Here is a 57,671-nt window from a genome sequence, read left to right on the forward strand (position 1 = left end):
ATTGATACGGTCATGACTGATATTCTCAGGATGATGATCAGCATAATTAGTAATGGTGTAGTTTATTTGACTCACCATGAGATATTGGCAATAATCTAGTCGGGTTACTTTGGGCTTTTTCATGACTTTATGCTACTACGTTATTCTTGAGGTTAGCAATACTTATTCGGTTTTGCGTAAGTCCTAAAGGTGATAGAACCACTCATCCAAATCATATAAGTAATATTGTAATGATAACTATGTAAGTTTTCAGTTATGGATTGCTAGGATTTGTGAAAGGAGCTAGTTGTGCCTCGTTATTGCAACCGTGGATTTCGCTATTGCTCCGTCCACGCTACCTACTACATACCTATCAAGCTAATTTTGATGTAGGCTGGGTTTTTAACCCAGCAGGATCTACAAGTTAAGTTTATAGTTATAATTAAGCAGGATTTGTGCTTAATATAGTATGAGTCATCTTTCTAGATTATCTATGAATTCGCTGGGTTAAAAACCCAGCCTACGTGCTACCGTCATCGAGCTTTTGTGGCGAAAAGATACCCCACGTGGTCGCAAAGTCAAAAGGCTTGCCCAGTACATCTTGGCGAAAATTAATATCATCGCGCCAGTGTTTTGCTTTTTCTAATAGGTCAGCAGGAGGTCTATGGCTTATGGGATATCTCGGATATCGGATAAATAAAAGGATGGTGCGTGTTACAAAATAAGCGAACACTTTATAGTGTGTATTGTAACGAGAAAAAGGAAATTTTGCAGCTATGGATTGGTATAATTGTACTGATAGAATTGAGAATTGAGAATTGAGAATTGAGAATTGAGAATTGAGAATTGAGAATTGAGAATTGAGAGTTGGGGTTGAAGTAGGTACAAGGGTAGGTTAGTTTAATATTTAGAGCTTAGCCTATCAGGAGTATTTACTTGAAACCTAGTACACACTTTAAAGAATATAAAGATAACTTACCTCTCGCAGTATTGGTAATTATCATAGCGGTATTAGCGCTTTCACTAGGTGATGCACTAATCAAGTTCACCAGCGCAGAGTTTGTTATCTGGCAAATATTTGTTCTGCGCTCGCTCCTAGTGATGCCTATTCTTCTGCTTTATCTTTGGATTAAAGTGCCAAGTGCTTTATCTGTTCCACCAGCGCTAGGCTGGACAATGCTTCGTAGCGTCATGCTAGTTGGCATGTGGCTCGCTTACTACCTGGCTTTACCAAATCTAGATTTGTCGATTGCTGCCGCGACCTACTATACACTACCTATTTTTATCACTCTTTTTTCAGCCGTATTCATTGGTGACAAAATCAGTCGCCTTGGATGGATGGCGGTAGTTGTCGGATTTTTAGGGGTCTTATTAATACTGCGCCCAAAAGCTGGAGATTTTAACCTCTTTGCTATTTTGCCGTTAATTTCCGCTGTGCTTTATGCCTTGTCAATGATCCTAACTCGTACCAAGTGCCGAGAAGTTAATCCAGTCATGCTATCGCTTGCACTGAACCTGACTTTCGTTGTCGTAGGTACACTGGCTGCGGTTTTGATTTCGTCAATCGTTTCTGAACCACGTAAAGGTTTCTTATTGGCTTCATGGACAAACATGGGGTTCGTAGAATGGGCGTTAATGGCACTGTTGGCAGCTGCAATTCTGATAGGTAGTGTAGGAGCAGCAATTGCTTATCAAAAGGCACCGCCCGCAGTCATTGGTACATTTGACTTTGCGTATGTTGGATTTGCTATATTATGGGGGCTAGTATTTTTTGCCGAAGTTCCAGACATGTTATCTCTAATTGGAATCTTCTTGATTGTCGTAGCAGGATTTATGTCCTTGCGGCAATAATTGCTTCGTTTGCCTATAAATAGTTTTGTAGGATTCTCCCAGCGCACCGAACAGCTCGCAAAAATTAATTTTCTATACGAGGTGGTATTTTGTAAAACGCTTGGTTCAACTAGAAATAAGCTCGTCCCAAATTAGGATTATAAGCTATATCATGGATGAAATATTATGAACAATCTAAAAAATTAATCAGGTATTCTATGACATCATTTAGCGTTGCACTTGGTGTGTTAATCTAAGCTTATAAAAAGGTTGCAAGCTTCTGTATAAAGCTGACTAGAGCCAAAATATACACTAAATGACCACTTTTAGTTTATTAATCAGCCACGCGGATGATGCTCAGCATGTAACTTCTGCAATCTAGCCGTTGCCACATGAGTATATATCTGGGTGGTCGATAAATCGCTATGTCCCAGTAATAACTGTACGCTACGCAAATCCGCACCATGATTTAGCAAATGCGTAGCAAAAGCATGACGCAATGTATGTGGTGATAAGTCTTTATCAATACTGGCAACTTTGGTATATTTCTTTAGCAGATACCAAAAGTTTTGCCGGGTCATATAACCGCCTTGCGCAGTTAAAAATACTGCTTGGCAATTTCCTGCCTTTAAATGAGCAATCAAATCACCGCGTCCATGGGCTAAATAATCTTCAAGCGCATCGGCCGCATATTCTCCTAATGGTACTAAACGGGTTTTATTTCCTTTCCCTGTGATTTGCAGCCAGCCAGCATTAAGATTAACTTGTTCTATTGATAAATTTACTAGCTCACTTACCCGCAGACCACAGGCATATAGCACCTCTAGCATGGCTTTATCACGTAAACCAAGCGCGGTGCTGCTATCAGGCGCAGCCAGTAGATTATCAACATCAGCTTCTGCTAAGTCTTTCGGTAGTGGGCGACCAATCTTTGGAGTTTTAATACGCTCGCAAGGATTGTCTTCACGTAGATTACTGGCAATCATCCATAGATAAAACTGGCGTAGGCTGGAGAGCATCCGTGCTTGGGTACGTGGGGTTTTGCCGTCTTGAGCAAGAATAGATAGGCAATGCAATACTTCATCGAGTTGCCAAAGTGTCAGTGCCGTATGACTGGTCAGCTCACAAGAGCGCAGATCGCGGACATAAGCGTTACGAGTGCGGGTCGCCAAACCACGAGCGAGCATCGCCTGACGAAACTCGGTTATATAAGTCGGCTCGTCATCAACGGCTAGCGCTTTTGGTTGTCGCTGCTGTACGGCACGGTCGCGGCTCATAAGACAATACTCGGTGATTGTACAAGACAGGATAAGGTAAGTTAATTCGTTTAGAATTTTATGATTGAGGTACTAAACACCATAACGAAGTGATTTCCGCACTGCGTGCAGCAAACAGTGGATCAGTGTTGTCTTGGCTGCGACCGTGTTTAGGTTGGGTATCGAGACGGTATTTTACCTCTAAATCAGCATCCGCAAACCAGCCCAATAACTCATCACGGGTTCGCAACTGCAAATGTTCAGCTAAATCCGACAGAATCAACCAGACTTCTCCCTGCTCGGCTAAGTGCTGTTTTGCGCCCTGCAAAAACCCACGCAACATAGCACTATTGGCATCATAGACTCCGTGTTCTAATGGCGAGGTTGGCTTAGCGGGCAACCAAGGTGGATTACAGACAATCAGATTAGCCAATGGAGCGTCAGTCGGAAACAAATCTGCTTGCTGCAACTGCACGGCAGATAACTCTAAACGCGCAAAGTTCTCGCTGGCGCAGGCCAAAGCGCGCGGATTTAAGTCCGTCGCAATAACCTGTTGCACACCGCGCTGCGCCAAGATAATGGCCAGCAAACCGGTTCCGGTACCAATATCTAAGGCGACATCACAAGTATCCGGCAGCGGTGCATCGAGCAACAGCTGCACATACTCATGACGTGTTGGCGCGAAGACCCCATAATGTGGGAAAATTGATAAACCTAAATTTTCAATCGGTACCCCTTTCGCGCGCCATCCCGCCGCGCCTAAGGCCCCTTGCAGGTCACGAAACGAGAGTAAGCACGACTCATCCATCGCCTTATCTAACTGGCCAAAAGCAGCCGTACAGGCAGCACTTACATCGGGGGCGCGACGTAACTGACTGACATAACGGGCATCCAACTTTAATAGCAAACGGCCTAATACGCGCGAACGCTGGGCTTGGGCTTGGCGTTGCTGATGAAACAAATTAGGTAGCTGTTTAGATAACACTTCAGGTATCATTTTAGGTGTTACTGAGGACTCAGCCGTAGGTTCAGCAGATTTATTCTTGTTGGCCGCTTTACTAATTTTGCGCTGCTCACTGCGCTCAATGCGTCGATTGATGGCTTGCAGTAATTGTCGCGCATTGTGAAAATCACCGTGCCAAAGCATTGAAGTGCCCGCGCAGGCTAAGCGATAGGCCTCATCTGCTGTCGTTTTGTCGTCGACCAAAACAATACGCGCGGGCGGCACTTGATTGCTTTCAGACAACCAGCGGGCATTACATAAGGTTTCGTTTTCGTGCCACTGCACATACTGCTTTTCTGTTGGTAACACGCTGCCTACCTTTAACCTGTGAATGATATGTTCCCTATAACGCAAAGATATCTTGGCGTTATGTTAAGCGCTCTTTTTCTTTACTAAATAGCGATACGTTGGCGCATCATTCATCGTTTCTTGATGGACAAGCGTGTGCCCCAAATGACGGCAAAAATTAGGAATGTCGCGCGTGGTAGCCGGATCGGTAGCGATTATTTCGATGATATCGCCGCCATCCGCTTTACGAATAGTCTTATGCAGCATCATTACTGGCTCAGGACAAATCAGCCCTTGAGTGTCTAAATGATGGTTAATAGAGATGTCTAGTATTGAAGTTGTCATAGTCATTTTTTTAAATTGAATGAGTTAAATGCAATTTTTCTGCCAAATGTACTTACTTATAATGGCTTATTATCCAAATCAGTAGCGATATCCATAGATGTCTCTTCAGCGGTTTCTGATAAATCATCTACTTCTAAAAAGTCAAAAAAACGCTTAAAACTAACTTTAAATAAGAATGCCACACCAAGCCATGAGGCCAACCCTAGCCAAGCGGTATCAGCAAACAGTAGCCCGCCGATAAGAATAATGCTCGAGACCCCAATAGTCATTATAACCATCGAGGCCTGGTTGAGCCGATAGCGATAAATAATAAAGGCATCATAAAGCGTCATAGGAATGGTCAGGGCAATCAGCACATAGGGTAGATTAAAAAACAATCGATACAGCAGCTGGTTGTCATGAAACATCTTTATGCTAGCAATTGTCCCAAATACCATAAAGGCAAAAATAGCGGCATAAATCAGGTACACCGCAATTTGGTTTAGTCGCTGTGCGCCTTTAATACGAGTAACCGCAAGCGGAGTAAAGCCGTACTGCGTAGATTGATTTGGGGCATTGGTCATAACAATCAGCCGTCTTTTAGGTAAATATTATTAACAGAGTTATAAATGTGCTGATAATTTTTGGTCTGACTACCACTTGTCTGACAGTTGCCTTAATCAGCTTGGATGGCATCAATTGCTATGCCGCTACTAGGCTCAGCGAAGTAAGTAGACATCAAGATACAGGCAGAGATATCATCAATCGGATCGCGCTGATTTTTAATCCAACCGTTCTCCCATGCCAGCTCGCGCGCTTCTACTGAGGTCAAGCGCTCATCACAAAGTATCACGGTTGCCGGTGAGTGCTGCTCTAAAAGGCGATGAGCCAACCTACGTGCGAACTTATGCGCGCGCTTCGAGAGCATGGAGCTGCTGCCATCCATATTTAGCGGTAGCCCAACGACCACTTGTGCGACGGCCCAAACTTTGATTATACCAATTAAGTTATCCCAGTCAGGTTGCCCATTATTCATCGCTAGAATATCGAATGCGCGCGCGGTCTCGGTAATAGTATTACCTAGTGCCATGCCCATCTTTTTAACCCCATAATCTAGTGCTAATATCAGATGAGGTTTAGTGGCGGGCTCAGCAACACTGGTATCATTAATTTTGTCGATTTCTTTGTCAATTTCTTTGTCAATTTCGATGTCGGTCTCACTATCTACCATAGTAGGGGACGTTTCCTATATTTTTTTATAGTGTATTGAGGTTAGCTTAGTTATTAAGCGTGACCAATATCACTGCTTAGATAATCAAAATTGACCCCAATCTTATCTGCGGCTAGCTGCCAGCGTTCTTCAAAAGGCGTATCGAACAATAAAGTTAAATCAGCAGGGCAAACCAGCCAATCACCATTATCAAGCTCGCGCTCAAGCTGCTTTTTACCCCAGCTAGCATGGCCTAAGCACAGTTGGTAATGCCCGACCCCTTGACCTGCAGCAATACGTTTAAGAATATCTTGACTGGTCGTAATACAGACGTTCTCAGAGATAGCAAATGAGGAAGCCCACTCTGGCTGACCTGTATGCAGTACAAAACCCACTTCAGGGTACACAGGGCCACCTTCTAACGCCAAATCCTCCATCACCTGTGTATCAGTGACTTCGATATCTAAATCTTCTAGCAGCTTGCCTACCCGCGATTGCTCTAGCGGACGGTTGACTATCAGACCAAGGGCGCCTTGTTTATCATGGCGACAGATATAGATCAGCGCCTGCTCAAACCTAGGGTCTGACAGCTCTGGTGCCGCAATTAAAAAATGATGGGTCAAGTTAGCTCTAGGCATAGGGGTAAGTACAATATAAAAGGGGTGGGGCACTACTATATGGTGATACTGAGCCAAAAATCAACTGAAGCCAAAAATCACTGATGTCAGAGATGGAGCTGGCTGGCAAATATTAACTGGTGGCAATATTAAACGTTATTAACTCACGAGTATTTATAAGCAACTTGTTATTCAACGGCTTTACTTAACATCAGTTAGCAAGCTTCTCGCATGATCACGAGTTACGTCGCTGATAGTAATACCGCCGGACATTCGTGCCAGCTCATCTACTTGGGCGTTATCAGTCAAGATAAGCAGCTCGCTTTGGGTCTGCTCATGATGATGTTTTTGCACTAAAATATGCTGGTGCGCTTGCGCCGCGACTTGCGCTTGATGAGTAATGGCCAATAGTTGCTGAGTCTGACCCAAGGCACGAAGTAGTTCACCGACCACTTGCGCAGTACCACCACTGATACCGACATCAACTTCATCAAAGACTAACATCGGCTTGGCGGCATTATTATCCGCATTGGTCGCTTGCAGCACCTGCATGACTAATGCCATTCGTGACAGCTCACCGCCGGAAGCGATTTTATATAGCGGCTGCATTGGCATGCCAACGTTAGCGCTAAATAATAGGTCAATATCGTAGCAGCCTTGAGCACTATAATGGGCTGGGTCTGCTTTTTTAGTAAAGACAAATTCACAGCGTGCATTGGGTAGTGCCAGCGGTTGCAACTGCGCAATCAGCTGCGTACAAATAGTCGGGGCGGCCTGCGATCGCTCCTCATTCAATTGAGTTGCCAGCTGCAGGTATTCTTGCCAGGCTTGCTCAATTTGCGCGGCCAAGACATCACTACTAGGCTCATTTTCTAACTGCTCTAATTGCTGCTCCCAAGCCTGCGCTTCGGTGATTAAATCGCTTACTGGCAAGTTATGCTTGCGTGACAAGCGATGACCTAAACTTATCATGCTATCTAATGCTTGCAGCCGCTCAGGATCAGGCAGTTGTTGCTCAGCATAGTCTGAGAGCATCGCCGTTACCTCGGTAATTTGCTGTTGTGCTAAATGCAGCTGCTCTGAGGCCTGCTCAAAAGTTTGACTGACACCCATCTGATGGTCACACAGCTTGATAGCTTGTCCGAGCAGGGTCATTACATCCGGCTCATCAGTATCATTATCCAATAGATGCAGACCCTGACTGGCTTCTTGCATCAAGGCTTCAATATTAGACAGCTCTTCGTGCTCCGCTTCGATCTCGAAATAATCAACGCTCAGTAGCGGCGAGATATCAGCAAGTTGGCTTTGCAGTAACTGAATTCTATCTTGACGTTGAGCCTCACGACTAGCAATATCATCAGCACGGCGTTTTAGCTGCTGATACTGCTGATAGCTACTTGCCGTTTGTGCCACTAATGACGTTATCTGTGCCATCTCATCAAGCCATTGCACTACAAACTGCGGCTTAAGCAATGCTTGCTGGGCGTGCTGACTATGAATATTAACCAGCAAGGCGCCCAAGCTTTTAAGCTCAGCCAGACTAACAGGTGTGCCGTTTAGCCATGCCTTTGAGCGTCCATTGCTACTTAGCTGCCGGCGAATCAATACTTCTGGCTCATCTAATAGTCGATCATGCTCAGCAAACCAATCAGCGACGACACTGTTGTCTTGAACATCGAACTGAGCATAAATATCAGCGTTAGCGGCGCCATGCCTTACCATGGCACTGTCTGCTCGCTCACCGACGCATAAGGATAGAGCATCAAGTAGCAGCGACTTGCCAGCTCCTGTTTCACCAGTGATGACATTAAAGCCTTCAGCAACGCTCAGCTCATGCTTGGCTATTAACGCAAACTGATATAAAGTTAGTGATAACAGCATCAACGCCTCTCATGGCAGACAATTAACATCGAATAAGATCCTCGGTGAGTCATATCTAAAATAGGTAGGTACTTATTAGTAAAAGGTAGGTATTATTAAGTAGGTAGCATTGATAAATAATATGGTGTCAAAATACTCTAAATACAAATTTTAGAGATGACCAAGCACATAAATCTACATAGAATAGCGCCTATAAAATCAATAAAAATAGTTGTTAATAAACATCGTAATGATAGTTAGACTAACGATAAGCTTTATCAAAAGCAACTGTATTCAAAACAGAGTACTGAGCAATTTACTTTGAGGTAATTTTATAATATCGGTGCTCAAGGTATAATTGCAAACACTACCTTGCTTTATAGCAGTCAAGCATGATTAAGATAACTGAAAAATACTGACCCCAATCAGTAACAAAAATTTCAGCTGGGTTGTAACAAAATTTGTAGATATAATGTGGTAGCATAATCTCACATAATGATAAACTCTTGCTACAATCTCTACATACGTGGCGATACATTATAAGAAGTCAGCGCGTTGTAGGACAGTGTACTGTTAGTAAAGTGATCAACTAACTCAGTACTTTAAAGAGTTTGATTGAAATTCTTTATCTGTATCTGAAGCCTTTACGTGGTTTTAGATACAACCCCTCAACCATGATTCAATCAGTCGCTTATTTTTTAGTTTAGCAATAATTATTTGATAAGGAAGCCACTATGACAGCGGCAAAATTTACCAATGTGACGGTCAATTCTCAGGCCACTATATCTTATGATGGGCGTTGTTCAAGCCACACCATCATGTTTGAGGACGGTCGCCATAAAACATTAGGCGTCATACTACCCTGTGATAATATTGTCGAACACTATCACTTTAGCACCAATACCTCTGAGCGTATCGAAATCATCAGCGGTGAGTGTGAAGTCAAAATCAATGGTGATGAGGAATTCAGCTACTACCGCGCTGGACAATCATTTGTGGTCGAAGGTAATAGCGGGTTTAACTTACGTACTGAAGAAATCGTCCAGTATGTCTGTCACTTAGAAGGCTAATGTTAATTATCCAGTAAACTATAAAACTATAGCCCAAATATTAGAGCTATAGCTTGAACCTGTAGCTCAAAACTGTAGACCGTCAACTTAGAAATCGTAGCATTATCAATTGAAAATAAAACAAATAAGATCACTCTGATTTTGTTTGTTTCTTTTTAATGAGACCGTCTACAACCGCATGTTACTTCTATTCTATTAGCCTATCTTATTTAGCGATAGCCAACTTTTAATTTTTAATCAGCAGGCCTGTTATGGCAAAACCCAGCTATTTTTATGGCATCCATGCTATCGATGCTTTACTTGAATATCGTCCTCTCGATGCGCTAAGTTTATTTGTACAGCAAGGACGCGAAACCGACAGTCATGTACAAGCTATTATTGCGCAAGCGAAAGCGAATGGTATCAGTCTTCAACCTACCCAAAAAGACAATCTGACCCAGTTGTGTGGCAGCCCGCAGCATCAAGGAGTAGTACTCCATGCCCGTCCGTTGAGTTTCGCAGATGATGGCTTGCTGGATACCATTACCGGACGCGATCAGTGTTTACTGCTGGTACTCGATCAGATTACCGATGCGCATAACTTTGGTGCTTGTCTACGCACGGCAGTAGCAATGGGTGTCGATGCCGTTATTTGCCCGAAGCATCATGCGGCTAGCCTAACGCCGACGGTTGCTAAGGTATCGGTTGGTGCAGCAGAGATGATGCCTATTATCAGCGTGACCAATCTGGCGCGCACGCTATCGAAGATCAAAAATGCCGGCATATTTGTATTCGGTACCGCACTCAATGCCGATGCCAAACCCATACATGCCGCAGATTTGACTGGCAAAACCGCGCTTGTTATGGGTTCGGAAGGTGACGGTATGCGCCGCTTAACCACTGAAAGCTGTGATGAGCTGGTTTATATTCCGATGTCAGGTAACGAGCATGGCAATCTACAAAGCCTTAATGTTAGTGTCGCTACCGGCATGGCGCTTTATGAGATCAATCGGCAGCGTACTTTAGCTGCTGGGCAAGGGTAAGATAGTTCTGATGCAAAGGCTTTAGTTGCAAATGTAGGCTGGCCAAATCACCTTCATTGACGACAACGTCATCAGCATGAAGGTTGCGTTCTTCGCGATTAAGTTGATTGACCATAATGGCTCTAATCTTTGCCGCGTTTTGCTCATCACGTAGACTTGCACGCGCAAGCTGCGTGTCCTCGGTCGCATCAATGACTAAGATACGCTGACATAGATTGGCCAATCCTGCTTCTGATGCCTCAATGAGCAAAGGTGCCGATAGCACTACATAAGCTGATGTGCTGGCCGCTAACTGTATTTTTGCCGCTTCACGTATTGCTGGATGAGTAATGGCTTCAAGTTCAATCAGCGCCTCAGGATGAGTAAATACGTGCGCACGTACCAGCGCGCGATCCATTTCTCCTGCAGCATTAATCACCCAATCCCCGAATTTTCTCTGGATTTTACGTAAGGTTGCGCTACCTTTAGTAACCACCTCATGGGCAATCACGTCAGCATCGATAATATCGATTCCTTGTTCAGCAAACCAGTTAGTGGCAGCGGACTTACCACTACCGATACCCCCGGTTAACCCAACTACTAAGGTTTTGTTTTTAGCTTGCTGACGCGTCAGGTTAGTATTAGTAACCGCGTGGTGAGACGTTGAATTAAAGTTTGTTGACATATAAATGACTTATTTGGCTGATAGAATAAAAAATAAAAACAACTAATAAATATAATAGGCAGGATCTAGCAATATGACGACAATGGAGGGTTATAACCGCTATTGCCTTTAAACGTACATGCCCAAATACCAATTGACGATATTTGAGCCATATAGTAACGCGATGATTCCAGCGATAGCGATATAAGGACCAAAGGCGAAAGGTTGGCTCTCGCCCTGTTTCTTCATCAAAATAATACCAATAATTGAGCCGAGTAAAGATGACAATAGAATTATGAGTGGCAACATTAGTGGCCCAAGCCACGCGCCCATTACTGCTAATAGTTTAAAGTCACCTTGGCCCATACCGTGTTTTTTGGTGATCAAATAAAATACTTTGACCACTACCCATAGTGATAAAAACCCTAGTAATAGGCCCCAAATTGACTGAGTTGGCGTTACAAACCAGCTTTGGGAGTTGACCGCTAGGCCGAGCCCTGCTAATGGAAAGGTAAGGCGATCGGGTAGTAGCTGGGTATCAAAATCGATGCCTGTTAGGGCAATGAGCGTCCATACCAATATCAATGCTGATAGACCCACTGCATTAACCCCAAAATGATAAACAACCACTGCTGTTAATAGCGCGGTGACCAGTTCAACGATAGGATAACGTAGCCCAATAGCTGCTTTACAGTCAGAGCAGCGACCGCGTAAAACCACCCAGCTTATTAAGGGAATGTTTTCATACCACTTAACTTTATGCGCGCAGTGAGGGCAGCGTGAGGCCGGTAGACTTAAAGTAATGGGAACATCATTAGCGACCATGCGAGTCAATGCTGCTGAATGTTCAGGATTCATATCCGCTTGTTGAGATAAGAACTGGCCACACTCTTGTCGCCAGCCATAGACCATCATTAGTGGAATACGGTGAATCACTACATTTAAAAAACTGCCTACGCAAAGACCTAGTAGCGCAAACACGACTAAAGCCAAGCTCATATTATCTTGTAATAACGGTATCAATTGCATCAAGTCGCTGTCCTTCAATTAGCCTTTAGCCTACCACGGAGCCCATCTGGAAGATTGGCAAGTACATGGCAATCACTAAGCCACCGACCAACACACCTAACACCGCCATAATTATTGGTTCCATTAAGCTGGTTAAGCCATCGACCGCGTTATCGACTTCGTTTTCATAATAGACAGCTACCTTCTCCAGCATCTCCTCTAAACTACCGGACTCTTCACCGATACCCACCATCTGGATGGCCATACTCGGAAATACGTTGGTTGTGCGCATTGAAAACTGTAATTGTTGGCCTGTGGAAACATCGTTTTTTATTTGTTGAGTGGCATTATAAAACACCACATTATTGGTTGCCCCAGCAGTGGATTCTAGAGCATCAATCAGTGGCACACCAGCGGCAAAAGTAGTAGATAGCGTACGAGCAAAACGAGCGATAATGGCTTGATAGGCAATATTACCAACTATCGGCGCCTTTAATGTAGCACGGTCTAAAAAATCGCGAAACTTCTTAGATCGTTTTTTAGCCTCTGAAAAACCAACAATGGCAGCGCCAATCACAATAATTAAAATGAACCACCAAGCTTGCATCCACTCAGACATGCCCACCACCATTTGAGTAAACGCCGGTAGCTCTGCGCCAAAAGACTCAAATAGATCTGAGAATACTGGTACTACTTTAATCAGCAAGATCATAGTGACAATGACAGCGACCACGATGACCGCAATAGGATACTTCACAGCTTTTTTAATTTTCGCTTTGAGTAGCTCGCTCTTTTCTTTATAAGTCGCCACCCGTTCAAGCATGGTTTCTAGGGCACCTGACTGCTCACCAGAATCGACCAGCGAACAAAACAAATCATCAAAGTAGCGTGGATGTTTGCGAAGGGCAGAGGCAAAAGTACCGCCAGCCTCAATATCAGCCTTTATCTGTAGGACCAAATCTTTCATACTGGGATTATCAAGTGAGTCAGCGACAATCTCAAAAGATTGGGTCAAGGGGACGCCTGCTTTCATCATAGTTGCCAATTGCCGCGCAAAAATCGCAATATCAATGGGCTTAATGGGCTTTTTAAAGGTGTATAGTGGCTTGGGCTTTTTCTTGATACCCTTAACAGTGATGCCCTGTTTACGTAAAGTCGCTTTGGCCAGCTCCAAACTACGACTGGTAGTCTCACCTTTGACTTTTTGTCCGCGTCGGTTAACCCCATCATAGATAAAGTCTAACAGCATATCGGTCTTAGCTTTCGCCATGTTTCTACCCTCAAATTTTGTCTAAGATGGACTTCTTAAAAAATAGAACAATGCCCGAACTAAGGTATAAATGTATATGTATTATTTTAGCGTAAAAAATCAGTGATTAATCAATGATTGTAAGTTTTAAGGCTTTTATTTTAGGTACTATTGACTACTGAAAGCTATTTATAGGAGTTTGAACTATAAAAGACTAAATTTTGAAAGTATTAAAGCTTAAGAGCTAGCTGTATTTCGGTTTATAGTCGCACATTCATAGCTGTTATTCAGAGGTGACCCGCATCATTTCTTGAATACTGGTTACCCCCTGTAATACTTTTAAAATGCCAGAGCGGCGCAAATCCCTAAAGCCATTCTTGAGTGCTGCATCTTTAATATCAATGGCATTACCGTCTTCCATGATTATGCGCGAAATATCTGGGCTTACTTTCATGACCTCATAGATACCCACCCGACCTTTATAACCATCGCGGCATTCGCCACAGCCTACAGGTTCATAGATCGTGTTATCTGGATTGTCCAAATCAACGTCAGCAAAACCAATTTCAAGCAAGCTTTGGCGTGGAATATTGACAGCTTTTTTACAGTTCTTACATAAGCGCCGCGCTAGCCTTTGCGCGATAACTAGGTTCACTGAGGTGGCAATGTTAAATGACGCTACTCCCATGTTACGCAGACGCGTTAAGGTCTCAGGAGCAGAGTTGGTATGCAGAGTTGAAAGTACCATATGACCGGTTTGTGCCGCCTTAATAGCAATCTCGGCAGTCTCAAGGTCACGAATTTCACCTACCATGACGATATCTGGATCTTGGCGTAAGAACGATTTAAGAGCATTAGAAAAGGTCAATCCTACTTTCGGGTTGACGTTAACTTGATTAATACCTTCAAGGTTAATCTCGACCGGATCTTCAGCGGTCGAAATATTGGTCTCTCCAGTATTGAGAATATTAATGCCAGTGTAGAGTGATACCGTCTTACCGGAGCCGGTAGGTCCCGTAATCAGTAACATCCCTTGCGGTTTATGAAGTGCTTCTAAGAACATTTCTTCTTGATCTGGCTCATAGCCTAGAGCTTCAATACCAAGCATTGCTGATGAGGGGTCTAAAATACGTAAAACTAGTTTTTCACCGAATAGGGTTGGTAAGGAGTTTACCCGAAAGTCGATGGCTTTATCTTTAGATATTTTAAGCTTGATACGTCCATCTTGCGGGACACGGCGCTCAGAGATGTCCATTTGTGACATGACTTTTAGACGTGCAGCAATTTTACTGGCCAGCTGTACCGGTGGATTGGCCATTTTCTGCATAACCCCATCGACTCGAAAGCGTACCCGAAAGGTTTTTTCATACGGCTCGAAATGTAGATCGGAGGCGCCCATGCGGATAGCATCAACCAGCATTTTATTGACAAACTTTACTACTGGCGCTTCATCGACACTATCAGAAAGTTTGGTTTCGCTCTCATCATCACTGGTCTCTTCAAAGTCGATGTTTAAGTCGCTATCAGCAAAACTACCGAAGTTTTGCATGCTGTCTTCATAAACGCTATCAATACGTTTTTTAAGTTTATCTTCTTCGACTATCACGATCTCAACAGACAACCGCGAATTAAAGGCAATCGCATCAATCGCGTCGATACGTGTGGGATCACTCAAGGCGACAAACAATCGCTGTCCACGCTTAAAGATTGGTAGTGCATTAAACTTACGGACTATTTTTTCATCAACTAAGTCTTTTGGAATCACATCGTTACTGAGTGCATTGAGATCAAATAGCGACTCACCGAATGCTTGTGACAGCATTTGTGCCAACTGATAAGCCTTGGCTACTTTATTATCTACCAGATAAGGCACCAGTCCTATTTGCTGCCGCTGCGACTCAGTCTGCGCCGTTTTCATATGCGCTTCGCTGACAACGCCTTCGCTAACCAGTTGCTGCGCTAAACCACCAAACTTGCTAGTTGTGGTAGACATTACTATCTCTCCTTGGTGCTGAATGTGCCATAAACTTATATAAAACCAAAACACTATTTATAGTGTAGTGCTCGTTTTATATAGGGCTATTTACCGACAAAGTCTGCTGTTACTGTATCAATGGGCTGGCTATTGGCCGCATGCGGTTTTTTATTAATATTGTTTTATAACGACTGAATTGTTTATCGACTGATTTTAGATTGACGCTATTGAAAATTCTAATTTGGCTGGTTTAAAAGGCCATTAACAACAGAACACATCCTTCAGCACTATACTATAACTATAGCACTTGTGAAATATTTGTTATACTTGCGCGCATATTAGCCGAATCGGCAATGATGAATACAAGGTAGATGAGTAATGCAAGCTTGGGTAATTGGAAATTGGAAGCAGAATCCAGCAACGAGTAACGACGTCAATGCACTTATGGATGATCTATTAACAGCCATTACCGCTGAAGAGTCAACTAGGGCAGGCACAACGAAACACTGTCAGTTGATGATAGCACCAAGTTGTATTCATATATCAGCTGCCAGTACGCGCCTGCAAGGGTCTTCCATATTGTGCGCCGCTCAAGATATCAGCGCTCATAGTGCTACTACTGGAGCCTATACCGGTGATTGCTCAGCGCAGCAAGTGACCGATGCGGGCGCAATATGGACGCTAATTGGACACTCTGAGCGTCGACAGTATCATCAAGAATCTCATGATTTGCTTGTACAGAAACTTGATAATGCCCTTAAGCAAAATCTAGGAATCGTGCTATGTATCGGTGAAACTCAAGCGCAATATGATGCTAACAGCACCTTTGACGTACTTGACGAGCAGCTAGCCGTAATAAAAGAGTTGTTAGAACAACAGGCAAACCAGCAGTCAGGCCAACAATCAGCTGCGCCGTCCGATTTTGCTATCACTTTATCCGAACGACTAATCATTGCTTACGAACCCGTTTGGGCCATTGGCACCGGCAAAGTGCCAACCGTAGCTGAGGTGAGCGCCACTCATAAATATATCAAGCAAACTATAAGCAGTTTTGCGGCACCCTTATCTACCGTTAGTGTGTTATATGGTGGTAGTGTCAATGCTGATAATGCCGATAGTTTTGCGGCAGATCCTATGATAGACGGGGCACTGGTTGGTGGCGCCTCATTAAAAGCAGAAAGCTTTTTAGCAATCGCTGAAGCCTTTGACCGAGCCAAAACTTAGTTAATATCGCTAAAGCTTATATGCCTAGCAACCGTATAGCATTCAAAATGTCTTTGTAAGTCAATAAAAGTGGGTTTAACAGTGCCCTTGCAATCGTGTACAATGCGCCTTATTTAACGTCATTGTACTTTTATAATCATTGTACTTCTATAATCATTGTACTTCTATATACCTAGTATTAGACCCTAAGATTTAACTCCCGTTATCAGTCGTCATTACGCGGCAAAAGAGGCCACCATGTTTACGTTTATATTAGCCCTGCACATTATCGTGGCCATTGCCATGATTGGCTTGATTTTGATACAGCATGGCAAAGGGGCAGACGCTGGGGCTTCTTTTGGTGCTGGTTCGTCTGGAACCGTATTTGGCGCGGCGGGGACAGCAAACTTTTTGACCCGTGCTACGGGAGCATTAACAGTAGTGTTTTTTATAACCAGTATGACGCTTGCTGTAAACGCGCGTAAGCAAGCTGAAGATCAGTTTCGTTTAGATGCGCCAGTTTCAGCGCCGCAAACGCCGCGTCCTTTGACAGAAAATCCTCAGTAGCTGTATTTAACTCAACCTTTTATAGTGGTAGTACCTGCTATATAGTTTCTGCGTTTTTTTATTGGCAGCTCTTGCTATTGTAGTGTGTTAGTTTTACAATGCTTTCCTGTTTTGGCAGTCTGCACTTCTCGTAAGTACCATCCTCATGGTATAGCACAATAGAATAAGAGCAGTAAGCTAAAACAGGTTAGTAAAAAAAGTTAAAGCAACAAGTAGACATAAGCGATTGTGGTGGAATGGTAGACACGCTACCTTGAGGGGGTAGTGGCGCAAGCTGTGGGGGTTCAAGTCCCCCCAATCGCACCAACTTTTTTTATACTGAACAATATTAAGTTAGTAATTATAGCAACGCTGTTTTTAGTTTAAAGTTTATTTAAAATAAAGATTGACAGTTCTATAAAACCTCCCTATAATATGCGTTCTAGATTGATGCGGGGTGGAGCAGTCTGGTAGCTCGTCGGGCTCATAACCCGAAGGTCGTTGGTTCAAATCCAGCCCCCGCTACCATATTTTATACTGATATATTGCACAATAAATTCGTCAGTGACAATCAGCCCACCATTATGCTTGTGGGTTTTTTTGTATCTGTTAGTCAGGGTTATCGCGGTATCTACCCTACTTATGCTAAGCTCTATGCCCATAGAGTACGATACTATTTGTCTACTTATGCGATTGTTCATAAGCGACACTGCCTTTTACTTCATACTCTTTTATTGATAACTTTGCTTTATATATAATAAGTACATTCATGAGCTGAGCTTGATGTTCCTAAGTCATGTCCTTATATAGTGTAGATGTAAAACAAATATTGTAATGAGCTAGAGCTATTATATAATTGATAGAATACATAACGATTACTGTGAGCCTCGTAAATAAAAAAGCAATAAACAAACAAATAGCGCGGTTCATTAAGTACGACAGATAAGTGAATAGGAAGATATAAATAGATTATGAAACTTTCGACTAAAGTTGCAGAACTAACTAACATTATTGCCCCTGCGGTAGCTGCTTGCGATGTAGCGCTGTGGGGCGTAGAATTTGCGCCACAAGGCAATCGCTCATTGTTGCGTATTTACATTGAGGCTTTACCTGAAGAAAAAGAGCAAGATAAACAGGTGAGCATTGAGAATTGTGCGGCGGTTAACCATCAGGTGAGCGGTATCCTTGAGGTACATGATCCTATTGCTGGTGAATATGTACTAGAAGTCTCTTCACCAGGCTTTGACCGGGCGTTCTTCTCAGATGAGCAAATGCATGATTACGTCGGTCAGACTGTGAGCTTACGTTTGATACAAGCTATCGGAGAAGGCGATCAAAAACGCCGTAAAGTAACAGGCAGCTTAGACAGTATAGATGCAACGTTGTTAAACTTGACTGCGGCCGATGGTGAGCAGTTTGAGATTGCTTTAACCAATATCGATAAAGCCCATTTAATTTATGAAGACGCCTAATTGTTGAAGCTATTTAGAGTTAATTATTGAAATACTTAACTAGCGTATGGCTTACGATTACAACAGAACGTCAATACAGCAATTATAAAATTGAAGCCAATTATAAAATGATAGGACAGGTATAGCATGAGTCGTGAAATTTTAACGGTAGTAGAAACTGTCAGTAATGAAAAGGGCTTAAATCCTGAAGATATCTTTGAAGCCATAGAAGATGCCTTAGTGGTGTCGACTAAGAAAAAAGTATATACCGAACAGCCAGAAGTGGCCATACGGGTTGCTATTGATCGTACGACTGGTGACTATGATACTTATCGTTACTGGACGGTAGTTGCAGATGAAGATCACGAGATGCCTGCTTGTCAGCTTGCCATTACTGATCTTGACCAAGAACAATGGTCAATCGGTGATGTTAGAGAAGAGCAGATTGAATCCATTGAATTTGGTCGCATTGCAGCCACTCAAGCCAAACAAGTTATTATCCAAAAGATCCGTGAAGCTGAGCGTGCCCTAGTGGCAGACGTTTTTGAGCCACGCGTCGGTGAAATGATGTATGGTGAGGTAAAAAAACAAACGCGCGATGGCTATATCATTGATCTTGGGGATGATGCCGAAGGCTATCTATCACGTGATCAGATGCTCCCACGTGAGCAGCTGCGCGTAAAATCACGTATTAATGCCATTCTATATCATGTGAACCGTGAAAATCGCGGTGCACAGTTATTATTATCCCGTACGCACCCTGAAATGCTCTCAGCTTTAATGCAAAAAGAAGTGCCTGAGATTGCTGAGCAAATTATTGAGATTCGTAACGTTGCTCGCTTGCCGGGTACTCGTGCTAAAATATCGGTCAAAACCAATGATCATCGTATTGATCCGGTTGGCGCTTGTATTGGGATGCGTGGTACGCGAATTCAAGCAGTACAGCAAGAGCTTGATGGTGAGCGTATAGATGTAGTGGTGTGGTCAGATGATCCTGCCCAATTCATTATTAGCGCGCTTGAACCAGCGGATGTCAGTAGCATTATTTTAGACGAAGATATGCAGACTGCTGATATTATCTTTAGTACTAATGATCAGCTAGCACGCGCTATTGGCTCACAAGGCCAAAACGTACGTCTGGCTTCTGAGCTCACAGGTTATAAGCTTAACATGATGCTTGAAGAAGAGTATCAGCAGCGTCAGGATAACGAATCAAAAGCCTTTATCGAGTTATTCTATGAGCGTTTAGAGGTTGATAAAGATTTAGCACACGCGCTCGTTGATATCGGCTTTACCAGCATTGAAGAAGTGGCTTACGTACCAGTAGAGACTTTTTATGATATCGAAGGCTTAGATGACGAAGCCATTGATATGATTCAAGAGCGTGCTAAAGAAGTGGTCATCGCTGATGAGCTGGTAAAACAACAAAACATGAAAGAGCCAAGCCAAGAATTGCAAGATATGGAAGGTATGACGGTCAGTTGGGCTTATAAAATGGCTCAAAAAGACATCATTACCGTTGATGATTTAGCAGAACAAGCGGTATTTGACCTAGAAGATATCGAAGGTTTAGATACTGAAACCGCAGGAAAACTTATTATGAAAGCTCGGGAATCTTGGTTCAATGAATAGGCACTAACGGCATATCGCTGTCTTTTGGTGATATGCTATTGGTAATAAAGCGTTGATATTGATACAAAATTAATAGCAACCTTAACGCAATCATTTGTAGCCAACAACTGAATTGAACATATAGCAAACAATAGACAGTAGGTGATAATCAATGGCAGATAAGACCGTCAAAGAACTGGCAGATATGGTAGGCAAAACCGCTATTGCTGTAAAACAGCAATTAGTGGATGCTGGGCTGCCTGCTCGTGGGGAGGATGACTCAGTCACCGAACTTGAGCAAGAGAAGTTGGTGACGTATTTAAAGCAAAGTCATGGTCAGCAAGACAAGCGCCGTATTAGTCTCAAATCTAAGACGACTAGCACTGCACGCGTGACCGGCTCTTCAGGAAAATCTAAGAGCGTCAATGTTGAAGTGCGTAAAAAGAAAGTTTTCGAAAAGCCTGATCCAGAAAAAATGGCTGAAGAATTAGCGGCACGTGAACAGGCGCTGATTGAGTCACAAGCTCGTGCGGCTAAAGATGCTGAAGAGCGTTCTGCTACTAAGAAAAAAGCTGAAGAACGCCAAGCGACTACCTTAGCGGCCATGCGTGCAAGTTTAGGATCTAACAAAAGCACAGCAGGCAAAAATGCTGAGCCTTCTACTTCTTCAGTAGTGGTCAAAAAGGGTGGTAAAGCTGCCGTTGAGATCAAAGTCAAAGAGAAGAAGAAAGTCGCTGCTACTAAGCCAAAAGTTGAAAGCGCAGCTGAACGTAAAACTCGTGAAGCTCGTGAAGTAGAAGAAGAACGTCTACGTCAAATGGAATCAAAAACTCGTCGTGCACAAGCTGAAGAGACGCAAAAACGTACTCTTGAACAGATGCGTAAAATGGCAGGTCAATATACCGATCAGCCTGTTACGGAAGTTCGTAAGGACGAGCCATTAGCCGAAGGGTTGGTAGGTGATGCGTTAGAAGAGTCATTTGAAAAAGAACGTCGTGAGATTAAGCGTGGCGCAAGCAGCACTGCAACCCGTGGTCGTCGCCGTAAGAACCAAGATGAGCGTGAAATAAAAAATCGTAAAAACGGTTTAAGCTCAGCGCAATCGTCGCAACATAAGTTCGAAAAACCAGTTGATAAAATCGTTTACGACGTCGAAATTACTGAACAAATCGCGGTAGCAGAACTTGCTCAGCGTATGGCTGTCAAAGCCCGTGAAGTTACCAAATTGCTAATGAAAATGGGCGAAATGGCGCGTGAAACAGACAGTATTGACCAAGCGACAGCCAGTTTAATCGTTGAAGAAATGGGTCACAATCCAGTACTAGTAAGTGATACTAAGGTTGAAGACGATCTTCATAGTGCAGTTGATGAGCGTAGTAGTAACGTGCAAACGCGCCCACCAGTTGTTACTATTATGGGTCATGTTGACCATGGTAAGACTTCATTACTAGATAAGATTCGCGAAACTAAAGTTGCTACTGGCGAGGCTGGTGGTATCACACAGCACATTGGTGCTTATCACGTGAAAACGGATCGCGGTGTTATCACTTTCCTTGATACCCCAGGTCACGCGGCCTTTAGTGCCATGCGTTCTCGCGGTGCCCAAGCGACAGATATTGTCGTACTAGTGGTCGCAGCTGATGACGGTATGATGCCGCAAACTGAAGAAGCAATTGATCATGCTCGCGCTGCTGGTACCCCACTTATCGTAGCTATTAATAAAATGGATAAGCCAGGTGCTGATCCTGATCGCGTGTTGAATGAATTGACCGCCAAACAAGTAGTCTCTGAAGAGTGGGGCGGCGATACACCAATGGCACGTATTTCGGCCAAAACGGGTGAAGGTATCGATGATCTGCTTGAGTACATTAGCTTACAAGCTGAGGTTATGGAATTAGAAGCGCCTTTAGATGGTGCTGCTCAAGGTGTGGTCATTGAATCAAGACTTGATAAAGGTCGTGGTCCTGTTGTTAGCGTGCTGGTCAAAAAAGGCACTCTCAAACAAGGCGATCTAGTATTAGCGGGTGAATACTACGGCAAAGTCCGTGCCATGGTCGATGAGCATGGTCAACGCATTCAGTCGGCCGGTCCTTCTATCCCCGTTGAGGTTTTAGGCTTGCCTGATACCCCAGCTGCAGGTAGTGAGTTCTTAGTCGTTACTGACGAGAAGAAAGCACGTGAAGTCGCTGACTTTAGGGCCAATCGTGAGCGTGAGCGTCAACTTGAGCGCCAGAACAAAATGCGCTTAGAGAGCATGTTTGAGCAGATGGAACAAGGTGACGTGTCATTCTTGAATATCGTGCTAAAAACTGACGTTCGTGGTTCGCTTGAAGCTTTACTTGCCGCATTAGATGAGCTATCAACTGATGAAGTTAAAGTAAGGGTTATTAGCTCAGGTGTCGGCCCGATCTCAGAATCTGATGTGACGCTTGCAGAATCTAGCGAAGCCGTATTGTTAGGCTTTAACGTCCGTGCAGATACTACCGCACGCCGTAAAGCAGATGCTGCTGGTATGGATATTCGTTACTACAGCGTTATTTATGGTTTAATTGATGATGTGAAAGCGGCAATGAGTGGTTTGCTTGCCCCAGAACATCGCGAGAAAATCTTAGGTGTTGCTGATGTTCGCGAAGTATTCCGCTCTAGTAAATTTGGTGCAGCTGCCGGTTGTATGGTGGTTGAAGGCACTATTTATCGCAACAAGCCGATTCGTGTATTACGTGATGATCAGGTTATCTTTACCGGTCAATTACAGTCATTGCGTCGTTATAAAGAAGACGTCAATGAAGTGCGTACTGGCATGGAATGTGGTATGGCAGTTCGTGGCTATAGTGTCGAAGCGGGTGATAAGATCGAAGTCTTTGAAATACAAGAATTCGAACGCACCATCTAAATGTTTTACTTAAGCATGCTATAAGCCTAATAAGCTGAACATACATCGCATTGCTTACTGATATTACGATGTATTGAGGCCTAACAGGTTCATCCTGCTAGGCCTTTTTTATCGTATATAATATGCTTTTAGCACTATCAAAAATAAATAGTAGTAAAAATAGGATAATAATATGAACCAACGTCTACAACGCTTATCGGATCAAATCCAGCGCGAGCTTGCTGTTCTTATTCGTGATGAAGTTAATGATCCACGTCTGACAGGTTTTGTGACTATCTCTAGTGTCAAAGTTAGCGCTGACCTAGGTTACGCAGATATTTATGTCACTATCATGGAACCAGAGCTCAACGGCGCCATGAACAAGACTGATCATGAACCGAGTGTGCAAGTACTTAATAAAGCGGCTGGATTTTTGCGTACTGAGCTAAGCCGTAGCTTAAAAACCCGCACTACACCGCGTCTGCGTTTTCATTATGATGAAGTCACTGCTCGTGGTAACTATATGATGGATTTGATCAGTCAGGCCGTTACTAAAACTGAGAGCAATGAAGCTGATGATCAAGAGATAGATCAGAAACAAACTGACGAATAAGTAAATACTATGTCTATTGCGAAGCAAGCAGCCGATCAAGAAAGTAAGCAAAAGGTTTCAGGGGTAATCTTGGTAGATAAACCTAAAGGCATGACTTCTCAGCAAGTGGTGTCAAAGGTTAAATATCTGTTTAAGTCGCCTATACATGACAGCAAAAAAGCTGGGCATACTGGAACCCTTGATCCGATGGCGACTGGTCTGCTGCCTATTTGTTTGGGTGAGGCGACTAAATTTAGTCATTACCAGCTCGATGCTGATAAGTCTTATCAGGCGACGATCTTGCTCGGTCAGCAGACAGATACCGGAGATGCAGACGGAAAAGTCATTGCACAAGCTGCTATTCCTACCCTTAACGAGGAATTACTGAACCGTATTGCTCAGCAGTTTATGGGCGCGCAGCAGCAAATTCCGCCCATGTATTCCGCCTTAAAAAAAGACGGTAAGAAGTTGTATGAATATGCGCGCGCTGGAATAGAAATTGAGCGTGAGCCTAGAGATATTGTGATTAAAGCGATTGACTTAATAATGGTGGATGACCAACAGATTCAACTGACGGTTACTTGTACTAAAGGGACTTACGTGCGGGTTTTGGCAGAAGATATTGCTAAAGAGTTAGGTACATTAGGGCATTTGGTTGCTCTGCGTCGTTCGCAGGTAGGTCATTTTGATTTGAGCGAGGCTATCACTGTATCTCAGCTGGAGCAGCAGGAACTTGATACGCGCTTATCACAATTATTACCTATTGATGCCTGCGTTAATATTACCGCTGAATTGATGCTGAATACCGCGCAGTGCGAGCGTATAAAGATGGGTCAACGCCTAAACGTTATTGATCAGCTTACCACCGAGCTCCAGGCTTATATTATAAGTAACGTGCAGCATAGCGCATCATCTACTACAACTTCAGAAACTGATAATGATCGCCATGCAGAACATGAGCTACCGGTTGATATCCGCCTGATAGATGAATCAAGAAAATTTCTAGGTTTAGGGGCTGTTAGCCTCAACGGACGTCTACAACCTAAAAAAGTGATTTCGCGCTAACCTAAAACTTGCATAATTTACTAACATCTTACACTAATCACATATCGTCACATTTTATTGCAGGTTTCACCTATGGTGGAACCTGTTTTTTTTATATACTAATTTTGATTTACTAGGGAAGGTGACAGTCAGTAATAAATACTGATAATAACTAAATACTGATAATAACAAAGCTCATCAAGAGTGATGATCCAATAAGAGAAAATAATTATCAGCATAAATAAAATATGGACTCATGTGCTAAAAATATTAAGAAATATAACTCAGATTGAAACTTAACTTTTAAAAGTGTACGGAACATTATGAAAACGATCGCTTTCTTGCTACATAATAATTTTGAACAAGTAGAATACGAAGACGTCAATAATCAATTAAAAGATAAAGGTTATAAGACGATTCTTATCACCACCAACAAGAACAAAGAAGTCCAAGCTATGAATCAAGATGTCGATAAAGGCGATACCTTTACCGCAGATATCTTTGCAAAAGATGCCCAAATTGATGATTATGACGCTCTAGTAGTACCTGGTGGTACGGTAAATGCCGATACTATACGTGGTAACGAAGAAGCGCATAATATAGTCAAAGCTGTCAACAACGCCAAAAAACCACTAGCTTTAATTTGTCATGCTCCTTGGATTCTTATTAATACTGGAATTGCCAAAGGAAAAACCCTAACGGCATATCAATCTTTGCAAACTGACCTAGAAAACGCTGGGGCGAAATTTGTAGACAAAACGGTACAAGTAGACGGTAATCTTATTACCTCACGTAATCCAGATGATATTAAGAACTTTGTTGAGGCAATTGATAAGGCTTTATCCTAACAAGCCACTTTAACTAGAATCATCATTATACAAATAAGTTACATAAATACCTTATATAAAAATGCTATACAAAACATAGAAGTTTTAACTTACTACAATTAATCTAAAACCACCAAAGAGGAAATTATCATGGCACAGCCTAACCCAAACGATACTAAAATTGAGCAACAACGTTCTGAAGCAGCTAAAGCATCGCTAAAGAATCAAACTGAAAGTAATTATGCAGAAGATACGGAAGAAGCCGCAGATCGTATCGCTGATAACGCAAAAGAAGCTAAGAAAGACGAGGATAAGTAGCTTTTGATGGGTGAGTCTTAATTTACTCATTAGCGCCTCGCTACTGATGCTTTGGCAGATCAGTAATGAGGCGTATTAATACACCTCTGATAAGCAACGTGTAAATCGTAGGAGACATTATGGATAAGTCACAAAAAGATATGGACAAGCAAGAACAAAAAATACAACAGCTAGCAGAAGATATCAATCCTAGCGAAGATGTTTTTCCTGATAGCGAAGCTGAAGCAACAACGGTTCCATTAGCAGATGATGCACTCGGTGGTAATGCCACCCAAGATGACGTTAAGAAAAATAAATAAATCTTTTATTTATCTAGAGTCACTTTAAGGTTATTTTTAAAAACTGTTGAAACTACTGGCAAAAATTGCTGTTAGTTCAACAGTTTTTTGTTATAATCCCCTCCTAGTTAAAACAACGTGTTTGTTCCTCACTAGGTCAACTCTAGTAATGCAGGGTTGTCCTGAATGATGTGCAAACTATTTCATTTATACTATTCTATCGTTCCACAAGCGCTTAAATTTATTGAGTGTGTACTGGAGCTTTTAGCATTGCCGGAGAAATTTATGCTAACTAACACTGATCGTGAACAAATCATTTCACAATACCAGCGCGGCGAAAACGACACAGGTTCACCAGAAGTACAAGTGGCTTTACTAAGTGCTCGTATTGATGATTTACAAAATCATTTTAAAGCCCATAAAGCGGATCATCATAGCCGTCGCGGTCTTATCCGTATGGTTAATACGCGCCGTAAGTTGCTTGATTACCTAAAAGGTAAAGATCTTAGTCGTTATACCACAGTTATTAAACAGCTAGGTCTACGTCGTTAATTTAGCGACAATGGCACAGGTGGCAATCAAGTTAAAATACGCTGTATATTTGCGGTGTAATTTTAGAGGTCTTGATAGCCCTAAAGTAATTTACTTGTGGTTATTGACGTAATAGTTGAGCAGTATAAAAACGGTGTGGAATAGTTTCACGCCGTTTTTTTTATGCCTATTATATTGAGATAATTTAAAAGAAAGACACGTAGTAGCTTGCTTAGTATATACAAAGGTATAGGTCAGGAGCAAAAGTTTAAACAAAGACCATCTGCGGCGAAGAGCAGTGAGAAACAGTAACATTTGCTCAGTTTCTTAATTAATTGGTTAATGGCTATAAATCCCTGTAAAATAGTGCACTGTGCGTTTTCATAGTAGGCTTATATATAAATATAAGCGCAAAACAAAGTAAATAATGCCAGACATGGTTTGGTCATTTATAATGACAAAAATTTACTGATATTTATAGAAAACCGAATTTAAATTACTAGAAAGATAGCGCAGTACTGATAAGTAGCAACTATGAATAACACACATGTAATAGTATTGATGTATTAGTACATTAGATAAATGCATAACGCTAGCCGTACTGATGGATAGAACTTGTAAGCACAACGCTCATCAGTTAGCGGTTACACACTAAAAATTTCTAACGACCGATATCAGATTGTTTATATTATTGATATTATTTTCGTCACTCAACATTAGGAAACTTATATGACAACTCCGACAATGTTTAACACCATTAAGCGTGAATTCCAATACGGCAACCAGCAAGTTATTCTTGAAACTGGCCGTATCGCTCGTCAAGCCAACTCAGTCATGGTACACATGGGCGGCGTTTCTGTATTAGTCGCAGCAGTAGTTAAGCCTGAAGCAAAAGCAGGGCAGAACTTTTTCCCTTTAACCGTTAACTATCAAGAAAAAATGTACGCTGCAGGCAAAATTCCAGGTGCTTATGGCAAACGTGAAGGCCGTGCTAGCGAATTTGAAACTTTAACCTCGCGTCTGATTGACCGTCCGATTCGTCCGTTATTTCCTGAAGGTTATCTGAATGAAGTTCAGATCACTGCTACCGTTGTGTCGTCAGACAAAACTCAATCTGCAGATATTGCAGCACTAATTGGTGCTTCAGCTGCGCTAGCTATCTCTGACGCTCCGTTTAATGGCCCTGTTGCCGGTGCACGCGTTGGCTTTATTAACGGTGAATATGTTTTAAACCCGACTCTTGAACAACTTAAAGAGAGTGATCTGGACTTAATCGTTGCTGGCACAAAATCTGCAGTATTGATGGTTGAATCAGAAGCCAAAGAGCTATCAGAAGATCAAATGCTAGGCGCAGTACTATATGGCCATCAGCAGCAGCAAATCGTTATCGATAATATTGCTTCAATGGCAGCAGAAGTTGGTACGGCTAAGCAACAGTTTACTGCTCCTAAGCACGACGAAGCGCTTGAGAGCAGCATGAAAGAGCAGTTCGGCGAGCAAGTTGCTGATGCTTATACCATCACTGATAAGCAAGAACGCTACACTAAGCTTGATGATGTTAGACAAGCTGCTATTGATGCGCTTGCTGGTGATATAGAGTCAGAAACTTATAGCAGCAAAGTATCCGAGCTTAAAGACATCTATAATGACCTAAAATACCGTACGGTTCGTGACAGTATCTTGTCAGGTAAACCACGTATCGATGGTCGTGACCTTGAGACTGTTCGTGCCCTTGACGTGCAAGTGGGTGTTCTACCATTTACGCATGGTTCAGCGCTATTTACTCGCGGTGAAACCCAAGCATTGGTTACGACTACTCTTGGTAGCAGCCGTGACGTCAACATGATTGACTCGCTAGCCGGAACTATTCGTGACCATTTCATGTTGCATTATAACTTCCCGCATTTCTCAGTGGGTGAAACCGGTCGCGAAGGTATTCCTAAACGTCGCGAAATCGGTCATGGCCGTCTAGCACGCCGTGGTGTACAAGCGATGCTTCCTGATAGCGAACGCTTCCCATACGTCATCCGTGTGGTATCAGAGATTACTGAATCAAACGGTTCATCGTCTATGGCTTCAGTTTGCGGTGCAAGCTTGGCGTTGATGGATGCTGGCGTACCAATCAAAGCACCAGTTGCTGGTATTGCAATGGGCCTAGTTAAAGAAGGCGAGCGCTTTGCAGTCTTGTCTGACATCTTAGGTGATGAAGATCATCTTGGCGATATGGACTTTAAAGTTGCTGGTTCTAAAGACGGTATCACCGCGTTACAGATGGATATTAAAATCGAAGGGATTACTCCAGACATCATGGAGCAAGCGCTTAAACAAGCCCATGCTGGTCGTATCCACATTTTAGACGCGATGAATAAAGTATTGCCTGAGAGCCGTACTGAAATTAACGCGCATGCGCCTAACTATGCGGTTATTGAAATCAATCCAGATAAAATTCGTGAAGTTATTGGTAAAGGTGGCGCAACGATTCGTCAGCTAACTGAAGAGACTGGTGCGGTTATCGATATTGATGACGGCGGCACGATTCGTATTTTTGGTGAAAATAAAGCAGCAACCAAAGCCGCTATCGGTAAAATCGAAGCCTTAACAGCAGAAGTTGAAGTAGGCAAAACTTATGAAGGTACGGTTGCTCGTATCGTTGACTTCGGTGCCTTCGTTAACGTATTGCCAAATACTGATGGCCTTGTTCATATCTCACAAATCGCAGAAGAGCGCGTAGAGAATGTATCAGACTACTTAAAAGAAGGTCAAATCGTTAAAGTATTTGTTCAAGACGTTGATAACCGTGGTCGCATCAAGTTGACCATGAAAGGTATTGAGCAGAACTAATAGCTGATATTTTACTAATGTAGTATTAGATTTTTGCTTTAAAAAAACCGCTTTGAGCAATCAAAGCGGTTTTTTTATGGCTTAAAATTTAAAAGTGGTCAGTAATTCAAAATAAATAACTTAGGTGCTTTAATAAGTTAAAAGCTTATATTTAGAGCGTGATACTTTTAGGAAGGTGCAATTCAATACGTACTTTTGGTAAGTCTTGCAATTGCTGAGTCAGTAGGGGCAAGGTGTCAGCATGCCAATCTAACGGTTTGAAATTAGATAAGCTGGAAGCGTCAAATAAAGAGGTATTAGTCATGGTACGCGTGTCATCACGCGGTGAGCTGATAGAAATAAGTGGGCGTGCTAATAAAGCTATTCTACGAACGCCTTGATAGCGTATCAATGAGGTGAGCTGCTGTTGTAAATCGATAAGAGCGGCTTTTAGCCAGAGGACGCGTGTTGGATGATAAGGATGATCTGATATGACAAGGTTGGCAATATAGCTTGGCTGATTACCGTTGTTACTTGCACTTAGCCCTGCGCGCTCACGTTGGCGTTTATGGACTAAACAACTACCGATTTTTAGACTGCTATCACGGCAAGCTCGAAGGTAGCGCTGATAATTATCAGGATAAGTAGTACAGGATCTAATAAAATGCCAGCGCTATTGACCGGTAATATTAGCACTTGTGCATTACTGTTTAAGATAGAGGCATGGGTCGGTTGAAGAATTGCCATAACAGATATCTCATGAGAGTAGATTTTGTAAATGAATAGTCTAAAAAATAAGACAGGCAAAGCATTTTTAAAAAACACCGCAATAGATATATAATTGATCCAATTTTAAAAACGACACAATGCTACTGGGTTAGTAGCACGTTGCTACTAGAGTATTGCTTTTATTTTGAATCGGCTATAAGAATTCTCATTCTGCAGCATTTTCAGCTGTTTCTTTTGCCTCTAACTGAGCGATTTGCTGCTCAAGTAACTTGATTTGCTCAGCTTTCATATCTGTTAATTGTTTATTCATAATGACTTGCTCGGCTGCTAACTTTTCTTTTTCAGCCAGCCGCTGCTGCTCATCTTCCAAGCGATCAATTTCTTCTTTAGCTAAGCTGTCAGTCTGAGGTAGGGGGGCATTTAAGATAGTATTAGATTTAGGACTTTTGTCGTCAGCAGCCTCAATCCCCTCAATGCTCTCATCAATCGCGGCATTATTATCAGCATTATCAGCATTATCAGCATTATCAGCATTATCAATCCTATCTTCTCCTGGTATTGAAGCCGATTGAGAGGACTCTGTTGTTGATGGGGTATTTGTAACTGGCGCAGAAGCATCAGGTAAAGATCGTGCCCATACTAAATAACCGACTACGATAAGTAGCAACACCAGTAGGGTCGCTATTAATAGTTTTTGGCGTGATTTAGTAGGTTTGGAATTTAAAGATTTGCTTGAGATAGGACGCGTTTTTTTGCTTTTCATACCAGGGTCAATTACTTCAAAAATGAAAGTACCTATATTATAGTAAAATTATAGTAAAGCAAAACTATAGCAAACCAAAAATCAAAAGCCTATCTATTGATAGGCTAAAGGCGTAAACATTATTTGTGTATAGAACTAGCCTTATACGTTTTGAAAGTAGTGCTAGAGATTTAAAAATACAGCTTTAAGTTTTAAATTTTACTGTACCACTAGTACCAGTCGCCATTGCATCGCGGGTTAGCTGATCTTCAGCATGGTTTTTAGCACTAATAGCATCAGGATCGGGGCGACGTTCAATATGTCCGCACTGAGTGCACTCGATATATTCATCAGGCTCAGGCGTTACTATATTTACTTGCACCACTGAGTCCATTGTCTGACATTTAGGACAGCTGACCCCTGCTAAGAAGCGCCGTTTAGGCCGGCTAGATTGATAACGCATCAGCTGGCCTCAAGGTTAGTGTGTGCATCGCTGTTGTTAGAACTGGCAAAACCACTGTGACGCAATAAGGCATCGATACTGGCGCTACGACCCCGAAAATTCTCAAAATTAATTTTAGCGGGTAGGCTGCCACCAACGGATAAAATGGTCTCGCGGAAGGCTTTACCCGTAGTAGGATTAAAGATACCTTCTTCTTCAAATTTACTGAACGCATCTGCTGACAATAGCTCCGCCCATTTATATGAGTAATAGCCTGCTGCATAACCACCGGCAAAGATATGACTAAAACCATTAGCGAAACGGTTATAGTCGGGGGTTTCCATGATAGCAATGTTACTGCGCACGCTATCTAAAGTGCTGAGAATACCGTCATAATCTAGCGCTGGTGTGTGCGAATGAATCAGTAAGTCAAACAATGAAAGCTCAATTTGGCGTAGGGTTTGCATGCCGCTTTGGAAGTTTTTAGCCGCCAATAAGGCATCAAGCTTGTCTTTCGGTAGTGGCTCACCAGTTTCGACATGACTACTAATAAGCGCAATACCTTCAGCGTCCCAAGCCCAGTTTTCCATAAACTGACTGGGCAGCTCAACCGCATCCCACTCTACCCCATTGACGCCTGCGACATCGCCGACCGTCACTTGGGTTAGTAAATGGTGCAGACCATGGCCAAATTCATGAAATAAGGTCAGCACCTCATCATGGGTGAGTAGACTTGGCTTGCCATCAAGCGCTGGAGTAAAGTTACCCACCATAAAGCACACAGGTAGCTGATGATGGTTCTGTGCATCATGACTGTAACGCGACTGAAAACCATTCATCCACGCGCCACCACGTTTACCACTACGAGCAAATAAATCAAAGTAAAAACCACCTATTAATGCATCGTTTTCATCGAATAGTTGATAAAAACGCACCTCATCATGCCAGCGAGATACTGCTGGAGCTTGTTCAGCTATGCCATCACTTTTTTGCTCTTGCTGTTGTTCCTTTACGGTAATGCCGTATAGGCGCTCAACAATGGCAAATAAACCATCAATTACCTTTGGCAATGGGAAGTACGGACGAATCTCTTCTTGCGACAAGCTAAATTTGTCTTGCTTCACTTTTTCGGCAATATAAGCGCTATCCCATGGCTGTAATTCGTTGATGCCATAATCTTTGGCGCTGTCTTGTAATTGTGCTAGATCTTGCTCGGCAGTAGGCGTGGCTTGAGTTGCCAGACTACGCAAAAAGGTTTCAACTTCTGGCACACTATCTGCCATCTTAGTAGATAAAGACACTTCAGCATAATTAGTAAAACCTAGCAAATGGGCTTTTTGTTCGCGCAATTGCAAGATTTGGCTCATGATATCGGCATTATTTAAGGACTCGCCCTTAGCATTGGTATGGGAATCAAACTCGGAAGCGCGGGTCACATAAGCACGGTATAAGGTCTCACGTAACTCACGATTGTCCGCATGGGTCATGACTGCGATATAAACTGGAATATTTAAAGTGGCAACATAAAAAGGTTCGGGCAGCGCATAAATCTCTGTTTGCGTAAGCGTACCTTTTTCTAATGCGCTAGCTTTATACTGCTTACCTGCATCGGCTAATAAGTCAAAGCCACTATCGGTCAACCCTGCTAATTGCTCAGGCTTAAGAGGCAGCGTATAAGCTTGGGTTGCATCCAAAATATGATCTGAGAACGTCGCTGATAAGGTCGATAACTGACTTTGAATATCAGCAAATTTATCTTGTTCTGCTTTTGGTAATGCTACTCCTGATAACTCAAAGCTCTGTAGCGCCAATTCAATAGCACGCGCACGTGCAGAATCAAGCTGTGCTAAAAATACTTCATCATTCACGATAGTTTTATAACGCATAAATAGTGGCTGATGTTGTCCAACACGAGTGCCATAAGCTGATAGCTTGGGTAGCAGTTCATGATGTACATGACGAATCTCATCATTACTCATTACGCCATTAAGGTGCGATAAAATACCCCAGCTGCGATCTAGAGCTAGATTGATATGGTCAAACGCCATCACATCAGCTAGCGCTTGTTCCGCGCTTATTTCGCTACCAGTCTGCTTATCTTTGCTACCGCTATTTATTATTGCTGACAGCTCATCTAAAAAGGTATTGGCTTGATTGATAGCCGTAGTCACCTGCGCTTGTAGGTCGCTCGGAGTCGCAGTGGCAAAGTCAACAAGGTGCAAATCTGAAGCAAGAGTAGTCATAGAGATGTCCAATATTAATGAATGATTCGGTTTACGATTGAATTATTATGTCGATGTTTGTATGTCGTGGTCTACTATTATGAAGGCCTATTTTTATAGACTCTAAATACTAACGACTATCTAAAAGATGGGTATGGTTCGGTAAGAATGCAACCCAATAAAGCATAAGCGTTAACTTCATTTTGAAGTAATAAAAATTTCACGTCCTAGCTTTAGGAGGCCTACGTATTAAGCGTTGGTAGTCGAATTTATAGCTCTGCATGAATAACAGCAGTCCAGACGAGCGACTTTGCAAATACACAATTCTGAGTACCTTACTTACAAAGCATCATCATTTGCTTGCAAACTACTCCTACAGCTAGCAAGGTGGAGTTGGTAGCATAGTATTGATCGAGTACAAGTAACCGAATAGTAGATAGCATAATAAAAGACGGTCATTAATCTAGGTAATCAGATTAAGTAATCAAGTTTGTTGTTGTATTAGTTCCTGAATCTTGATTCCTGACCAAAAAAGCAAATAATAAATTGTTAGTAACATCAAATCGTCATCTTTAGCTAAAGACAATAAAATATAAAATAAGGAGCAGTATTTATGAAAGCGACCCTCAAGAGTCTACGTGAAACCAAAGCCAATCCAGCGGTAAGTATCTTCGTTAAAACCCACCGTGAGCATCCTGCCAGTGATAAAGACCCTATTGCTCTCAAAAATCAGTTGAAAGTTGCCGAAGACCGTTTGATTAACGAATACGATAAGCGTACAGCAACAACTATCCTAGATAAAATTCATGCCGAGCTAAACGAATTCAACCACAATTACAACCTTGATACCTTGGCTATTTTTGCTAGTACTGATGATGTACAGGTCGTTCGTATGCCCATTGATACTACAGAGCGCGTTGTAATTTCTGATCGTTTTGCGACGCGTGATTTGGTACGTGACATGGCCAGTGCTGTCCATTTCTATACTGTGGTACTTACTCGTGATAACGCCCGCCTCATTGAAGCTTCCAATGATCGTGTTGTCAGAGAATTTAGTAAAGATGATGATATACAAAATAATATGGAAAGTATCGCCTTTCCTGTCGAAAATAACGGCCTATATACGACAGGTGATGGTGGCTCTGACCGCTCATCAAACAATGAAGACAGTTATTTAAAAGAGTTTTTTAATCAAGTAGACAAAAGCGTACAAGAGCTATGGGGCGAGCATAAGATGCCGCTCGTCATCGTCGGTGATGTACGCAATATCGGTTACTACAAAGACGTCTGCGACCGTCCAGAAAATATCATTGCGACGGTATCAAATGTTACTGAACTTGAAGATGGTAGCGCCCAGCATATCATTGATGGGGTACAAGAGGCCGTAGAAGGTTATCGTACCTCGCTACACCAAGCAGCAATAAGTGAGATCGATAAAGCTCGTGGCGCTGACATGTTACGTACCGACTTACAGGACGTTTACCGTGCGGCCTATCAAGGTGCTGGCGAGACGCTATATGTCCGTCGAGGTTATATCCAGCCCGCTAAAATTGACGAAAAAGCGCAGACTCTTATGGTCGTCGATGATTCAGCCGCAGATGGTGTCACAGATGATGCAGTTGGTGAGGTCATTGAACACGTGATGCATAATGGCGGTGAGGTAGTATTCATGCCCCAAGACATTATGGCAGAAGATCAACCAATCGCTCTTGTGACCCGTTACTAATTGCTTGATGGCATTGATTGAGTCACTTATTTTGACTTAATAAGTTATAAACGACAAATTCAGTATAATATCAGAGCATTGGTTCAATAAGAATCAATGCTTTTTTACCTTTATGTTCAACAACTGTTCCTTAATGCTATAAAAAGGATACCCACAATGATTATTCCAAATAATGCTTTAGGTCACACAGTCAAAAGTGTGCAAGCCACTGCTTCGTTACTCTTACGCGGTGGACGTGGAGTTATGGGCACACCCAATCCTATACAGCCGGAGCAATCGTTAGTCTTGTACGAGCATGAAGCTTGCCCTTATTCTCGCCGCGTACGCGAAGTCATGACTCGTCTCAATTTAGATTTTGAGAGTCGTCCTAGCCCGCATAAAGGCCATGTCTATCGTGATGAGCTGAAAGAGCTGGCGGGTAAAGCGCAAGTACCATTTTTGGTCGATGACAATACGGGTGATCAGATATTGAACTCACAAGCGATTATTAATCATTTGTTTTTGCACTATTCAAAATTTGGCGCACCACCAAAAAAATATCAAGGACCTATGGGCGATGACAACGCCACCCTTGTCAATAAAGCAACCAGTGTGGTCTCCATGATGCGCGGCGTCAAAGCAGATCACCCGAAAAAGAACCAAGCACGTGGCAAGCCTGAGAAACCACTACACCTGTACGGTTTTGAAGCCAGTCCATTCTGCCGTTTGGTACGCGAAAAATTGAGTGAACTTGAAGTGGGTTATGTCAATCACAGTGTTGCACGTGAGCAGATACAAGACATCGGTGCGTTTGGCTTGCGTCTCAACGTCGGTAAATATCATCCTGTCAAAGGTGGGAAGCGCGAGCAACTTATGAATGGGATGATGAATGGCAAGCTACAGTTTCCTTACCTTGTCGACCCTAATACTGATGCTGAGATGTATGAATCAAAAGATATTATTGATTATTTAGATGAGACTTATGGTTGATAGGCAAAAGCCTAAATGTGCAACTCATATAGCAGCCGTATAATAATTAAAGATTACAGCAATTAAAAATCATAGCAATCGGGGGCGAATAGTCACGACCCCTTTATCTTCTTGGTTTCTTGTCTTTTTAACGTAACTATTTAACGTAACTGTGAGCTCAACTAAGCCATCAGTTTAATTAGGCTAATAGCAATTTTATTGAGCAATAAAGCGCTTTAAAACTAGCTGTCTTTTCCTGAAATTCTAGCGTTGATGGTTTGTTAAGTTTTATTGATTAGCGGCATTGTTTTGTCAGCGATGGTTTATGATAGTGATAAGCCAAACGATAGGTAGCACTGTTGTTGCCGTTTTATTAGCACGTTACTAGTGCCTCGAGAATAATCCTCTTCAATCCTTATTCTATGAATACTGAGTTTATGAATACTACAACCGCTTTTGTTATAACCAGCTACAACATTCATAAAGGCATGTCGCCACTGAACCGCCAAGTGAAAATGAAGGGTATTGCCCAAGCACTGGAAGCAGCGGGCGCAGATGTGTTGTGTCTACAAGAAGTGCAAGGTCAAAATCTGAAGCGTAATATGCAATACAACGAATATCCTGACCAGTCGCAGCATGAGTGGTTTGGCGAGTTTTTGCAGCTGCAGAACAGCTATGGTAAAAACTCAGAGTATGAAAATGGTCATCATGGTAATGCGGTACTCAGTCGCTTTCCCTTAGATCCGAAGCATAACGTCAATATTACTGTTAATAAACTCGAGCAGCGCGGAGTGTTGCACTGTGAGGTACAGCCGATAGGTTGGGACAGGCCAGTAGTCGTATTATGCGCTCATCTCAATCTGTTCGAGCGCGATCGAATCAAGCAGTATCAGGCAATTAGCGACTATGTACGTAACGAGATTGCCCCTGACCAACCGCTGATTTTGGCTGGTGATTTTAATGATTGGAAGAAGATGTCATGTGATAAGCTGGCCACTGATCTCGGTATGACAGAAGCCTTTAAATCCTGTCATGGTAAGTTGTTACCGACCTTTCCGGCGAAGCTGCCGGTACTGAGCTTGGATCGCATCTATGTGCGTAATCTAATTGTAAAGGATGCCTGGGTACATACTGGTAAACCCTGGTCAACGTTATCAGATCATTTGCCTATCAGTGCCGAGCTGGCTTTGCCGTAATGGCTTTTACTGGTTCATGTTGATTAAAAATAAGCAGTCTGTATCATCAAAGCTATCTATTAAAAATGTTATTTAATAAAGATGCTGTCTATTAAATAAATTCTAAGAGTGAATAAGATAAAGATCAATTAATAAATAAACCCTGATGAATAAAATAAGGATGTTTTACGATGTCTAACGCTTCTAATCAACAACTCCCTATCACCCAACATGCGGTGCTTATCCGCGAGTTTGGTGAACCTGAAGTCATGAACTATCAAGATGGTGTGGCCGTCCCTGAACTTGGTGATGGACAAGTACTAGTAAAAGTGGCTTATGCAGGTATCAACCCTGTCGATTATAAAACCCGTCAAGGTAAAGGCTGGGGTGCTGATAGTATTCGAAAAGACAAATTCGATAATGATCAGCCTGCGATCTTGGGATTTGATGTTTCAGGGGAAGTGGCACACAGTAATAGCGATCAGTTTGCTGTCGGTGATAAAGTCGCTGCCCTTACCTTCGATGGCGGCTGTTATGCTGAGTATGTGGCGGTAGATGCTAAGCTGCTTGCTAAAGTTCCGGAGTCGGTAACCTTAGAACAAGCCGGTGCGCTACCTTGCATAGGACAAACGGCGTTACAGTTTATAGCGTTTGCTGATATTAAAAAAGGTCAGCATGTCGTGATGAACGCCCCAGCTGGCGGTGTGGGTCATCTATTGATTCAGTTATTAATGGAAAAAATAGTGGAAGATGGCATTAAAGTAACCGTTATCTGCTCACCAGAAAAATATGCCAAGCTTGATAACTTCATAGACAAAAGCCAACTGACGAGCTGGATTGACTATACCAAAGATGAGGCCTTTCCTGACTTGCAAGCCGATGTATTGCTTGATTTAGTCGGTAATGATGCGGGTGTACGCGCGCTTAGTGTGCTCAGATCTGGTGGACGTGTTAATGTCTTACCAACGATTTGGGTCGATAAGCTTAAAGAGGCAGGCGATGAGAAAAGCTTAAGCGTTGCTGGTTATGCGGCTCAACGAAATGGTCAAGATATGGCACGTATCTTACAGCAAATCGCTGATGGTAAGCTGATCTTACATATCCAGCAGACTTATCTGCTTTCTGAAGTTGTTGCCGCCCATTATGAGCTCCAAAAAGGTGATACTTTTGGCAAAATCGTCTTAGAAGCATCTGTATAAATAATACTAAAAAAGGGTAGTTGCGATAATTAATTTTAGTATGCCGCTACAGCTGCATGCTTTTACCTTTTGTACTTGGGCGCTGTATCTGCCTTATCACTTCATCATGCAGCAATGGAAGTAAATAGGTTACTACTGCCATCGAGATAACCTGTCCAAACGCAAGATAGATCTCTCTATTTTGCGTTTTTTTATGCTTAAATAATATTTTTAGCGACGCGCCCAAAGACAATATTATTATTGAGGGCTGAGTATTGTATAAGAATGCTCATTTTCATTTATTTACAAACAACCAACCACGAGCCTGTGGTAGTTGCAGAATTGCTGTGTATTAATTAAGGTATATTTGGTGGGGAACTATTTTACTGACCGAATATATTTACGAATACAAAATACACCCTGCTGTTTCTATTAACTTATCATAGGATATATTATGACTGACTCTAACAAAGAAAATAACCTAAACAAAGATAAAAATACTGACGAAAAAGCGACCGATCACAGTGCTTACGAGGCGCAAGTACGTCAAGAGATAGAAGATTGGAAGCATCCCGAAAAAAGCTTATTAAGTAAGACCTTTGCGACTTTGAATACGCCTATTGTTAAGGCTGGAGAGGCACTTATGAATGCGCCGCAGTTTGGTGATGCCCTAAAACAAGCGACAGAGAAAACCATAACAACTTTAAGCGACGCAGCAAACTGGACGCTAGATGTTCAAGACACGATTGAAGCATATCAAAATGAGCCGGATGCCGCAGATGCGTCCATAAAAAAGCTCACTGATATTGAGCGTTTACCAGTGGCTGTGGTTGACAAACAAGTCAAACTATTCAAAAGTAAATACGTGGCGCTGACTAGCGCGCAGGGTGTGGCAACAGGTATGGTTGGCTGGGCAGGTATTCCTGCTGATGTGGTGGGTCTCGTTACCGCCAACTTACGGGCTATCGGTGAGTATGCTACTTACTATGGTTTCGATATGAGTGACCAGGGCGAACAGCTATTTGCGATGTCGTTACTAGGAGTGGCTACATCTGCCTCTGCTGAGGAGCGCCAAGCAGCACTTGACGATACATTTAGCATGGCAAAAGATCCAGAGACCCTTGCTTTTAATAAAGTTAACGAAGAGGTGGTCTCACGTGTCTTGCGGCAAACGGCGACTAAAGTGGCGACCAATATGGTCAAGACTAAAGCGGCACAGATGATACCCGCTGTGGGTGCTGTGGTTGCAGGCGGGGTCAATGCCAGCTATACCTCAAGCGTATGTGAGGCAGCATATCAGTGTTACCGTGAGCGTTTTTTGGATCGCAAAGCAGTCTAAGGTAGCAATTATTATTAAAAATTAGTAGGCGCAGTTAAACAAGAAGTATCACTAAATTGGAAGCATGCGCCGAAACGTTAGGCTAATTCGGCCAGTATCTACCGTTTTAGTCTTAGTGATGGTGTGCTTCCAGAATATTTGCGTATCACCATGCATAACGATAAGCTGACCGGACTCAAGATGAAGCTCGACTTTATCTTGAGTTTTTTTGTGCTTTAAGACAAAATTTCGCGTGGCGCCAAGTGATAGAGAGGCAATAATTGGCTGATAGCCTAGCTCTTTTTCATCGTCAGCATGATAGCCCATGCCATCTGTACCAGAGGGATAATAGTTCAGCAAGCAAGAATTAAAATCAGCTGTAATTCCAATAGCTGCTAGATTTTGCTCGACACATTGTTTCACATGAAACACTGCATTTGACCATTGAATGGCGGAGCGTGAATGACCAGAGTAGTGATAGCTAGCATCGTCTTCACCCATCCAAACAATCTGACGCGTAGTCACATGAGTCTTACCAAAAATACTTACGATATCGGAATGCCAAGGTAGCTCGGCTAATAATGCCTTATAGAGAGCGTTAGAGTCATTAATAATAATCCCTAAGTCGTTAACTTTGCCGTCATAGGGCAATAAATTATCAGACGGATTCGGCGCAAATAGGTCGTTCATCAGCTCAAACCTTTCTATTTCTATGTCGTCGTTTTATATCATCGCTTCATGTTAGTTATTGGCATAATTGTTCAGGATAAGAAGTCTTCTAAAATCAGGGTAGCACATTGTTCAGGGGCTTCTATCGGTAGCAAGTGTCCATAATCAGGCAAAGAGACAATACGTTCAGCAGGGACAAATTTTTGCCATTGTTTTCTGACTTTATCATTAATAAATAGCGTGGGCTTGCCAGTAATTATAGTATAAGGACAGCGTATTTTTTTCAACGCGGCATCAATATAAGGGGTGCCAAAATAGTTGGCTAGCTCTTGTTCAGGAGTAAACATCAAGGTATAACTGCCATCTGCTTGCGCTACTAAGCTTTGTTCAGCGAACATTTGCAAATGCTCATCGCTAATACGACGATAGGCACGCAGCGCACGCAAATACTCATAGAATGCTTGCACACTTGGCCATGTGGTTTGCTTAGTCAATGTGCTTTTGAAAGGTTCACGAGTCATTTTGAGGGAGCGTGGCATTAGGTCATACAGTAGCGTTTGCGCTTTGGTGAAAGTCACCGGCTCTATGAGGTATAACTGTGAGAATAGGTCAGGACGCTTGGCTGCAGCGATGGCGGTGGCAGTCGCTCCTTGTGAATGACCAATGCCAACGATAGGAGCATCTTGAGTCTTTTCTAAAAACTTAATGAGTATATCGGCATCTTGGGCGCGAGTGAGTCGTTTACTGGTTGGCTTATCGTACCAGTAGCCACGCATGGCCAATGACGAGATATCAAAACCTAAGCTTAATGCCTTTAATAGTGGCGTATAGGCACCGACTGTGAAACCATTACCGCCATAAAAGTGTGCCGGAACACGTAAGGTCGAATTTGAGCGTGCTACCTCGTTAAGTTCGCCTAGATCGTAATAACGCGCTTGTTGCGCGTTGATAGCAATACTTTTTGCAAGTTCTTCCATAATGATGCCACATCCCTGTGTTGTTTAATTCAGCGAAGTTCTGGCCGTTTAGCTGTCTTCCCCTAAGAAGCCGCCACTTTGACGGTGCCATAATCGGGCATAGACACCATTTAATACCAGTAGCTCATTGTGGCTGCCTTGCTCAATGATACGTCCTTTATCCATCACTACCAATCTATCAAGTGCTGCAATAGTAGACAGGCGATGCGCGATAGCAATAACGGTTTTGCCGGTCATGATATCGTTTAAGCTCTCGGTAATGGCAAACTCAATCTCAGAATCAAGGGCACTAGTGGCCTCATCCAACAATAGAATAGGCGCGTTTTTAAGCATGACCCGTGAAATGGCAATGCGTTGACGTTGACCGCCAGAGAGCTTGACCCCGCGCTCACCAACTTGGGTATCAAGGGCAGTGTTGCCTTTATCGTCATATAATTCTTTGATAAAGTCCCATGCCTGTGCTTGTTTGGCAGCAAATATAATCTCTTCATCACTAGCATCAGGGCGACCATAGGCAATGTTTTCACGGACAGTGCGATGCAGCAGCGAGGTATCTTGGGTCACCATACCTATTTGCTGACGTAATGACTCTTGGGTGACCTCGTTAATCGCTTGCCCATCGATATAAATTTTGCCGCTATCCACATCAAAAAAGCGCAGTAGCAGATTAACTAAGGTTGATTTACCGGCACCTGAGCGTCCAACTAAGCCTATCTTTTCACCTGCTTTAATGTCTAAATGAAAGTCATCTAGCAGTCTTACGCGTGAGGTTTCTAGCGTTGTTGCCGCTGTCTTGACCACATCAACTTTTGCGCCTGTTTGGATCGCAGCCACACCATTCTCACCCTCGTAGCTGAAGTCCACATGATCGAAGATAATATTACCGTCGGTGACTTTTAGAGCTGGGGCGTTGGGTTTATCCACGATGGTTTGCGGTGCAGATAACGTACGCATGCCGTCTTGAACCGTACCGATACTCTCGAACAAACTTGCCGTCTGCCACATGATCCAGCGGGTCAGACCATTTAGTCGCAATGCCATCGCTGTCGCGGCTGCAATCGCACCAACACCGACCGCACCTTGCTGCCATAAATATAAGGCAATGCCAGCCGTGCTGCTAACCAAGATTACACTGATAAGGTGGGTGGAGACTTCCAAATAACTGACCCAGCGCATTTGTGCATGGACGGTTCCCAGGAACTGCCCCATGGCATTCTTAGCATAACCCAGCTCACGGCGTGAATGACTGAACAGCTTGACCGTCATGATATTGGCGTAAGCATCGGTGATACGTCCCGTCATCAAAGCGCGCGCGTCAGCTTGGACAACAGCGGTCTGCTTGAGCTTGGGGATAAAGTACCACATGGTCAGCCCAACCAGTACAAACCAAACCACAAACGGTATCAATAACAAGCTGTCTAAATTAAACAGAATGACGCTTGTCGTTATAAAGTAGACGGTGACATACATAAACATGTCAGTGACTGTCATCACAGTCTCGCGTACTGCCAGTGCCGTTTGCATCACTTTGGCAGAGACCCGACCAGAAAATTCATCTTGATAAAACTGCATGGATTGACCAAGCATCCGCTGATGAAAACGCCAGCGCATTTGCATAGGGAATACGCCTTGCAAAGTTTGAAAATGAATCAAGGAAGATAAGGCGATCCAAAACGGACTAATAATTAGCACCGCAAGCATCAGTAGCATCGTATCGCCTTTTTCGGCCCATAGGTTCTGCGGCGTATAAGTACCGAGCCAATCGACTAGATTGCCAATCCATGCAAATAGCATGGCTTCATAAATCCCGATACCCGCGGACAAGATCATAAATAGCAACAGCCAGCCGCGTAAACCTTTAGTACACGCCCACAGAAACTTTATCAGCCCCTCACGAGGCAGAGGAATTGGCGTGTCAGGGAAGGCTGAGAGGCGCGTTTCAAAAAAGCGAAGTAGAGAATTCATAGGCAATAGCAATACGCCAAGATAAACGTTATCTTGCGCTGTGACTTGTATTAGTAGGATAGCCCCGTATTTTACCAAAAATTCGCAATCTCACCTGCATGGTAATTGTAATTTGAACGCAGCAGACACTATCTAATGCGTGATTTTATGAACAATGACAAATAGATTGCTGTAAAAGAAATACTTTGTTACCTTCTATGCTTTTGTTTTGATTGAGCAGGGCTGATTTATAAGTGCTGAATCAAATAATTACCAATGGGCAGTATGGTTATTGAATAAGGTAGAGACTGATGATGTATTTAACGATTGCGGTACTGTGTAGTGTCGCCGTCTCTGTGCTACTAAAAATATTACGACAACAGAAGATAGATATTCGCCAAACCATCGTCGCTGGTTATCCAGTTGCTTTTCTACTTACTTGGCTATTGCTCAAGCCCGACATCAGCGGTATGGATAAACTTGGCGATGCATGGGGCATTATCATTGCGCTTGGGGTTCTTTTGCCAGCGGTATTCGTTATTCTTGGTCGAGCGATTGCAGCGGTCGGCATGGTTGCCACTGATGCTGCCCAACGCTTATCTTTGATTATTCCTATTATTGCTGCGTTTATCCTATTTGGTGAAGTATTAACGGGCACGCGAATTTTTGGCTTAGTATTAGGGTTTTTAGCTCTCGGTGCTCTAGTCTATCGTCCGCAGCAAGCTATTATTGTTAATGATAATACCAATAAATCTACTAATAATAATAGTACGAATGCTTCTACCGATAAAGCTGTTAATAAACAGGCGTTACGCACGCCGTTATGGCTATTTGGCGTGTGGGCAGGCTACGGTATTATTGATATTCTATTTAAACAGGTTGCCAAACAAGGCGCGGCATTTCCGCTGACGCTATTTATCAGCTTTGGGCTTGCCGGCTTACTGCTGTTTATCTATTTGCTTATCACTCGTGTACGCTGGCAAGGTCGAGCGTTAGCTGCTGGATTACTGCTTGGTGTGTTAAATATGGGTAATATTTATGCTTATATTCGCGCTCATCAATTACTCTCAGACTCACCCAGTATCGTCTTTACTGGAATGAACGTCGGTGTTATCGCTGTGGCTACCCTCATTGGCGTCGGCGTGTTTAAAGAATCGCTTAATCGTATCAATATGGTAGGATTATTATTAGCGGTAAGCTGTGTTGCGGTGCTGTTTTTAGCGTGAAAGTTTTTACGTAATAGTTTCAGAATAACGATTTTGGCATAATGATATTTTGGCATGACAACAAGTTTTTATAATTCTTTAACTTATCCTATATAGGCACACAGGGCGTCCTATGGTAAGGTTATATACAAACGGTCAGACTTATATAATCAGGCTTGCATAAACTGACAGTTGGCCGTTTACCTTTGTGACACTTGGCCTTAATTAATAAAATAGGATGCTCATTCAATGGAATATCAACAGCAATTACAACGTATAAAAAATGGTTCAGGATTTATCGCCGCGCTTGATCAAAGTGGTGGCAGCACGCCCAAAGCGTTAGAAAATTATGGTGTTACTGGCGATGACTATGATAATGACGAGGCCATGTTTGACCTTGTGCACGAAATGCGTGCCCGTATCATGTCTTGTGACTGCTTTGACGATAAACGTGTCCTTGGTGCGATTTTGTTTGAAGACACTATGGAGCGCAAGGTTAATGGCAAGCCGACCGCCAATTACCTATGGGAAGACAAAAATATCGTGCCTTTTTTAAAGGTGGATAAAGGCTTAGCAGAACAAATGAGCGGCGTGCAAGTGATGCGCCCCATGCCCAATCTAGACTTATTATTAGACAAAGCTAAGAACTATCCGGTATTTGGTACTAAGATGCGCTCAGTCATTTACGAGCCGAATGTTGATGGTATTGAGCTAGTCGTACAGCAGCAATTTGACGTTGCTAAGCAAATTATCTCAAAGGGTCTGATGCCAATCGTCGAGCCAGAAGTGAATATCGATAGTGCTAAGAAACATGATTGTGAGCTTCTTCTAAAAACCAATATCTTACATAACCTTGAGCGCTTGGCTGATGATAAACAAGTAATGCTTAAGCTAACTTTGCCAGAAGAAGCTGGGTTCTATCAAGAGCTAATTGACCATCCAAAAGTATTGAAAGTAGTCGCCTTATCTGGTGGCTATAGCCGTAGTGATGCTTGTGCTAAGCTCAAGCAAAACCCAGGTATGATTGCCAGCTTCTCACGTGCCTTTACTGAAGGCTTAAGTAAACAGCAAAGTGATAAAGAGTTTGCCGATACTATTAATACTTCTATTGATGAGATTTATCAGGCGTCGAAGGTATAGACTTAAAAAAATTAAGTTGAAAATTAGCTTTTGAGCATAAAAAATCCCCACTACTTAGGTAGCGGGGATTTTTTGTGTGTAAAGATAGTAGTGACCTAACTAACTCAACCTAAGCCTCTTTACTCTTCAGACCAGCCGCATATTCACGGACGTTTTGGGTGATTTTCATCGAGCAAAACTTAGGGCCACACATCGAGCAGAAGTGAGCAGACTTGTGCGCGTCTTTTGGTAAGGTTTCATCATGAAATTCACGCGCCGTATCCGGATCGAGCGCCAGATTAAACTGGTCATCCCAGCGGAATTCAAAACGAGCCTTTGATAGTGCATTATCACGCGCTTGTGCACCCGGATGGCCTTTGGCAAGGTCAGCAGCGTGGGCAGCAATTTTATAAGTGATAATGCCGTCTTTGACATCCTTTTTATTGGGCAAGCCTAGATGTTCTTTGGGTGTGACATAACACAGCATCGCTGTGCCAAACCAGCCAATCATCGCCGCACCAATGGCACTAGTAATATGGTCGTAACCCGGCGCAATATCAGTCGTTAAAGGCCCTAAAGTATAAAAAGGCGCGTCAGCACACAGCTCAAGTTGCAAATCCATATTTTCTTTAATACGGTTCATCGCCACGTGACCCGGTCCTTCAACCATCACTTGCACATCATGCTGCCAAGCTACTTTGGTCAGCTCACCTAATGTCCGCAGCTCGCTAAACTGTGCCTCATCATTGGCATCTTGCAAGCAACCAGGACGCAGTCCATCGCCTAAACTAAAGGCCACGTCATAAACCTTCATTATCTCGCAGATGTCTTCAAAATGAGTATATAAAAAACTCTCTTGTTGATGCACCATACACCACTGCGCCATGATAGAGCCGCCGCGCGAGACAATGCCCGTTAAGCGTCCGGCAGTCAGTGGCACATAATCTAACAGCACGCCAGCATGAATAGTGAAGTAGTCAACACCTTGTTCTGCTTGTTCAATAAGGGTATCGCGGAATATCTCCCACGTTAAATCCTCAGCCACACCATCGACTTTTTCTAACGCTTGATAGATAGGCACCGTGCCAATCGGTACCGGTGAGTTACGAATCAGCCATTCGCGGGTTTCATGAATATGATTACCGGTGGATAAATCCATAATGTTATCCGCGCCCCAACGTGTTGCCCAAGTCATTTTGGAGACTTCTTCATCAATAGATGAACCCAGCGCCGAGTTACCGATATTGGCGTTGATTTTCACCAAAAAATTACGGCCGATAATCATCGGCTCAGACTCAGGATGGTTAATATTATTAGGAATAATTGCACGACCTGCCGCCACTTCACTACGTACAAATTCAGGCGTAATAACAGTAGGGGTATTAGCGCCAAAGCTCTCGCCATCATGTTGACGCATATCCGTTGATTCATGCTGCTTTTGGGTTTCGCGAATAGCGATATATTCCATCTCAGGAGTAATAATACCTTGGCGCGCATAGTACATTTGGGTGACATTGCCTGTTTTACCAGCGACATCTTTGGCACGGCGCGGCTTATCGATATGAGCAAACCTCAGATTGGCAGTGCTGATGTCGCGGGCGCGCGTTTGTCCGTAGGTACTTGATAGACCGCTTAACTGTTCGGTATCACCGCGCTCGTTTATCCAGCCTTCACGTAGCTTGGGTAACCCTTTGGTAAGGTCGATTGTGGCATTGGGGTCAGTATAAACGCCTGAGGTGTCATAGACATAAAACGGTGGATTGTGCTCGCCTTCTTTGTCACCAGTACCACCAACAGGGGTATCGGCTAAGCTAATCTCGCGCATCGGTACTTGAATGTCGGGTCTTGAGCCTTCGATATAGACTTTCCGAGAGGCGGGAAGGATACGGTGTAAGTCGCGGGCGTCTTCTTCAAAACGAGCGTCACCTGCGGCGCGATGAGCAGGGGTTTTTAAGGCGTCTGCTTTTTTATCAGCCTTACTATTACTCGAGTTAGCATCATCTGAAGCACTAACTGAATTTTTGGCTGGGATATGAAGGGTAGCGTCCGCGTATGAAGGCGTGTGTGCGTTAGTGTTTGAAGTGGCTTTTGAACCAGTATTCGAGATGGTTTTTGAAGTAGTCATATGCTGTCCTAGCGTGTTGTCCAATGTTAAAGGCAACACCGCCAGAATCTGCGGGGTAAGCGTCAATTATGCATGCAAGTTGAATCCAATCGTCCGTCTAAATTAATCGCACTAACAAACATGATGCTAATGGATAGGACTAACTGGAGTGTTGGGTGCCACTTATTATTAACCGCCATACTCTTTATTAACTAGCTCATTAACCAGCGAATTACTAACCGGCGAACTGTAGCTATTAAAACAGAGCTAAAGAGTAGTTCTAATAATAAGGCATTTCTGCGCGCCCGTTGCAAGACAATAACATCAGCTCAGACTTCCCTGCGTCGGTACTAACCGCATCAGGTTCGGCGGGTGGTTTCTCAGCGAATATATAGTGACTGCTTATAAATCAGTCATTAATACATCGCACCCCGAGTCTGTCAGTGTTGTAAATCAACTTCATACTAGCAAACTTCCGACCTGACTGCTAATGATATTCGGCCATATTTATAATCATTTGAAATCTACAGATTTATTAATATTGTTTAGCTAAATTATTCAATGGTATTCGATTTTAGATCGGCTAATCAAGGTTAGTTTACTAACATGAAGATGCTTTCGCCCTTACTACTGCTTTTATTACTGTTGTTATTAATATTACTGTTGTTATTAATATTACTATTGTCATCAAACTGTCATCAAAGCTTGGCACACTACAACGCATGTCACGGACCAGAATTTTTCGTACCGTTGTTAAACTTTAGGAGTCTTACATGCGTTATTCGTTATTAGCAGTGGCCGTCAGTTGTACCTTAGCACTTACGGCGTGTAATAAATCAACCGATGACACCGCAGAGCCGGCTACTGACAGTAGCGCAGTCGCCAGCAGTAGCACTGATAGTAGTACCACAAATAGCGCCAGCCCTGCCAGAAACGATCAAATTTCAATGAATATTACCGGCGCTGGAGCTTCATTCCCGCAGCCTATCTACGCCAAATGGTCAGCCGATTATAACGATGCTACCGGTGGACAGGTCAACTACCAATCTATCGGCTCATCAGGTGGCATTAAGCAAATCGTCGCAGGCACAGTCGATTTTGGTGCTTCAGATGCGCCAATGACGCCAGAAGAATTAACGAAAGAAGGGTTGATCCAGTTCCCAACTGTAATTGGTGGTGTGGTACCAGTGGTCAACATCGAAGGTATCGAGCCGGGCGCACTGAAGCTAGATGGCAAAATGCTAGCGGATATCTATTTGGGTAATATCAGCAAATGGAACGATCCTGCTATCGTGCAGCTTAACCCAGATTTAAGCTTGCCAGACAGCCCTATTACCACTGTGTTTCGCTCAGATGGCTCAGGCACGACTTTTAACTTTACCGATTACTTAGCAAAAGTATCACCTGAATGGCAAAGTGATGTTGGCGTTGACAAGACAGTCAAATGGCCAACGTCTGCTCGCGGTGCAGCAGGTAAAGGCAACGAAGGCGTGGCAAGTTATGTCAACCGAATGGACAATGCCATTGGTTATGTCGAATACGCCTATGCCAAGCAAAATAATATGTCACATGTGGCACTCAAAAACGCGGCAGGCAACTTTGTGCAGCCATCAATAGAAAGCTTTGCGGCCGCAGGGGATATTGACTGGTCGCAGCAAGCAGGGTTCTATAAGGTCATTACCAACTCTGAAACTGCTGGGGCATGGCCGATAGCGGCTGCGACGTTTATTTTAGTGCACAAACAACCGCAAGATCCTAAGCAAGTGGCCGGCGCGCTAAACTTCTTTAGTTGGGCTTATGACCAAGGTGACGACTCAGCAACTGAGCTAGATTATGTGCCATTTTCTGATACGGCAGTCGCGCTATTCAAAGACAGCTGGAAGCAAGTGGTCGGTAAGGACGGCAAGCCGATCTATACTCCGCAGTAACAGTAATAGCATACCCTCCCATGCGCCTGTGATTTTGCTGATATGCAGATCATAGGCGTAACTCATAGTTAAAATATTTATATTTAACCCATTCATTTTCAAGCATGTTTATCAAACTAATTGAGGTGGTCATGGCAGGACTTAACTTGCAGACACAACTAAACAAACAAAAACGTTGGGATGCAATATTTGTCACCACTACCAAAGCGGCGGCACTTTTTGTATTGCTAAGCTTAGGGGCGATTTTACTGTCACTGGTTATCGGTGCTTGGCCGAGTATGCAAGCATTTGGGCTGGATTTTTATACCAGTAATAACTGGGATCCAGTCGCCAATGAATATGGCGCTCTTGCGCCGATTTATGGCACTTTAGTTACCTCAGTTATGGCGCTAGTTATTGCCGTACCTGTCAGCTTTGGTATTGCGATATTTTTGACTGAGCTGTGTCCCCCTTTCCTCAAGAAGCCACTGGGCATTGCCATCGAGCTGTTAGCTGGTATTCCTTCTATCATCTATGGTATGTGGGGTTTATTCGTATTTGCGCCTTTTTTTGGCAATCATATTCAACCTTGGCTGACAGAAAATTTAGGCGGTTTGCCTCTCATTGGCAAGCTTTTCGTTGGGGCACCGATGGGTATTGGCTTATTTACGGCATCTCTAGTGCTTGCCATTATGATTATTCCTTTTATCGCCGCCACCATGCGTGATGTGTTTGCGGTTGTGCCTGCACTTCTCAAAGAATCTGCCTATGGCATGGGTGCGACCACCTGGGAAGTAATGTTTAAGATTGTCTTACCTTATACCAAAACTGGTGTGGTTGGCGGCATTATCTTAGGGTTAGGTCGGGCGCTGGGGGAGACTATGGCGGTGACCTTTTTGATTGGTAACACCTTTAATATCAGTCCCAGTATGTTTGCTTCCGGGGTGTCTATCACCTCAGCCTTGGCCAATGAATTCGCCGAAGCGTCCGATCCGCTACATCTGTCGGCGCTGCTACATTTAGGATTGATACTATTCATGATTACTTTTGTAGTACTGAGCATTTCGCGGCTGTTGCTACGCGGTATGGATAAGCGTGCTGGACAATAATTGTTGGATGGTAGCCGCTGTCATTATTGCTAAGTCATTTTTGCTAAGCCGGACATTTCATAAAATGGTTTATTAAAAAATACTATTCAATGAAAAACATAAACTGTAGAAAGTTAGTAAATAATAAGGAATCTGCTGCATGACCGCATTGTCTGCCATTACTCAAGCTTCGACTAAGCCCATTATGGCCAGCGACCAAAGGTTATATCGCCGTCGCCGACTGTGGAATAAAGTAGGATTGGGCTTTGCGGCCTCAGCTATGATCTTTGGACTATTTTGGCTGTCGTGGATTTTGATTACTTTAGGCGTTGAAGGCTTTAGCGGCTTGGTCCAAATGCCAGTATTTACTGCGGACACTCCGCCACCGATGACTGATGGTGGTCTGCGCAACGTTATTGTCGGCTCGCTGATGATTGCTGGTAGTGGATTGTTTATTGGTGCCCCAATTGGCTTGCTAGCAGGAATTTATTTGGCGGAATTCTCGCACGGCAATTGGCTGGGACAAGTCATACGTTTTTTAAATGACATTCTATTATCGGCCCCATCTATTGTGATTGGCTTATTTATCTATGCAATATTGGTCAAAAATTATAGCTTTTCTGGTTGGGCAGGCGCGTGTGCCCTAGCGTTAATTGTCATTCCAGTGGTGGTCAGAACCACAGAAAGCATGCTGTTATTGGTGCCCAATACCTTACGTGAAGCGGCTTACGCGTTAGGAACGCCGAAATGGAAGTTGGTACTGGGCGTAACTATCAAAGCAGCGCGGGCAGGCTTAATTACCGGCGTACTACTAGCATTTGCGCGTATCACTGGCGAGACTGCTCCGCTGTTATTTACCGCGTTGAACAATCAATACTTCAGCTTAGACATGAGCAATGCGATGGGCAATATGCCCAACACTATTTATCAATTTGCCATGAGCCCCTATGACAATTGGCATACCTTAGCCTGGGCGGCAGCATTATTAATTACCTTAACAGTGCTTACCCTAAATGTAGCAGCACGCTACATCGGGGGTAAAGAATACAACTAACAGTTTTTATCAGATGCTTTTATTAAAGAGTTTTACTGAAAAGTCTTACTGCTAAAAACTAATACTTACCCAATTTCTTAATTTTTATCTCCTGTTAAAGAACTTCACACTAAAGAATTTCATATTAAAGACAATAAGGAACATGACCATGACAGATATTGCCACCCGACCTACTAAAAACAAAATTCAGATTCCTGTACCTTTACCCACTTTGAGTGATCCAGGTGTACATGTTCTTGCCCCAGTAACCACTGAACGTACAGCAGGCGAACAGACATCCGCCTCATCAAACGAGTTCGCAGACACTATGCCTGCCCCAAAACTGCAAATCCGTGACCTAAACTTTTATTACGGTAGCTTTCGTGCTCTAAAAGACATCTCCCTTGATATTCCTGAAAAGCAAGTAACCGCATTTATCGGTCCTTCTGGCTGCGGTAAATCAACGCTACTGCGTACCTTTAATCGCATGTATGACTTATATCCCAATATGCGCGCTGAAGGTCAGATTCATCTTGATGGTCATGATGTATTGGCAAAATCGATGGATGTTAATCTACTGCGCGCCAAGGTAGGGATGGTATTCCAAAAGCCCACACCGTTTCCGATGTCCATTTTTGATAATGTGGCGTTTGGGGTACGTTTATATGAAAAGATGTCGAAGGCTGAGCTTGCCAACCGCGTCGAGTGGGCACTTAAAAAAGCGGCGCTATGGAATGAGGTTAAGGACAAGTTATCCGCATCCGGCTTGTCATTATCTGGCGGACAGCAACAGCGCTTATGTATTGCGCGCGGGGTAGCGACCAAACCTGAAGTTCTATTATTAGATGAGCCGACCTCAGCACTTGACCCTATCTCAACGGGGGCAATCGAAGACTTGATTGAGGATTTAAAGCAAGACTATACCATTGCTATCGTGACCCATAACATGCAGCAAGCGGCGCGGATCTCTGATTATACCGCTTATATGTATTTGGGCGACATGGTAGAAATGGGCAACACCGACCAGATTTTTACCAACCCTTCGCAGCAAGCGACTGAAGATTATATTACTGGGCGTTATGGCTAATTGTCCTATTTATTATGGTTCTTCTACTCATGTCATTTCTAAAAATCCAAAATAACGAAAAATAAGTACTACTACCATTAGTAGGCTTAGGAGTCTGACAACGTTAGCTTGTTTTTTGGGATTGCTATTGTCGTGGTTTTTTACTTGAGAATTTCATTATGTCTAATCCCATGTTCCACACCTCCAAAAGCTTTGACCAAGATTTAACCGAGACCACTGATTTATTTTTAGAGATGGGTGCGCTTGCTGGGCAGCAAGTGGCACAAGCGATGCACGCTTTGATAGAAGGCGATATGAATTTGGCCTATCAGGTGGTTGAGCAGGACAGTGCGATCAATCAGTTAGAAGTGCTAATTGATGAGCGAGTACTATTATTAGTGGCTAAAAGGCAACCGGCGGCTCGCGACTTGCGCTATGTCATGGCGATCAGTAAAGGGGTAGTAGATATTGAGCGTATCGGCGATGAGGCGGCTAAGATTGCCTATATGGCACAGCAAGTAGCCGCTGATAGCGTCACAAGTGCGAGCGCTTACTGCTATCATGAAGTACAGCATTTGAGTAATCAAGTACGCTTGATGCTGCACAGTGCGCTAGCAGCCTTTGAGCATTTAAAAGCAGAGCGCGCCTTTGATGTGATGCGTAGTGATGGCAACGTGGACTTTGAGTATCAGTCTGCCGTTCGCGCCTTGATGACTTATGTTATGGAAGACCCACGGCAAGTTAGTCACGTGATTAACTTGATGTGGATACTCAGAGCGCTTGAGCGCATCGGTGACCATGCCCGCAATATTGCCGAGTTAGTGATTTACATCAGCAGTGGCACGGATGTGCGCCATAGTGATTTTACAACGGTACAACAAGCGATTGACGCTAGCAAAGTAGGCTAGCGCCTCGTTTTTTTACATGTCATTTTCTATTCTAAGCGTCGGTCTAGCTTTTGGTTTCTGGTGTCCAGCCCTGAGCACGTTCATAGTTTTCATTATCCAAAAATTTATCACGTTGTTCCGTCAAGAATTTCTTGGCTTCAGGATCCATCATACTTAAATGGTTTTCGTTAATCAGCATGGTTTGATGTTCAAGCCATTCTTTCCATGCTTTATCAGATACTGTTTCTTGTAGCTCTTGACCTTTTTTGTTCGGGAAGGGAGGATGCACCATTTTAGGTAGATCTTGTTGATATTTACGGCAAAATACGGTATTGGCTTGGGGATTGAAATTCTCGGTCATGAGTCGCTCCTTATTATTGATATTGAATATATTAGTAAGTTGATACTGACCTATGATAAAGGTCTTAGTGCACTTAGCAAATATTAACAGGTTTGAGAATGTTAACCCGTTTAAGGGTATCAGGTTTATAAAGGTTAACCGCAAATTTACTTAAATATAGTAACAAAAACACCCGCAATGATGGCGGGTGTTTTGATATTAATCCTGTAGTTAGCGAAGGATATCAAGTTAATAAAAAATATTAGATTAAGAAAACACTTCTAAACGGGTACGTCCACGGCTCACCGCTTGCTTAACTTGATTGGGTGCAGTGCCGCCCAAATGGTCACGCGCTGCCAATGAGCCTTCTAAGGTTAAGTAGTCGAACACGTCATCGCCGATGGCATCGCTAAATGACTGCAACTGCGCAAGGGTCAGATCACTCAAGTCCACACCTTCGCTAATACCAAGGGCGACGGCATTGCCCACCACTTCATGAGCATCCCGGAAGGCAACCCCATTTCGCACTAGATAATCGGCCAAATCGGTAGCAGTGGCATAACCTTTCATGGTCGCCGCGCGCATATTTTCTTTATTAGGCGTGATATTTGGCAGCATATCGGCAAAGGCCAATAGCGAGCCTGTCAAAGTGTCTACGCAATCAAATAGCGGCTCTTTGTCTTCTTGATTGTCTTTATTGTAGGCCAGTGGCTGGCTTTTCATTAAGCTCAATAAGGTCATTAACTGTCCGAATACGCGAGCCGCTTTACCACGTACCAGCTCTGGTACATCAGGGTTTTTCTTTTGCGGCATAATGGATGAGCCAGTACAAAAGCGATCCGGTATCTGCACAAAATTAAATTGCGCCGACATCCAGAGGATAATCTCTTCACTCATGCGCGACATATGCATCATTAATATAGAAGCCGCTGCAGTGAACTCAATGGCAAAGTCACGATCGGATACGGCATCGAGCGAGTTTTGGCAAATGCCTTCAAAGCCGAGCAGTTCCGCAGTAATCGTACGGTCTATCGGGAAGGTTGTGCCAGCAAGAGCGGCGCTACCGAGTGGTAATTGATTGATACGGCGACGCGCATCCACAAGTCGCTCAGTATCACGAAATAGCATCTCAAACCATGCCATCACGTGGTGACCAAAGCTGACCGGCTGCGCAGTTTGCAAATGGGTAAATCCCGGCATAATAGTATCGGTATGTTGTTCGGCCAAATCTAATAAGCCGCTCTGCAAGCGTACCAATAGCGCGATGATATTATCGGTCTCTTCACGCAGCCACAGGCGAATATCGGTGGCGACTTGGTCATTACGACTACGACCGGTATGTAGCTTTTTACCGACCGCACCAATAATATCAGTCAGGCGCGACTCAACGTTCATATGTACATCTTCTAGCTGAATGGACCAATCAAATTCACCGGCCTCAATCTCGGCCAGCACTTGTTTTAGACCGTCAATAATTGTCGCGACCTCATCAGCGCTTAAAATATCGCACTCTTTGAGCATAGTCGCATGAGCGATTGAGCCTTCGATATCATGGCGCGCAAAGCGTTGATCGAAGCCTACTGAAGCGGTAAAGGCGGCAACAAAGCTGTCTGTTGCTTCACTAAAGCGTCCGCCCCACATTTGCTGGCCTGGGCTGTTTTGTGCAGCAGCGTTCGTTGTGGCAGCATCTGTGCTAGAATCAGACGCATGTGAATTTTTATTTTGCTCGGGATTACTAGGATTTGAAGAAGTGGCGTTCATATCGGTCTAAGACAAGTCAACAGAATAAGAACTCGAGTATAGCAAATGATGAGGTTGCCTTACTAGCGGAGCGCTTAGAGTTTTTTATTCCCAAACTCATGGAAATCATGAGGCCTGGTCAGTGGCTACTGTATATCTTTCTTTGGTCGTTGTTTCTTACAGTAATTGATCGCCATGATATGGCTACTTGGTCACAGTTTTTGATCAAGTTTATGAGTAGGGTTATTCAAAATACTTTAACCGTCATCCCGTCATTATATTTGATTGATTATTTACGTCCTCTCTTTAAGCACGCGAGTATCCTTAGAGTCAGTATATATGTTTTCCTGCTATTTGCGATTGGCTCTGCAATACCAATAACCTTAGTTATGCTCGTTATGATTAATATTGGCTGGCTTGACTACAATCCTCAAGCGTTTGTCTTAAATATATTATTTAATAGTATGATTACTGGTAGCTTCACATTAGTGTTTTTACTGTATTTCATACGCCGTCATCGAGAGCTCAATGCTCTTAAGCTATCTTTTGAACATAAGCTGACCGCTCAAAACGACTTGATCAAAGCTCGTCTTGCCCCGCACTTTTTCTTTAATACGCTTAACACTTTAACTTCACTCATTGAATCCAATCCGCCTCGTGCAGCCGCGTTATTGCAGCACGTATCAGCGTTGTTTCGTGCTAGTTTTGGTGGCACGCGTGAAATTAGCTTTGAAGAAGAAGTGGCGCTTTGCGAGCATTATTTGGCGATTGAGTCGAGCCGTTTGGCTGACAAACTTGCTGTGAGTTGGCAGCTGCCCGACGAAGATGTAATGTACGATATGGTCATCACTGTTTTGACCTTGCAGAGTGTGCTTGAAAAAGTACTGTTTAGCGTGGTAGAGATGACCACCGAAACCATTATTATTGATATCGTCGTGACCTGGCAGCAGCACCGAGTTACTATTACCGTTACTGCTCAGCTTCCCAGAAAAACGTTAATGATTAGTCATGATTTGCGCCAACATGTGGACTTTTATGTTCAAGCTGAGCGCTTAAAAATTCATTTCGGACAAAGTGCCGATATTCAAAGTACGGTCACCAGTCAGCAAATCATAACCATCATTGATTATCCCCTACAAGATGTTGGTTTGTAACCCTTTCTTAGTATTTGAATGCTTCCATAATATCTATCATGGCATACTTATTGCATCAATTATTTTATTGATGTAATCGTTACCTTATGTGATTGATAACTGGTAACTATTAATAGTGTCTAAAAATTTTTAGGTGGGCTATGCGAAAGGGATTTACATGCGAATTATAGTTTGTGATGATGAGCCATTGGCACGTGAGCGTTTGGTCAGGATTGTGCAAGAGTCAGGTCATCAGGTGGTTGCACAAGCAACGACCGGGGTAGAAGCCATTGTCGCAGTAAAAACCCATCAGCCAGATGTCATATTACTAGACATTCGGATGCCTGAAATGGATGGTGTGCGCTGTGCCCAAGAGCTTACTGAGCTCAAGCATCCGCCGGCTGTTATCTTCGTTACCGCTTATGATCATTATGCGATTGCGGCGCTTAAAGCCAATGCTATTGGCTACTTATTAAAGCCTGCAAACAAGGATGAGCTGTTAGAGGCACTTGGCAAAGCCAAAAATCTAAACGCTGCCCAATTAAATGAAAT

At 43.2% G+C, this 57,671-nt stretch carries 51 protein-coding genes, 2 tRNA genes, 1 pseudogene and 1 riboswitch (1 of these 55 running past the window's edge); of the genes and pseudogenes, 31 read left to right on the plus strand and 23 right to left on the minus strand.

The features are described 5' to 3' along the window. Positions 1 to 505: 505 nt before the first annotated feature. Positions 506 to 652: pseudogene (locus JMX97_RS13690) on the minus strand (methyltransferase); the annotation flags it as partial. Between the two features lie 263 nt (positions 653 to 915). Between JMX97_RS13690 and JMX97_RS00645 the strand changes: the two are divergent. Continuing rightward, positions 916 to 1,830: a DMT family transporter gene (locus tag JMX97_RS00645; RefSeq protein WP_201554098.1), complete on the plus strand. Its 915-nt coding sequence runs from the start codon at positions 916 to 918 to the stop codon at positions 1,828 to 1,830. Between the two features lie 317 nt (positions 1,831 to 2,147). Here the strand turns inward: JMX97_RS00645 and xerD are convergent, their stop codons facing one another. From xerD to recN, 7 genes are all read right to left on the minus strand, one after another. Next, complete coding sequence (gene xerD, locus JMX97_RS00650) at positions 2,148 to 3,086, minus strand: site-specific tyrosine recombinase XerD (RefSeq protein ID WP_201554099.1); 939 nt, start codon at positions 3,084 to 3,086, stop codon at positions 2,148 to 2,150. A gap of 58 nt (positions 3,087 to 3,144) precedes the next feature. Beyond that, entirely contained in the window at positions 3,145 to 4,377 is a 1,233-nt protein-coding gene (locus JMX97_RS00655; protein ID WP_201554100.1) for a methyltransferase, read from the minus strand. A gap of 63 nt (positions 4,378 to 4,440) precedes the next feature. After that, positions 4,441 to 4,701, minus strand: coding sequence for a sulfurtransferase TusA (gene tusA, locus JMX97_RS00660; protein ID WP_201554101.1), 261 nt, complete (start codon positions 4,699 to 4,701; stop codon positions 4,441 to 4,443). A gap of 56 nt (positions 4,702 to 4,757) precedes the next feature. Next, a complete protein-coding gene (locus JMX97_RS00665) occupies positions 4,758 to 5,264 on the minus strand; it encodes a hypothetical protein (RefSeq protein WP_201554102.1) in 507 nt (168 codons plus the stop codon). Positions 5,265 to 5,356: 92 nt separating this feature from the next. Next, positions 5,357 to 5,911: a Holliday junction resolvase RuvX gene (gene ruvX / locus JMX97_RS00670; protein ID WP_201554105.1), complete on the minus strand. Its 555-nt coding sequence runs from the start codon at positions 5,909 to 5,911 to the stop codon at positions 5,357 to 5,359. Between the two features lie 53 nt (positions 5,912 to 5,964). Continuing rightward, positions 5,965 to 6,528 (minus strand): YqgE/AlgH family protein, encoded by a 564-nt coding sequence (locus tag JMX97_RS00675; RefSeq protein WP_201554108.1) that lies wholly within the window; start codon positions 6,526 to 6,528, stop codon positions 5,965 to 5,967. 180 nt (positions 6,529 to 6,708) lie between these two features. Then, positions 6,709 to 8,388: a DNA repair protein RecN gene (gene recN, locus JMX97_RS00680; RefSeq protein WP_201554111.1), complete on the minus strand. Its 1,680-nt coding sequence runs from the start codon at positions 8,386 to 8,388 to the stop codon at positions 6,709 to 6,711. Between the two features lie 713 nt (positions 8,389 to 9,101). On the opposite strand from recN, the gene JMX97_RS00685 reads away from it, so the two are divergent. Both JMX97_RS00685 and rlmB read left to right on the plus strand, forming a co-directional pair. Beyond that, positions 9,102 to 9,437, plus strand: a complete 336-nt coding sequence (locus JMX97_RS00685; protein WP_201554113.1) for a pyrimidine/purine nucleoside phosphorylase — start codon at positions 9,102 to 9,104, stop codon at positions 9,435 to 9,437. A 251-nt stretch (positions 9,438 to 9,688) separates the two neighbouring features. After that, positions 9,689 to 10,459 carry a 23S rRNA (guanosine(2251)-2'-O)-methyltransferase RlmB gene (gene rlmB, locus JMX97_RS00690; protein WP_201554115.1) on the plus strand — a complete coding sequence of 257 codons (771 nt, stop codon included), beginning with the start codon at positions 9,689 to 9,691 and terminating at the stop codon, positions 10,457 to 10,459. Here the strand turns inward: rlmB and coaE are convergent. From coaE to pilB, 4 genes are all read right to left on the minus strand, one after another. Beyond that, on the minus strand, positions 10,422 to 11,123 hold the full coding sequence (coaE, locus tag JMX97_RS00695; RefSeq protein WP_201554117.1) for a dephospho-CoA kinase: 702 nt from the start codon (positions 11,121 to 11,123) through the stop codon (positions 10,422 to 10,424). The genes rlmB and coaE overlap by 38 nt on opposite strands. Before the next feature lie 108 nt (positions 11,124 to 11,231). Further along, complete coding sequence (locus JMX97_RS00700) at positions 11,232 to 12,131, minus strand: prepilin peptidase (RefSeq protein ID WP_201554330.1); 900 nt, start codon at positions 12,129 to 12,131, stop codon at positions 11,232 to 11,234. Positions 12,132 to 12,156: 25 nt separating this feature from the next. Next, complete coding sequence (locus tag JMX97_RS00705) at positions 12,157 to 13,380, minus strand: type II secretion system F family protein (RefSeq protein WP_201554119.1); 1,224 nt, start codon at positions 13,378 to 13,380, stop codon at positions 12,157 to 12,159. A 262-nt stretch (positions 13,381 to 13,642) separates the two neighbouring features. Next, a complete protein-coding gene (gene pilB, locus JMX97_RS00710; RefSeq protein ID WP_201554121.1) occupies positions 13,643 to 15,352 on the minus strand; it encodes a type IV-A pilus assembly ATPase PilB in 1,710 nt (569 codons plus the stop codon). 360 nt (positions 15,353 to 15,712) lie between these two features. Between pilB and tpiA the strand changes: the two genes are divergently transcribed. The 14 genes from tpiA (at position 15,713) to pnp (ending at position 29,448) form a co-directional block, all read left to right on the plus strand. Beyond that, complete coding sequence (tpiA, locus tag JMX97_RS00715) at positions 15,713 to 16,558, plus strand: triose-phosphate isomerase (protein ID WP_201554123.1); 846 nt, start codon at positions 15,713 to 15,715, stop codon at positions 16,556 to 16,558. A 237-nt stretch (positions 16,559 to 16,795) separates the two neighbouring features. Beyond that, positions 16,796 to 17,104: a preprotein translocase subunit SecG gene (secG, locus tag JMX97_RS00720; protein WP_201554125.1), complete on the plus strand. Its 309-nt coding sequence runs from the start codon at positions 16,796 to 16,798 to the stop codon at positions 17,102 to 17,104. Positions 17,105 to 17,326: 222 nt separating this feature from the next. Next, a tRNA-Leu gene (locus JMX97_RS00725) sits at positions 17,327 to 17,410 on the plus strand. A gap of 124 nt (positions 17,411 to 17,534) precedes the next feature. Beyond that, a tRNA-Met gene (locus tag JMX97_RS00730) sits at positions 17,535 to 17,611 on the plus strand. Positions 17,612 to 18,054: 443 nt separating this feature from the next. Next, complete coding sequence (gene rimP, locus JMX97_RS00735; RefSeq protein ID WP_201554127.1) at positions 18,055 to 18,555, plus strand: ribosome maturation factor RimP; 501 nt, start codon at positions 18,055 to 18,057, stop codon at positions 18,553 to 18,555. A gap of 126 nt (positions 18,556 to 18,681) precedes the next feature. Further along, positions 18,682 to 20,166, plus strand: coding sequence for a transcription termination factor NusA (nusA, locus tag JMX97_RS00740; protein WP_201554129.1), 1,485 nt, complete (start codon positions 18,682 to 18,684; stop codon positions 20,164 to 20,166). 151 nt (positions 20,167 to 20,317) lie between these two features. Next, the gene (infB, locus tag JMX97_RS00745; protein WP_201554131.1) at positions 20,318 to 23,038 is read left to right on the plus strand and encodes a translation initiation factor IF-2; all 2,721 of its coding nucleotides are present in this window, start codon (positions 20,318 to 20,320) and stop codon (positions 23,036 to 23,038) included. Positions 23,039 to 23,210: 172 nt separating this feature from the next. Further along, on the plus strand, positions 23,211 to 23,630 hold the full coding sequence (locus JMX97_RS00750; protein WP_201554133.1) for a ribosome-binding factor A: 420 nt from the start codon (positions 23,211 to 23,213) through the stop codon (positions 23,628 to 23,630). Positions 23,631 to 23,639: 9 nt separating this feature from the next. Beyond that, positions 23,640 to 24,674: a tRNA pseudouridine(55) synthase TruB gene (gene truB, locus JMX97_RS00755; protein ID WP_201554135.1), complete on the plus strand. Its 1,035-nt coding sequence runs from the start codon at positions 23,640 to 23,642 to the stop codon at positions 24,672 to 24,674. A 302-nt stretch (positions 24,675 to 24,976) separates the two neighbouring features. Further along, entirely contained in the window at positions 24,977 to 25,501 is a 525-nt protein-coding gene (locus JMX97_RS00760) for a type 1 glutamine amidotransferase domain-containing protein (protein WP_201554137.1), read from the plus strand. Between the two features lie 129 nt (positions 25,502 to 25,630). Beyond that, positions 25,631 to 25,798, plus strand: coding sequence for a hypothetical protein (locus tag JMX97_RS00765; protein WP_201554139.1), 168 nt, complete (start codon positions 25,631 to 25,633; stop codon positions 25,796 to 25,798). 119 nt (positions 25,799 to 25,917) lie between these two features. Then, entirely contained in the window at positions 25,918 to 26,097 is a 180-nt protein-coding gene (locus JMX97_RS00770) for a hypothetical protein (protein ID WP_201554141.1), read from the plus strand. 264 nt (positions 26,098 to 26,361) lie between these two features. Continuing rightward, positions 26,362 to 26,628 carry a 30S ribosomal protein S15 gene (gene rpsO, locus JMX97_RS00775; RefSeq protein WP_201554143.1) on the plus strand — a complete coding sequence of 89 codons (267 nt, stop codon included), beginning with the start codon at positions 26,362 to 26,364 and terminating at the stop codon, positions 26,626 to 26,628. Between the two features lie 723 nt (positions 26,629 to 27,351). Then, complete coding sequence (pnp, locus tag JMX97_RS00780; protein WP_201554332.1) at positions 27,352 to 29,448, plus strand: polyribonucleotide nucleotidyltransferase; 2,097 nt, start codon at positions 27,352 to 27,354, stop codon at positions 29,446 to 29,448. Between the two features lie 151 nt (positions 29,449 to 29,599). Here pnp and JMX97_RS13695 read toward each other — a convergent pair whose 3' ends face one another. The 5 genes from JMX97_RS13695 to JMX97_RS00800 all read right to left on the minus strand — a co-directional run bounded on the left by JMX97_RS13695 (position 29,600) and on the right by JMX97_RS00800 (position 33,583). Continuing rightward, on the minus strand, positions 29,600 to 29,839 hold the full coding sequence (locus JMX97_RS13695; protein WP_227671387.1) for a hypothetical protein: 240 nt from the start codon (positions 29,837 to 29,839) through the stop codon (positions 29,600 to 29,602). Between the two features lie 179 nt (positions 29,840 to 30,018). Continuing rightward, a complete protein-coding gene (locus JMX97_RS13700) occupies positions 30,019 to 30,174 on the minus strand; it encodes a hypothetical protein (protein ID WP_227671388.1) in 156 nt (51 codons plus the stop codon). Between the two features lie 187 nt (positions 30,175 to 30,361). Then, positions 30,362 to 30,919, minus strand: a complete 558-nt coding sequence (locus tag JMX97_RS00790; protein WP_201554151.1) for a SpoIIIAH-like family protein — start codon at positions 30,917 to 30,919, stop codon at positions 30,362 to 30,364. A 184-nt stretch (positions 30,920 to 31,103) separates the two neighbouring features. Then, complete coding sequence (locus JMX97_RS00795; protein WP_201554153.1) at positions 31,104 to 31,361, minus strand: YheV family putative metal-binding protein; 258 nt, start codon at positions 31,359 to 31,361, stop codon at positions 31,104 to 31,106. Then, the gene (locus tag JMX97_RS00800) at positions 31,361 to 33,583 is read right to left on the minus strand and encodes a M3 family metallopeptidase (RefSeq protein ID WP_201554155.1); all 2,223 of its coding nucleotides are present in this window, start codon (positions 33,581 to 33,583) and stop codon (positions 31,361 to 31,363) included. The genes JMX97_RS00795 and JMX97_RS00800 overlap by 1 nt, the downstream gene beginning before the upstream one ends. Positions 33,584 to 34,175: 592 nt before the next feature. Between JMX97_RS00800 and JMX97_RS00805 the strand changes: the two genes are divergently transcribed. From JMX97_RS00805 to JMX97_RS00825, 5 genes are all read left to right on the plus strand, one after another. Then, entirely contained in the window at positions 34,176 to 35,288 is a 1,113-nt protein-coding gene (locus tag JMX97_RS00805) for a hypothetical protein (protein ID WP_201554157.1), read from the plus strand. A 156-nt stretch (positions 35,289 to 35,444) separates the two neighbouring features. Then, a complete protein-coding gene (locus JMX97_RS00810) occupies positions 35,445 to 36,257 on the plus strand; it encodes a glutathione S-transferase N-terminal domain-containing protein (RefSeq protein WP_201554163.1) in 813 nt (270 codons plus the stop codon). Positions 36,258 to 36,673: 416 nt separating this feature from the next. Then, positions 36,674 to 37,432 carry an endonuclease/exonuclease/phosphatase family protein gene (locus JMX97_RS00815; protein WP_201554165.1) on the plus strand — a complete coding sequence of 253 codons (759 nt, stop codon included), beginning with the start codon at positions 36,674 to 36,676 and terminating at the stop codon, positions 37,430 to 37,432. 170 nt (positions 37,433 to 37,602) lie between these two features. Further along, positions 37,603 to 38,610, plus strand: a complete 1,008-nt coding sequence (locus JMX97_RS00820) for an NADP-dependent oxidoreductase (protein ID WP_201554167.1) — start codon at positions 37,603 to 37,605, stop codon at positions 38,608 to 38,610. A gap of 433 nt (positions 38,611 to 39,043) precedes the next feature. Further along, entirely contained in the window at positions 39,044 to 39,928 is an 885-nt protein-coding gene (locus JMX97_RS00825) for an EcsC family protein (RefSeq protein ID WP_201554168.1), read from the plus strand. A 51-nt stretch (positions 39,929 to 39,979) separates the two neighbouring features. On the opposite strand, the gene JMX97_RS00830 is transcribed toward JMX97_RS00825, so the two are convergent. The 3 genes from JMX97_RS00830 to JMX97_RS00840 all read right to left on the minus strand — a co-directional run bounded on the left by JMX97_RS00830 (position 39,980) and on the right by JMX97_RS00840 (position 43,518). Next, positions 39,980 to 40,597: an alpha-ketoglutarate-dependent dioxygenase AlkB family protein gene (locus JMX97_RS00830; RefSeq protein WP_201554169.1), complete on the minus strand. Its 618-nt coding sequence runs from the start codon at positions 40,595 to 40,597 to the stop codon at positions 39,980 to 39,982. A gap of 71 nt (positions 40,598 to 40,668) precedes the next feature. Continuing rightward, entirely contained in the window at positions 40,669 to 41,553 is an 885-nt protein-coding gene (locus JMX97_RS00835) for an alpha/beta fold hydrolase (RefSeq protein WP_201554170.1), read from the minus strand. A 48-nt stretch (positions 41,554 to 41,601) separates the two neighbouring features. Beyond that, positions 41,602 to 43,518: an ABC transporter ATP-binding protein gene (locus JMX97_RS00840; RefSeq protein WP_201554171.1), complete on the minus strand. Its 1,917-nt coding sequence runs from the start codon at positions 43,516 to 43,518 to the stop codon at positions 41,602 to 41,604. 290 nt (positions 43,519 to 43,808) lie between these two features. On the opposite strand from JMX97_RS00840, the gene JMX97_RS00845 reads away from it, so the two are divergent. Both JMX97_RS00845 and JMX97_RS00850 read left to right on the plus strand, forming a co-directional pair. Beyond that, positions 43,809 to 44,723, plus strand: a complete 915-nt coding sequence (locus JMX97_RS00845) for an EamA/RhaT family transporter (protein WP_201554172.1) — start codon at positions 43,809 to 43,811, stop codon at positions 44,721 to 44,723. Between the two features lie 228 nt (positions 44,724 to 44,951). Beyond that, complete coding sequence (locus JMX97_RS00850) at positions 44,952 to 45,842, plus strand: fructose bisphosphate aldolase (protein WP_201554173.1); 891 nt, start codon at positions 44,952 to 44,954, stop codon at positions 45,840 to 45,842. 109 nt (positions 45,843 to 45,951) lie between these two features. On the opposite strand, the gene thiC is transcribed toward JMX97_RS00850, so the two are convergent. Next, the gene (thiC, locus tag JMX97_RS00855; RefSeq protein ID WP_227671389.1) at positions 45,952 to 47,946 is read right to left on the minus strand and encodes a phosphomethylpyrimidine synthase ThiC; all 1,995 of its coding nucleotides are present in this window, start codon (positions 47,944 to 47,946) and stop codon (positions 45,952 to 45,954) included. Positions 47,947 to 48,244: 298 nt separating this feature from the next. Beyond that, positions 48,245 to 48,369: riboswitch (TPP riboswitch) on the minus strand. A 329-nt stretch (positions 48,370 to 48,698) separates the two neighbouring features. Between thiC and pstS the strand changes: the two genes are divergently transcribed. The 5 genes from pstS (at position 48,699) to phoU (ending at position 53,927) form a co-directional block, all read left to right on the plus strand. Continuing rightward, positions 48,699 to 49,853 carry a phosphate ABC transporter substrate-binding protein PstS gene (gene pstS / locus JMX97_RS00860; protein WP_201554175.1) on the plus strand — a complete coding sequence of 385 codons (1,155 nt, stop codon included), beginning with the start codon at positions 48,699 to 48,701 and terminating at the stop codon, positions 49,851 to 49,853. 131 nt (positions 49,854 to 49,984) lie between these two features. Then, complete coding sequence (pstC, locus tag JMX97_RS00865) at positions 49,985 to 50,941, plus strand: phosphate ABC transporter permease subunit PstC (RefSeq protein ID WP_201554177.1); 957 nt, start codon at positions 49,985 to 49,987, stop codon at positions 50,939 to 50,941. 184 nt (positions 50,942 to 51,125) lie between these two features. After that, a complete protein-coding gene (pstA, locus tag JMX97_RS00870) occupies positions 51,126 to 51,974 on the plus strand; it encodes a phosphate ABC transporter permease PstA (protein WP_413786381.1) in 849 nt (282 codons plus the stop codon). A 307-nt stretch (positions 51,975 to 52,281) separates the two neighbouring features. Beyond that, positions 52,282 to 53,040 (plus strand): phosphate ABC transporter ATP-binding protein PstB, encoded by a 759-nt coding sequence (gene pstB, locus JMX97_RS00875; RefSeq protein WP_227671396.1) that lies wholly within the window; start codon positions 52,282 to 52,284, stop codon positions 53,038 to 53,040. Between the two features lie 158 nt (positions 53,041 to 53,198). Continuing rightward, the gene (phoU, locus tag JMX97_RS00880) at positions 53,199 to 53,927 is read left to right on the plus strand and encodes a phosphate signaling complex protein PhoU (RefSeq protein WP_201554185.1); all 729 of its coding nucleotides are present in this window, start codon (positions 53,199 to 53,201) and stop codon (positions 53,925 to 53,927) included. A 43-nt stretch (positions 53,928 to 53,970) separates the two neighbouring features. Here the strand turns inward: phoU and JMX97_RS00885 are convergent, their stop codons facing one another. Then, a complete protein-coding gene (locus JMX97_RS00885; protein ID WP_201554187.1) occupies positions 53,971 to 54,267 on the minus strand; it encodes an oxidative damage protection protein in 297 nt (98 codons plus the stop codon). A gap of 246 nt (positions 54,268 to 54,513) precedes the next feature. Next, positions 54,514 to 56,007 (minus strand): argininosuccinate lyase, encoded by a 1,494-nt coding sequence (argH, locus tag JMX97_RS00890; RefSeq protein ID WP_413786380.1) that lies wholly within the window; start codon positions 56,005 to 56,007, stop codon positions 54,514 to 54,516. A 179-nt stretch (positions 56,008 to 56,186) separates the two neighbouring features. On the opposite strand from argH, the gene JMX97_RS00895 reads away from it, so the two are divergent. Continuing rightward, the gene (locus tag JMX97_RS00895; protein WP_227671390.1) at positions 56,187 to 57,140 is read left to right on the plus strand and encodes a histidine kinase; all 954 of its coding nucleotides are present in this window, start codon (positions 56,187 to 56,189) and stop codon (positions 57,138 to 57,140) included. Positions 57,141 to 57,297: 157 nt separating this feature from the next. Next, a protein-coding gene (locus JMX97_RS00900; RefSeq protein ID WP_201554191.1) for a LytR/AlgR family response regulator transcription factor crosses the window boundary here: on the plus strand, positions 57,298 to 57,671 show its 5' portion. Its footprint extends 364 nt past the window's final position; only the first 374 of its 738 coding nucleotides appear in the window; its start codon is at positions 57,298 to 57,300; the stop codon falls past the right edge of the window.

Source organism: Psychrobacter sp. 72-O-c (genome assembly GCF_904846605.1).
GTDB lineage: Bacteria > Pseudomonadota > Gammaproteobacteria > Pseudomonadales > Moraxellaceae > Psychrobacter.

Excerpts from the sequence above, each read along its gene's own strand:
- xerD (WP_201554099.1), bottom strand. The coding sequence starts at position 3,086 with ATGAGCCGCGACCGTGCCGTACAGCAGCGACAACCAAAAGCGCTAGCC.
- tusA (WP_201554101.1), bottom strand. The coding sequence starts at position 4,701 with ATGACAACTTCAATACTAGACATCTCTATTAACCATCATTTAGACACT.
- JMX97_RS00665 (WP_201554102.1), bottom strand. The coding sequence starts at position 5,264 with ATGACCAATGCCCCAAATCAATCTACGCAGTACGGCTTTACTCCGCTT.
- ruvX (WP_201554105.1), bottom strand. The coding sequence starts at position 5,911 with ATGGTAGATAGTGAGACCGACATCGAAATTGACAAAGAAATTGACAAA.
- JMX97_RS00675 (WP_201554108.1), bottom strand. The coding sequence starts at position 6,528 with ATGCCTAGAGCTAACTTGACCCATCATTTTTTAATTGCGGCACCAGAG.
- recN (WP_201554111.1), bottom strand. The coding sequence starts at position 8,388 with ATGCTGTTATCACTAACTTTATATCAGTTTGCGTTAATAGCCAAGCAT.
- JMX97_RS00685 (WP_201554113.1), top strand. The coding sequence starts at position 9,102 with ATGACAGCGGCAAAATTTACCAATGTGACGGTCAATTCTCAGGCCACT.
- rlmB (WP_201554115.1), top strand. The coding sequence starts at position 9,689 with ATGGCAAAACCCAGCTATTTTTATGGCATCCATGCTATCGATGCTTTA.
- coaE (WP_201554117.1), bottom strand. The coding sequence starts at position 11,123 with ATGTCAACAAACTTTAATTCAACGTCTCACCACGCGGTTACTAATACT.
- JMX97_RS00700 (WP_201554330.1), bottom strand. The coding sequence starts at position 12,131 with ATGCAATTGATACCGTTATTACAAGATAATATGAGCTTGGCTTTAGTC.
- JMX97_RS00705 (WP_201554119.1), bottom strand. The coding sequence starts at position 13,380 with ATGGCGAAAGCTAAGACCGATATGCTGTTAGACTTTATCTATGATGGG.
- pilB (WP_201554121.1), bottom strand. The coding sequence starts at position 15,352 with ATGTCTACCACAACTAGCAAGTTTGGTGGTTTAGCGCAGCAACTGGTT.
- tpiA (WP_201554123.1), top strand. The coding sequence starts at position 15,713 with ATGCAAGCTTGGGTAATTGGAAATTGGAAGCAGAATCCAGCAACGAGT.
- secG (WP_201554125.1), top strand. The coding sequence starts at position 16,796 with ATGTTTACGTTTATATTAGCCCTGCACATTATCGTGGCCATTGCCATG.
- rimP (WP_201554127.1), top strand. The coding sequence starts at position 18,055 with ATGAAACTTTCGACTAAAGTTGCAGAACTAACTAACATTATTGCCCCT.
- nusA (WP_201554129.1), top strand. The coding sequence starts at position 18,682 with ATGAGTCGTGAAATTTTAACGGTAGTAGAAACTGTCAGTAATGAAAAG.
- infB (WP_201554131.1), top strand. The coding sequence starts at position 20,318 with ATGGCAGATAAGACCGTCAAAGAACTGGCAGATATGGTAGGCAAAACC.
- JMX97_RS00750 (WP_201554133.1), top strand. The coding sequence starts at position 23,211 with ATGAACCAACGTCTACAACGCTTATCGGATCAAATCCAGCGCGAGCTT.
- truB (WP_201554135.1), top strand. The coding sequence starts at position 23,640 with ATGTCTATTGCGAAGCAAGCAGCCGATCAAGAAAGTAAGCAAAAGGTT.
- JMX97_RS00760 (WP_201554137.1), top strand. The coding sequence starts at position 24,977 with ATGAAAACGATCGCTTTCTTGCTACATAATAATTTTGAACAAGTAGAA.
- JMX97_RS00765 (WP_201554139.1), top strand. The coding sequence starts at position 25,631 with ATGGCACAGCCTAACCCAAACGATACTAAAATTGAGCAACAACGTTCT.
- JMX97_RS00770 (WP_201554141.1), top strand. The coding sequence starts at position 25,918 with ATGGATAAGTCACAAAAAGATATGGACAAGCAAGAACAAAAAATACAA.
- rpsO (WP_201554143.1), top strand. The coding sequence starts at position 26,362 with ATGCTAACTAACACTGATCGTGAACAAATCATTTCACAATACCAGCGC.
- pnp (WP_201554332.1), top strand. The coding sequence starts at position 27,352 with ATGTTTAACACCATTAAGCGTGAATTCCAATACGGCAACCAGCAAGTT.
- JMX97_RS13700 (WP_227671388.1), bottom strand. The coding sequence starts at position 30,174 with ATGGCAATTCTTCAACCGACCCATGCCTCTATCTTAAACAGTAATGCA.
- JMX97_RS00790 (WP_201554151.1), bottom strand. The coding sequence starts at position 30,919 with ATGAAAAGCAAAAAAACGCGTCCTATCTCAAGCAAATCTTTAAATTCC.
- JMX97_RS00795 (WP_201554153.1), bottom strand. The coding sequence starts at position 31,361 with ATGCGTTATCAATCTAGCCGGCCTAAACGGCGCTTCTTAGCAGGGGTC.
- JMX97_RS00800 (WP_201554155.1), bottom strand. The coding sequence starts at position 33,583 with ATGACTACTCTTGCTTCAGATTTGCACCTTGTTGACTTTGCCACTGCG.
- JMX97_RS00805 (WP_201554157.1), top strand. The coding sequence starts at position 34,176 with ATGAAAGCGACCCTCAAGAGTCTACGTGAAACCAAAGCCAATCCAGCG.
- JMX97_RS00810 (WP_201554163.1), top strand. The coding sequence starts at position 35,445 with ATGATTATTCCAAATAATGCTTTAGGTCACACAGTCAAAAGTGTGCAA.
- JMX97_RS00815 (WP_201554165.1), top strand. The coding sequence starts at position 36,674 with ATGAATACTACAACCGCTTTTGTTATAACCAGCTACAACATTCATAAA.
- JMX97_RS00820 (WP_201554167.1), top strand. The coding sequence starts at position 37,603 with ATGTCTAACGCTTCTAATCAACAACTCCCTATCACCCAACATGCGGTG.
- JMX97_RS00825 (WP_201554168.1), top strand. The coding sequence starts at position 39,044 with ATGACTGACTCTAACAAAGAAAATAACCTAAACAAAGATAAAAATACT.
- JMX97_RS00830 (WP_201554169.1), bottom strand. The coding sequence starts at position 40,597 with ATGAACGACCTATTTGCGCCGAATCCGTCTGATAATTTATTGCCCTAT.
- JMX97_RS00835 (WP_201554170.1), bottom strand. The coding sequence starts at position 41,553 with ATGGAAGAACTTGCAAAAAGTATTGCTATCAACGCGCAACAAGCGCGT.
- JMX97_RS00840 (WP_201554171.1), bottom strand. The coding sequence starts at position 43,518 with ATGAATTCTCTACTTCGCTTTTTTGAAACGCGCCTCTCAGCCTTCCCT.
- JMX97_RS00845 (WP_201554172.1), top strand. The coding sequence starts at position 43,809 with ATGATGTATTTAACGATTGCGGTACTGTGTAGTGTCGCCGTCTCTGTG.
- JMX97_RS00850 (WP_201554173.1), top strand. The coding sequence starts at position 44,952 with ATGGAATATCAACAGCAATTACAACGTATAAAAAATGGTTCAGGATTT.
- thiC (WP_227671389.1), bottom strand. The coding sequence starts at position 47,946 with ATGACTACTTCAAAAACCATCTCGAATACTGGTTCAAAAGCCACTTCA.
- pstS (WP_201554175.1), top strand. The coding sequence starts at position 48,699 with ATGCGTTATTCGTTATTAGCAGTGGCCGTCAGTTGTACCTTAGCACTT.
- pstC (WP_201554177.1), top strand. The coding sequence starts at position 49,985 with ATGGCAGGACTTAACTTGCAGACACAACTAAACAAACAAAAACGTTGG.
- pstA (WP_413786381.1), top strand. The coding sequence starts at position 51,126 with ATGGCCAGCGACCAAAGGTTATATCGCCGTCGCCGACTGTGGAATAAA.
- pstB (WP_227671396.1), top strand. The coding sequence starts at position 52,282 with ATGCCTGCCCCAAAACTGCAAATCCGTGACCTAAACTTTTATTACGGT.
- phoU (WP_201554185.1), top strand. The coding sequence starts at position 53,199 with ATGTCTAATCCCATGTTCCACACCTCCAAAAGCTTTGACCAAGATTTA.
- JMX97_RS00885 (WP_201554187.1), bottom strand. The coding sequence starts at position 54,267 with ATGACCGAGAATTTCAATCCCCAAGCCAATACCGTATTTTGCCGTAAA.
- argH (WP_413786380.1), bottom strand. The coding sequence starts at position 56,007 with ATGAACGCCACTTCTTCAAATCCTAGTAATCCCGAGCAAAATAAAAAT.
- JMX97_RS00895 (WP_227671390.1), top strand. The coding sequence starts at position 56,187 with ATGGCTACTTGGTCACAGTTTTTGATCAAGTTTATGAGTAGGGTTATT.